The sequence below is a fragment of the Arthrobacter sp. NPDC089319 genome (genome assembly GCF_040684925.1).
Classification (GTDB): Bacteria; Actinomycetota; Actinomycetes; order Actinomycetales; family Micrococcaceae; genus Crystallibacter.
In genome coordinates this window covers 56,160-111,521 of record NZ_JBFBGZ010000005.1, presented here as the reverse complement: position 1 = coordinate 111,521, position 55,362 = coordinate 56,160, and the positions used below count along the sequence as shown (strand labels likewise).

General features: G+C 66.9%; 58 protein-coding genes (2 of these 58 running past the window's edge). 25 read left to right on the top strand and 33 right to left on the bottom strand.

Annotated features, from left to right (window positions below):
* The 3 genes from AB0N75_RS09015 to AB0N75_RS09005 all read left to right on the top strand — a co-directional run.
* Positions 1–795, top strand: the 3' portion of a protein-coding gene (locus AB0N75_RS09015; RefSeq protein WP_364648207.1) for an ATP-binding cassette domain-containing protein. Its footprint begins 198 nt before the window's first position; only the last 795 of its 993 coding nucleotides appear in the window; its start codon lies off the left edge, out of view; the stop codon is at positions 793–795.
* Positions 792–1,526, top strand: coding sequence for a methionine ABC transporter permease (locus tag AB0N75_RS09010; protein WP_364648206.1), 735 nt, complete (start codon positions 792–794; stop codon positions 1,524–1,526). The genes AB0N75_RS09015 and AB0N75_RS09010 overlap by 4 nt, the downstream gene beginning before the upstream one ends.
* A 157-nt stretch (positions 1,527–1,683) precedes the next feature.
* On the top strand, positions 1,684–2,523 hold the full coding sequence (locus AB0N75_RS09005) for a MetQ/NlpA family ABC transporter substrate-binding protein (protein WP_364648203.1): 840 nt from the start codon (positions 1,684–1,686) through the stop codon (positions 2,521–2,523).
* Between the two features lie 103 nt (positions 2,524–2,626).
* On the opposite strand, the gene AB0N75_RS09000 is transcribed toward AB0N75_RS09005, so the two are convergent.
* The 9 genes from AB0N75_RS09000 to hemE all read right to left on the bottom strand — a co-directional run bounded on the left by AB0N75_RS09000 (position 2,627) and on the right by hemE (position 12,711).
* On the bottom strand, positions 2,627–3,757 hold the full coding sequence (locus AB0N75_RS09000) for an AI-2E family transporter (RefSeq protein ID WP_364648200.1): 1,131 nt from the start codon (positions 3,755–3,757) through the stop codon (positions 2,627–2,629).
* A 181-nt stretch (positions 3,758–3,938) separates the two neighbouring features.
* Positions 3,939–5,270 (bottom strand): glutamate-1-semialdehyde 2,1-aminomutase, encoded by a 1,332-nt coding sequence (gene hemL, locus AB0N75_RS08995; RefSeq protein ID WP_364648777.1) that lies wholly within the window; start codon positions 5,268–5,270, stop codon positions 3,939–3,941.
* Positions 5,271–5,347: 77 nt separating this feature from the next.
* Positions 5,348–6,322: a porphobilinogen synthase gene (gene hemB / locus AB0N75_RS08990; RefSeq protein WP_364648197.1), complete on the bottom strand. Its 975-nt coding sequence runs from the start codon at positions 6,320–6,322 to the stop codon at positions 5,348–5,350.
* Positions 6,319–7,239 (bottom strand): uroporphyrinogen-III synthase, encoded by a 921-nt coding sequence (locus AB0N75_RS08985; RefSeq protein ID WP_364648194.1) that lies wholly within the window; start codon positions 7,237–7,239, stop codon positions 6,319–6,321. The genes hemB and AB0N75_RS08985 overlap by 4 nt, the downstream gene beginning before the upstream one ends.
* 2 nt (positions 7,240–7,241) lie before the next feature.
* The gene (gene hemC, locus AB0N75_RS08980; protein WP_364648774.1) at positions 7,242–8,207 is read right to left on the bottom strand and encodes a hydroxymethylbilane synthase; all 966 of its coding nucleotides are present in this window, start codon (positions 8,205–8,207) and stop codon (positions 7,242–7,244) included.
* A gap of 2 nt (positions 8,208–8,209) precedes the next feature.
* Positions 8,210–9,343, bottom strand: coding sequence for a ferrochelatase (locus AB0N75_RS08975; RefSeq protein ID WP_364648771.1), 1,134 nt, complete (start codon positions 9,341–9,343; stop codon positions 8,210–8,212).
* A gap of 56 nt (positions 9,344–9,399) precedes the next feature.
* Positions 9,400–10,107 carry a hydrogen peroxide-dependent heme synthase gene (gene hemQ, locus AB0N75_RS08970; protein WP_364648191.1) on the bottom strand — a complete coding sequence of 236 codons (708 nt, stop codon included), beginning with the start codon at positions 10,105–10,107 and terminating at the stop codon, positions 9,400–9,402.
* A gap of 64 nt (positions 10,108–10,171) precedes the next feature.
* A complete protein-coding gene (gene hemG / locus AB0N75_RS08965; RefSeq protein ID WP_364648188.1) occupies positions 10,172–11,647 on the bottom strand; it encodes a protoporphyrinogen oxidase in 1,476 nt (491 codons plus the stop codon).
* A 2-nt stretch (positions 11,648–11,649) separates the two neighbouring features.
* Positions 11,650–12,711 (bottom strand): uroporphyrinogen decarboxylase, encoded by a 1,062-nt coding sequence (gene hemE, locus AB0N75_RS08960; protein ID WP_364648186.1) that lies wholly within the window; start codon positions 12,709–12,711, stop codon positions 11,650–11,652.
* A gap of 192 nt (positions 12,712–12,903) precedes the next feature.
* On the opposite strand from hemE, the gene AB0N75_RS08955 reads away from it, so the two are divergent.
* Positions 12,904–14,232 (top strand): glutamyl-tRNA reductase, encoded by a 1,329-nt coding sequence (locus tag AB0N75_RS08955; RefSeq protein ID WP_364648183.1) that lies wholly within the window; start codon positions 12,904–12,906, stop codon positions 14,230–14,232.
* A 48-nt stretch (positions 14,233–14,280) separates the two neighbouring features.
* Here the strand turns inward: AB0N75_RS08955 and moeB are convergent, their stop codons facing one another.
* Positions 14,281–15,465 (bottom strand): molybdopterin-synthase adenylyltransferase MoeB, encoded by a 1,185-nt coding sequence (moeB, locus tag AB0N75_RS08950; protein ID WP_364648181.1) that lies wholly within the window; start codon positions 15,463–15,465, stop codon positions 14,281–14,283.
* A gap of 114 nt (positions 15,466–15,579) precedes the next feature.
* Between moeB and AB0N75_RS08945 the strand changes: the two genes are divergently transcribed.
* From AB0N75_RS08945 to AB0N75_RS08935, 3 genes are read left to right on the top strand one after another with little or no spacing between them, the layout of a single operon-like run.
* Positions 15,580–16,200, top strand: a complete 621-nt coding sequence (locus AB0N75_RS08945; RefSeq protein WP_364648178.1) for a TetR/AcrR family transcriptional regulator — start codon at positions 15,580–15,582, stop codon at positions 16,198–16,200.
* Between the two features lie 56 nt (positions 16,201–16,256).
* Complete coding sequence (locus AB0N75_RS08940) at positions 16,257–16,481, top strand: DUF3107 family protein (protein ID WP_353915497.1); 225 nt, start codon at positions 16,257–16,259, stop codon at positions 16,479–16,481.
* Positions 16,482–16,486: 5 nt separating this feature from the next.
* Positions 16,487–16,786 carry a hypothetical protein gene (locus AB0N75_RS08935; RefSeq protein WP_364648175.1) on the top strand — a complete coding sequence of 100 codons (300 nt, stop codon included), beginning with the start codon at positions 16,487–16,489 and terminating at the stop codon, positions 16,784–16,786.
* A 6-nt stretch (positions 16,787–16,792) separates the two neighbouring features.
* Here AB0N75_RS08935 and AB0N75_RS08930 read toward each other — a convergent pair whose 3' ends face one another.
* Together AB0N75_RS08930 and AB0N75_RS08925 are read right to left on the bottom strand one after the other, a co-directional pair.
* Positions 16,793–17,128, bottom strand: coding sequence for a 4a-hydroxytetrahydrobiopterin dehydratase (locus AB0N75_RS08930; protein WP_364648172.1), 336 nt, complete (start codon positions 17,126–17,128; stop codon positions 16,793–16,795).
* Between the two features lie 127 nt (positions 17,129–17,255).
* On the bottom strand, positions 17,256–17,951 hold the full coding sequence (locus tag AB0N75_RS08925; protein ID WP_127511297.1) for a ferritin-like fold-containing protein: 696 nt from the start codon (positions 17,949–17,951) through the stop codon (positions 17,256–17,258).
* Between the two features lie 51 nt (positions 17,952–18,002).
* Between AB0N75_RS08925 and AB0N75_RS08920 the strand changes: the two genes are divergently transcribed.
* The 3 genes from AB0N75_RS08920 (at position 18,003) to AB0N75_RS08910 (ending at position 22,451) form a co-directional block, all read left to right on the top strand.
* Positions 18,003–19,589 (top strand): RNB domain-containing ribonuclease, encoded by a 1,587-nt coding sequence (locus tag AB0N75_RS08920; RefSeq protein ID WP_364648168.1) that lies wholly within the window; start codon positions 18,003–18,005, stop codon positions 19,587–19,589.
* 310 nt (positions 19,590–19,899) lie between these two features.
* Positions 19,900–21,537 (top strand): DEAD/DEAH box helicase, encoded by a 1,638-nt coding sequence (locus tag AB0N75_RS08915; RefSeq protein WP_364648768.1) that lies wholly within the window; start codon positions 19,900–19,902, stop codon positions 21,535–21,537.
* A complete protein-coding gene (locus AB0N75_RS08910) occupies positions 21,537–22,451 on the top strand; it encodes a DNA methyltransferase (RefSeq protein WP_364648165.1) in 915 nt (304 codons plus the stop codon). The genes AB0N75_RS08915 and AB0N75_RS08910 overlap by 1 nt, the downstream gene beginning before the upstream one ends.
* Positions 22,452–22,583: 132 nt before the next feature.
* Here the strand turns inward: AB0N75_RS08910 and AB0N75_RS08905 are convergent, their stop codons facing one another.
* The 3 genes from AB0N75_RS08905 to AB0N75_RS08895 all read right to left on the bottom strand — a co-directional run bounded on the left by AB0N75_RS08905 (position 22,584) and on the right by AB0N75_RS08895 (position 25,680).
* The gene (locus AB0N75_RS08905; protein ID WP_240691681.1) at positions 22,584–22,715 is read right to left on the bottom strand and encodes a putative transporter small subunit; all 132 of its coding nucleotides are present in this window, start codon (positions 22,713–22,715) and stop codon (positions 22,584–22,586) included.
* A gap of 10 nt (positions 22,716–22,725) precedes the next feature.
* Positions 22,726–24,423, bottom strand: a complete 1,698-nt coding sequence (locus AB0N75_RS08900) for a sodium:solute symporter family protein (RefSeq protein WP_364648161.1) — start codon at positions 24,421–24,423, stop codon at positions 22,726–22,728.
* Between the two features lie 393 nt (positions 24,424–24,816).
* Entirely contained in the window at positions 24,817–25,680 is an 864-nt protein-coding gene (locus AB0N75_RS08895) for a PHP domain-containing protein (RefSeq protein WP_364648158.1), read from the bottom strand.
* A 188-nt stretch (positions 25,681–25,868) separates the two neighbouring features.
* On the opposite strand from AB0N75_RS08895, the gene AB0N75_RS08890 reads away from it, so the two are divergent.
* A complete protein-coding gene (locus AB0N75_RS08890; protein WP_364648765.1) occupies positions 25,869–27,323 on the top strand; it encodes an aminopeptidase P family protein in 1,455 nt (484 codons plus the stop codon).
* Positions 27,324–27,425: 102 nt separating this feature from the next.
* Here the strand turns inward: AB0N75_RS08890 and AB0N75_RS08885 are convergent, their stop codons facing one another.
* Entirely contained in the window at positions 27,426–28,379 is a 954-nt protein-coding gene (locus AB0N75_RS08885; RefSeq protein WP_364648155.1) for a general stress protein, read from the bottom strand.
* A gap of 164 nt (positions 28,380–28,543) precedes the next feature.
* Here AB0N75_RS08885 and AB0N75_RS08880 point away from each other — a divergent pair, with 164 nt between their 5' ends.
* Genes AB0N75_RS08880 through AB0N75_RS08870 form a run of 3 tightly spaced genes read left to right on the top strand, consistent with a single transcriptional unit; the run spans position 28,544 to position 31,568 of the window.
* On the top strand, positions 28,544–29,821 hold the full coding sequence (locus tag AB0N75_RS08880) for a CBS domain-containing protein (protein ID WP_364648152.1): 1,278 nt from the start codon (positions 28,544–28,546) through the stop codon (positions 29,819–29,821).
* Positions 29,814–30,416: a DUF1003 domain-containing protein gene (locus AB0N75_RS08875; RefSeq protein ID WP_364648149.1), complete on the top strand. Its 603-nt coding sequence runs from the start codon at positions 29,814–29,816 to the stop codon at positions 30,414–30,416. The genes AB0N75_RS08880 and AB0N75_RS08875 overlap by 8 nt, the downstream gene beginning before the upstream one ends.
* Before the next feature lie 3 nt (positions 30,417–30,419).
* The gene (locus AB0N75_RS08870; RefSeq protein WP_364648147.1) at positions 30,420–31,568 is read left to right on the top strand and encodes an Mrp/NBP35 family ATP-binding protein; all 1,149 of its coding nucleotides are present in this window, start codon (positions 30,420–30,422) and stop codon (positions 31,566–31,568) included.
* Between the two features lie 39 nt (positions 31,569–31,607).
* Here AB0N75_RS08870 and AB0N75_RS08865 read toward each other — a convergent pair whose 3' ends face one another.
* The 3 genes from AB0N75_RS08865 to sigE form a co-directional block, all read right to left on the bottom strand.
* Positions 31,608–32,030, bottom strand: a complete 423-nt coding sequence (locus AB0N75_RS08865; protein WP_364648145.1) for a Sec-independent protein translocase TatB — start codon at positions 32,028–32,030, stop codon at positions 31,608–31,610.
* A 99-nt stretch (positions 32,031–32,129) separates the two neighbouring features.
* The gene (locus AB0N75_RS08860) at positions 32,130–33,218 is read right to left on the bottom strand and encodes an anti-sigma factor (protein WP_364648143.1); all 1,089 of its coding nucleotides are present in this window, start codon (positions 33,216–33,218) and stop codon (positions 32,130–32,132) included.
* Between the two features lie 8 nt (positions 33,219–33,226).
* Positions 33,227–33,832 carry an RNA polymerase sigma factor SigE gene (sigE, locus tag AB0N75_RS08855; RefSeq protein WP_364648141.1) on the bottom strand — a complete coding sequence of 202 codons (606 nt, stop codon included), beginning with the start codon at positions 33,830–33,832 and terminating at the stop codon, positions 33,227–33,229.
* A 292-nt stretch (positions 33,833–34,124) separates the two neighbouring features.
* On the opposite strand from sigE, the gene AB0N75_RS08850 reads away from it, so the two are divergent.
* A complete protein-coding gene (locus AB0N75_RS08850) occupies positions 34,125–34,757 on the top strand; it encodes an O-methyltransferase (protein WP_364648138.1) in 633 nt (210 codons plus the stop codon).
* Between the two features lie 51 nt (positions 34,758–34,808).
* Here the strand turns inward: AB0N75_RS08850 and AB0N75_RS08845 are convergent, their stop codons facing one another.
* The 5 genes from AB0N75_RS08845 to AB0N75_RS08825 all read right to left on the bottom strand — a co-directional run bounded on the left by AB0N75_RS08845 (position 34,809) and on the right by AB0N75_RS08825 (position 39,210).
* On the bottom strand, positions 34,809–36,410 hold the full coding sequence (locus AB0N75_RS08845) for a leucyl aminopeptidase family protein (protein WP_364648135.1): 1,602 nt from the start codon (positions 36,408–36,410) through the stop codon (positions 34,809–34,811).
* Between the two features lie 12 nt (positions 36,411–36,422).
* On the bottom strand, positions 36,423–36,602 hold the full coding sequence (locus AB0N75_RS08840) for a DUF3117 domain-containing protein (RefSeq protein ID WP_127511285.1): 180 nt from the start codon (positions 36,600–36,602) through the stop codon (positions 36,423–36,425).
* A gap of 175 nt (positions 36,603–36,777) precedes the next feature.
* Positions 36,778–38,013 carry a hypothetical protein gene (locus tag AB0N75_RS08835; RefSeq protein ID WP_364648132.1) on the bottom strand — a complete coding sequence of 412 codons (1,236 nt, stop codon included), beginning with the start codon at positions 38,011–38,013 and terminating at the stop codon, positions 36,778–36,780.
* Between the two features lie 5 nt (positions 38,014–38,018).
* Positions 38,019–38,393 (bottom strand): DivIVA domain-containing protein, encoded by a 375-nt coding sequence (locus AB0N75_RS08830; RefSeq protein ID WP_364648129.1) that lies wholly within the window; start codon positions 38,391–38,393, stop codon positions 38,019–38,021.
* 34 nt (positions 38,394–38,427) lie between these two features.
* Entirely contained in the window at positions 38,428–39,210 is a 783-nt protein-coding gene (locus AB0N75_RS08825) for a TIGR00730 family Rossman fold protein (protein ID WP_364648126.1), read from the bottom strand.
* Between the two features lie 256 nt (positions 39,211–39,466).
* Here AB0N75_RS08825 and AB0N75_RS08820 point away from each other — a divergent pair, with 256 nt between their 5' ends.
* The 4 genes from AB0N75_RS08820 to AB0N75_RS08805 all read left to right on the top strand — a co-directional run bounded on the left by AB0N75_RS08820 (position 39,467) and on the right by AB0N75_RS08805 (position 42,731).
* Positions 39,467–40,195: an amino acid ABC transporter ATP-binding protein gene (locus AB0N75_RS08820; RefSeq protein WP_364648762.1), complete on the top strand. Its 729-nt coding sequence runs from the start codon at positions 39,467–39,469 to the stop codon at positions 40,193–40,195.
* A 58-nt stretch (positions 40,196–40,253) separates the two neighbouring features.
* Complete coding sequence (locus AB0N75_RS08815) at positions 40,254–41,108, top strand: glutamate ABC transporter substrate-binding protein (protein WP_364648123.1); 855 nt, start codon at positions 40,254–40,256, stop codon at positions 41,106–41,108.
* 67 nt (positions 41,109–41,175) lie between these two features.
* Entirely contained in the window at positions 41,176–41,871 is a 696-nt protein-coding gene (locus AB0N75_RS08810) for an ABC transporter permease subunit (RefSeq protein ID WP_364648120.1), read from the top strand.
* Positions 41,868–42,731: an amino acid ABC transporter permease gene (locus AB0N75_RS08805; RefSeq protein ID WP_364648117.1), complete on the top strand. Its 864-nt coding sequence runs from the start codon at positions 41,868–41,870 to the stop codon at positions 42,729–42,731. Before AB0N75_RS08810 ends, AB0N75_RS08805 begins: the two co-directional genes overlap by 4 nt.
* Positions 42,732–42,829: 98 nt before the next feature.
* On the opposite strand, the gene dapE is transcribed toward AB0N75_RS08805, so the two are convergent.
* Positions 42,830–43,918, bottom strand: coding sequence for a succinyl-diaminopimelate desuccinylase (gene dapE, locus AB0N75_RS08800; protein WP_364648114.1), 1,089 nt, complete (start codon positions 43,916–43,918; stop codon positions 42,830–42,832).
* A gap of 77 nt (positions 43,919–43,995) precedes the next feature.
* Here dapE and dapD point away from each other — a divergent pair, with 77 nt between their 5' ends.
* Together dapD and AB0N75_RS08790 are read left to right on the top strand one after the other, a co-directional pair.
* Positions 43,996–44,967, top strand: coding sequence for a 2,3,4,5-tetrahydropyridine-2,6-dicarboxylate N-succinyltransferase (gene dapD, locus AB0N75_RS08795; protein WP_364648111.1), 972 nt, complete (start codon positions 43,996–43,998; stop codon positions 44,965–44,967).
* A gap of 20 nt (positions 44,968–44,987) precedes the next feature.
* On the top strand, positions 44,988–45,848 hold the full coding sequence (locus tag AB0N75_RS08790) for a hypothetical protein (RefSeq protein ID WP_364648108.1): 861 nt from the start codon (positions 44,988–44,990) through the stop codon (positions 45,846–45,848).
* Positions 45,849–45,863: 15 nt separating this feature from the next.
* On the opposite strand, the gene AB0N75_RS08785 is transcribed toward AB0N75_RS08790, so the two are convergent.
* Positions 45,864–46,475 carry a hypothetical protein gene (locus AB0N75_RS08785; RefSeq protein WP_364648106.1) on the bottom strand — a complete coding sequence of 204 codons (612 nt, stop codon included), beginning with the start codon at positions 46,473–46,475 and terminating at the stop codon, positions 45,864–45,866.
* 186 nt (positions 46,476–46,661) lie between these two features.
* Here AB0N75_RS08785 and galE point away from each other — a divergent pair, with 186 nt between their 5' ends.
* A complete protein-coding gene (gene galE / locus AB0N75_RS08780; RefSeq protein WP_364648103.1) occupies positions 46,662–47,675 on the top strand; it encodes a UDP-glucose 4-epimerase GalE in 1,014 nt (337 codons plus the stop codon).
* A 244-nt stretch (positions 47,676–47,919) separates the two neighbouring features.
* On the opposite strand, the gene AB0N75_RS08775 is transcribed toward galE, so the two are convergent.
* The 3 genes from AB0N75_RS08775 to fdxA all read right to left on the bottom strand — a co-directional run bounded on the left by AB0N75_RS08775 (position 47,920) and on the right by fdxA (position 50,822).
* Positions 47,920–49,203, bottom strand: a complete 1,284-nt coding sequence (locus AB0N75_RS08775) for a citrate synthase (RefSeq protein ID WP_364648100.1) — start codon at positions 49,201–49,203, stop codon at positions 47,920–47,922.
* Positions 49,204–49,365: 162 nt separating this feature from the next.
* Positions 49,366–50,493, bottom strand: a complete 1,128-nt coding sequence (gene dapC / locus AB0N75_RS08770; RefSeq protein ID WP_364648097.1) for a succinyldiaminopimelate transaminase — start codon at positions 50,491–50,493, stop codon at positions 49,366–49,368.
* A 5-nt stretch (positions 50,494–50,498) separates the two neighbouring features.
* Positions 50,499–50,822 (bottom strand): ferredoxin, encoded by a 324-nt coding sequence (gene fdxA, locus AB0N75_RS08765; protein WP_127511272.1) that lies wholly within the window; start codon positions 50,820–50,822, stop codon positions 50,499–50,501.
* A 91-nt stretch (positions 50,823–50,913) separates the two neighbouring features.
* Between fdxA and AB0N75_RS08760 the strand changes: the two genes are divergently transcribed.
* A complete protein-coding gene (locus AB0N75_RS08760; protein WP_364648094.1) occupies positions 50,914–51,174 on the top strand; it encodes a hypothetical protein in 261 nt (86 codons plus the stop codon).
* On the opposite strand, the gene AB0N75_RS08755 is transcribed toward AB0N75_RS08760, so the two are convergent.
* The gene (locus tag AB0N75_RS08755; RefSeq protein WP_364648759.1) at positions 51,059–51,613 is read right to left on the bottom strand and encodes a hypothetical protein; all 555 of its coding nucleotides are present in this window, start codon (positions 51,611–51,613) and stop codon (positions 51,059–51,061) included. The two genes, AB0N75_RS08760 and AB0N75_RS08755, sit on opposite strands and share 116 nt — an antisense overlap.
* On the opposite strand from AB0N75_RS08755, the gene AB0N75_RS08750 reads away from it, so the two are divergent.
* The gene (locus AB0N75_RS08750) at positions 51,528–51,704 is read left to right on the top strand and encodes a hypothetical protein (protein WP_364648091.1); all 177 of its coding nucleotides are present in this window, start codon (positions 51,528–51,530) and stop codon (positions 51,702–51,704) included. The genes AB0N75_RS08755 and AB0N75_RS08750 overlap by 86 nt on opposite strands.
* Before the next feature lie 123 nt (positions 51,705–51,827).
* Complete coding sequence (locus AB0N75_RS08745; protein WP_364648088.1) at positions 51,828–52,322, top strand: winged helix-turn-helix domain-containing protein; 495 nt, start codon at positions 51,828–51,830, stop codon at positions 52,320–52,322.
* A 97-nt stretch (positions 52,323–52,419) separates the two neighbouring features.
* On the opposite strand, the gene AB0N75_RS08740 is transcribed toward AB0N75_RS08745, so the two are convergent.
* From AB0N75_RS08740 to AB0N75_RS08730, 3 genes are all read right to left on the bottom strand, one after another.
* Positions 52,420–52,920 (bottom strand): hypothetical protein, encoded by a 501-nt coding sequence (locus tag AB0N75_RS08740; RefSeq protein WP_364648085.1) that lies wholly within the window; start codon positions 52,918–52,920, stop codon positions 52,420–52,422.
* Positions 52,921–52,930: 10 nt separating this feature from the next.
* Entirely contained in the window at positions 52,931–54,853 is a 1,923-nt protein-coding gene (typA, locus tag AB0N75_RS08735; RefSeq protein WP_364648082.1) for a translational GTPase TypA, read from the bottom strand.
* 174 nt (positions 54,854–55,027) lie between these two features.
* A protein-coding gene (locus tag AB0N75_RS08730; protein WP_364648079.1) for a dipeptidase crosses the window boundary here: on the bottom strand, positions 55,028–55,362 show its end. 1,003 nt of this gene lie beyond the right edge of the window; 335 of the gene's 1,338 nt are visible here — the last part of the coding sequence; its start codon lies off the right edge, out of view — the gene reads right to left on this strand; it ends in the stop codon at positions 55,028–55,030.

Below are 55,362 nucleotides of genomic sequence, written 5' to 3'. Positions count from 1 at the left end.
GCGGAGCTCAGCGCGGCCCGGGACGCCGATCTCAGGACGGCCCGGCGCCGCATCGGGATGATCTTCCAGCATGCGAACCTGATGGATTCGCGCACCGCTGCCCAGAACGTCGCGCATCCGCTGGAGATCGTCAAGACGCCCAAAGCGGCGATCCGTTCGAAGGTGGCCGAGCTGCTCAAGCTGGTCGGACTGGAGGGGTTCGAGAACGCCTACCCGTCCCAGCTTTCCGGGGGCCAGCGCCAGCGCGTCGGCATTGCGCGCGCCCTCGCTTCCGATCCTGACGTCCTGCTCTGCGATGAGCCCACGTCGGCGCTTGACCCGAAGACCACCGATGAAATCCTGACGCTGATCCACGACCTCACGCAGCGGCTCCAGCTGACCGTGCTGGTGATCACGCACGAGATGCAGGTCATCAAGCGCATTTGCGACTCGGTCTCGCTCCTTGAGGCGGGCCGGATCGTCGAGCATGGTCCGCTGCGCGATGTGGCGGCCGATCTCGGCGGCCGGCTGTCGACCACGCTGCTGCCGCTGCCGCCGGCCGAAACCAACGGCAGCGGCACGGTGCTGGAAATTCTTTATTCAGGCGACAGCGCATCCGAACCGGTGCTCACCGGAGCCGCACGCGCCTTTGGCATGGACCTAAACGTCCTGGCCGGCAGCGTGGAGTCGTTGGCCGGCACCCAGTTCGGCCACCTCCGCATCCAGTTGCCGGCCGGGGCGGACACCGCGTCCCTCGCCCGCCACTTGACCGGCCAAGGGGTTGCCGTACGCGTCGTCCAGGAAGAGACAGTATGAACTTTATCGACGAGCTGATGACCAACCCGGCCCTCACCAACGCCCTGCCCAAAGCCCTCGGCGAAACCTTGCTGATGGTCGGTGTCTCGGGTGTCTTTGTCCTGCTGATCGGCCTGCCGCTGGGCATCTTCCTGTACACCAGCGCACCGGGAGGCCTGCGGCCGATGCGGGTGACCAACCGGATTGTGTCCGACGTCATCGTGAATATCACCAGGTCCATACCGTTCGCCATCCTGATGATCGCGTTGATCCCGCTGGCGCGGGCGATCACCGGTACGTCGATCGGCGCCTTGGCGGCCTGTGTCTCGCTCACCATCGGCACAGTGCCGTTTTTCGCCCGCTTGGTGGAAACCGCTCTGCGGGATGTCAGCTCCGGCAAGATCGATGCCGCGATGGTTATGGGCTCCACCCGCTTGCAGGTCGTAGCCAAGGTCCTGGTTCCCGAAGCGTTGCCCGGGCTGGTGGCTGCCTTCACGACGACGTTGGTCACCTTGGTGGGCTACTCCGCGATGGCAGGCCTCACCGGCGGCGGCGGCCTCGGCCAGCTCGCTTACAACTACGGCTTCCAGCGTTTCGACACCACGGTCATGCTGGTCACGATCGTAATCATGGTGGTCTTGGTCCAGCTGATCCAGTGGATCGGCGACGCCTCGGCCCGACGGGTGGACCACCGCAGCGCGGCCAGCGCGGGCAGCAAGAAACGCCGGCACGAACCGGCCGCCGCCGTCTGAACGGTCTCCGCCAGTACAGGGACAATGCAGTCCCGCTCCCCCAATGCTCCCGCCAGCCGTGAGGCCGCGGAGGAATGCAGCCAGTAGCCGCTAGCTGCACCACATCCGGGATGAGCCCCCTGCGGCTGCCCCGGTTAGTTGAAAGGAACGCACACAGATGCGTAAAGCACTAACCCTCATTGGTACCGGCCTGGCCGCGGCCTTGGCGCTGACGGCTTGCGGTGGCTCAGATTCCACCCCCAGTGCTGATGCCACGCTGGACCCGGCCAATCCCACGACGGTCACGGTCGGAGCCACCCCGGTCCCGCAGGGCCGGATCCTGCAGTTCGTGGACGAGAACTTGGCCAAGGACGCCGGCATCGACCTGGACATCAAGGAATTCACCGACTACCAGACTCCGAACATCGCCCTGAGCGATGGCTCGCTCGATGCCAACTATTTCCAGCACTTGGCCTTCTTTGAGCAGCAGGTGGCTGACAAGGGCTACGACTTCGAACACGGCGAAGGCATCCACATTGAGCCGTACGCCGGGTTCTCCTCCAAGCACAAGACTGTCGACGAGATCCCCGACGGCGGAACCATTGCCGTCACCAATGATCCGGCCAACCAGCCTCGCGCACTGAAGCTGCTCGAAGCCGAGGGCCTGCTCAAGGGCATCGAGGATGATTCGGCGGCGCTGACGTTGACCGACGAGCAGAACCCCAAGGGGCTGAAGTTCGAGGAGAACCAGCCCGAAATCCTGGTCCAGCTGATCGATGATCCGAAGGTCGACTTGGCCATCATCAACGGCAACTTCATCCTGGATGCCGGCCTGAAAACGGAGGACGCGGTCATCGTCGAGTCCGCCGAGAACAACCCGTATGCCAACTTCCTGGTATGGAAGGCCGGCGACGAGAACCCCGCCGTCGCCAAGCTCGACGAACTGCTGCACAGCCCGGATGTGAAGAAGTTCATCGAGGAGACCTGGCCCAACGGCGACGTGTTCCCCGCCTTCTAACCTCCTCCCCGGCCGCTGGCCTCAGCGGCCGCCGCGGGCAACAAGAGGTCCCCGGAAGCTTCGGCTTCCGGGGACCTCTCGCATGTGTGGTCGGCGTCGCTGCTCAGCGGCGCCGCCTGACCGGCGCGGGTTCCTCACCGGAGGAACGCCCGGTGAGCACCTGAATGACCACCCAGGACACCGCCGTCACCGGAACGGCCAAGACTGCACCAATGATGCCGCCCAGGATGGTCCCCGCGGTCAAGGCCAGCAGGATTACCAGCGAGTGCAGGCTCACGGAGCGCCCCATCACCACCGGCTGCAGGAAGTTGCCTTCCAACTGCTGCACCACAATCACGACGGCGACCACCACCAGCGCTGCCACCGGGCCATTGGCCACCAGCGCCACGAGGGTGGCCAAGATGCCGGCGACGGTGGCGCCGACAATCGGAATGAATCCGCCGATGAAGATCAGCACCGATAGTGGCAGCGCCAGCGGTACCTGGAGGATGAACAGGGCGAGACCGATGAAAAAGGCGTCGACGGCCGCTACGGTGGCGGTCCCCCGGACGTAGCTGCCCAGCACGTCCGTGGCACGCGATCCGGCCTCTTCCAGCTTGGGCCGCCGCGCCGCCGGGAACCAGCTAAGCAGGAAGCCCCAGATCCGCGGACCGTCTTTGAGAAAGAAGAACAGGATGACGGCCATCAGGACAGCCCCGGTAATGATTTCCGCTGCCATCGACAACCCGCTGAGGGCGCTGCGACCGGCGGCGGCGCTGGTCAGGAAGTCCACCACTGACGCCAGCGCTTCGTCGATCTGCCCCTGGCTCACCGGCAGCGGGAAGTTGGCCATCATGTCCTGCAACTGAAGCCAGCCCTCGTTTGCGGAGCGGACGAGTTCGTCCGATTCGCTGCGGACCGCAAAGACGATTCCGGTGACCACTCCGCCGAGCACTGCGAGGATCCCGAGGAACGCGGTGACTGTCGCGAGCGCCGGGGACCAGCCCCAGCGGCGCAGCACCCCCACCACCGGGCTCACGGCCGCGGCCAAGATCAGGGCAATCAGGAAGGGAATGACCAGCAGCCGCAGTTGCAGCAGTCCGTAGATAACCACAACGGCCAGCGCCAGCGCCAGCAGCAGTTGTGCGGAACGGGTGGCCGTCCGGCCCATACCGTCCGACCACATGGACCGCGGCGGCGTGTAAACGGCGGCCTCCGGCGTCTGGCGGGTCCCGCCGTCGTGCTTTTCCTGCATTTGCCTGCGCCTGGACAACAGGCCCATCTGCACTCCCTTGGTTTGACGTTTCGGCAGACCGGCCCCTCACGGGGCCGGTCTGAGGACCAGTCTGCCATGCCCTTGGCCGGCGAGGGGACGCCGGAGGCTGCCCGGCACTGTACTGCGCGGCGCTGGGGGCGGCGCCGGCTCGGCCAGTGGGTCAGGCCGCGCGTGCCGCCGCGGCGGCACGCGCGGCCGCCGGCAGGGCCGCGAAGATCTTCTCCATCGCCGCGTCGTCATGCGCGGCCGAGAGGAACCAGGCTTCGAAGACCGAGGGCGGCAGGTAGACGCCGGCGTCGAGCATCGCGTGGAAGAACGGCGCGTAGCGGAAGGCTTCCTGGGCCTGCGCGTCGGCGTAGTTGCGCACCCCGTTGGCGGAGGTGCCGAAGGCCATGCTGAACAGGTTTCCCGCGGTCTGGATACTGTGGTCCACGCCGGCCTCGGATAGGGCGGCGGACAGTGCGGCCTGCAGTTCGCGCGAGCGGGAGTCGATGGCCGTGTAGACCTCCGGCGTTGCGGCAGTCAGCGTCGCGACGCCTGCCGCCATGGCAATCGGGTTGCCGGAGAGGGTGCCGGCTTGGTAGACCGGGCCCACCGGCGCCAGGTAGTCCATGACGTCCGCCCGGCCGCCCAAGGCAGCCACCGGCATGCCGCCGCCGATGACCTTGCCGAAGGTCAGCAGGTCGGGCACGAACGGATCGGCTGCACCATCGGCTCCGCCGGTCAGCCCCCAGTAGCCGGCGTGGCCGGTACGGAAGCCGGTGAGCACTTCGTCCAGGATCAGCAGCGCACCGTGTTCACGGGTAATCCGGGACAAGGCGGCGTTGAAGCCGTCGGCGGGGGTGACCACGCCCATGTTGGCAGGGGCCGCCTCGGTGATGACCGCGGCGATCTGGCCGCCGCGGGCGGCGAAGACCTCTTCGACGGCGGCGATGTCGTTGTACGGCAGCACCAGCGTCTCGGCGGCGGTCGCCTCGGTGACGCCGGCCGAGCCGGGCAGCGCCAGCGTGGCGACGCCGGACCCGGCGGCGGCCAGGAGCCCGTCCAGGTGTCCGTGGTAGCAGCCGGCGAATTTCACGATCAGGTTGCGCCCGGTGTAGCCGCGGGCAAGGCGGACCGCGGTCATGGTCGCTTCCGTACCGGTGGAGACCATCCGCAGGCGCTCGACGGCGGAGACCCGGCCGACGACCAGGGCGGCCAACTCGGACTCGGCCGGCGTGGAGGCGCCGAAGGACAGGCCGCGGTCCACCGCGGAGTGCACGGCCTCGAGCACGGCCGGGTGGGCGTGGCCCAGCAGGGCCGGTCCCCATGAGCAGACCAGGTCCACGTACTCGCGGCCATCGGCGTCGGTGAGGTAGGCGCCCTTGCCGCTGACCATCATGCGCGGGGTTCCGCCCACTGAGCCGAAGGCCCGCACCGGCGAGTTCACGCCGCCGGGCATCAGTTGGCGGGCGCGTTCGAAGAGTTCCTCGGAGCGGGAGGCTTCAGTCATGGTCATGGTTCCTTTCGGCACAGCTTGAGTCCGCTGCGGGCACGGTGGCGACCGCAGGCGGCAGGGAGTTCAGGTGGCTACTTCAGCCAGCGGGCCAGTTCCGGGGCCCAGTAGGTCAGCACCATGTCGGCACCGGCGCGGCGAATGCCGAGGACCGACTCCAGGATGGCGGCCTTGCGGTCGATCCAGCCATTGGATGCGGCCGCCTCGATCATCGCGTACTCGCCGGAGATCTGGTAGGCGGCCACCGGCACCGGAGACATCTCCGCCACGTCGGAGAGGACGTCGAGGTAGCTCATGGCCGGTTTGACCATGATCATGTCGGCGCCTTCGGCCAGATCCAGTTCCACTTCGCGGATGGCCTCGCGCCGGTTGGCGGCATCCATCTGATAGGTGCGCCGGTCTCCGGTGAGCTGTGAATCCACCGCCTCACGGAAGGGGCCGTAGAAGGCCGAAGCATATTTGGCGGCGTAGGCCAGGATGGAGGCGTCCTGGTATCCGGCTTCGTCCAAGGCCTGGCGGATCACCGCCACCTGGCCGTCCATCATGCCGGACGGACCCAGCACATCGGCTCCCGCCGCCGCCTGGAGCACTGCCATCTCCGCGTAGATCGGCAGGGTGGCGTCGTTGTCCACCGTGCCGTCGGGAGCCAGCACGCCGCAGTGCCCGTGGTCGGTGAATTCGTCCAGGCAAACGTCGCCCATGACCACCAGGTCGTGGCCTACCTCGGCCTTTACCTCGGCGATGGCGCGGTTGAGGACGCCGTTGGGGTCCACCCCCGCGCTGCCGACGGCGTCGCGCACCGCGGGAACGCCGAAGAGCATGATTCCGCCCAGTCCCAACTCGACGGCCTCGGCGGCCGCCCGTTTGAGCGAGTCCGTGGTGTGCTGGACCACGCCCGGCATGGACTGCAGCGGCACCGGCTCGCTGATGCCTTCGCGGATGAACGCGGGCAGGATCAACTGGTTCGGGTGGGTCCGGACCTCCGCAGTCATCCGGCGGATCGCTTCGGTGGTCCGCAGTCGTCGGGGCCGGTGGTAGGGGAAGCTCATGGCGTTCCTTCCGTTTCGGTGGGCTGGCGCTCCAGGGTCTGTGCGAGCGCGTCGGCGATGCCGGACGGCGTCGGTTCTGCGGCAGTGGCCGCGATCTTCAGCCCCAGTCCGGCCGCCTGCCGTGCCGAACTGTTGCCGATGGCGATCAGCCGGAGTCCGGCCGGCCAGGGGTCCAGAAGACCGGCCAACCGCCGGGTCACGCTGGGCGAGGTCAGGACGACGGCGTCAATGTCGCCGTCAAGCGCGCGGCCGCGGAAATCGGCGGCCGTGATGACTTCCATGCCGTCGGCGCGCTCACCGGATGCGATCTCCAGCGCGGCCGTCAGCCGGAACTCCGGCCGGGCGGGGTAGTCCACGGTTCGGTAGGCGGTGACGGGCAGCACCTGCCAGCCTTTGGCCATCAAGCCTTCGAAAACCGTGGGGGCGGCGATGTCGGCTTGCGGCAGCAACACCATCATCCGCTCCGTCGAGCGGCTGGCGCCTTCGGGCGGAAGCGGCCAGGCTTCCACCAGGCCGACGGCGTCCATGCTGCCGGGCGGAACCAGGTCCACCGAGATGCCTTCCGCCTCAAGCGCCTTGGCGCTCGGCGTGCCGACGGCGGCAACCTTGGTGTCGCCGACCAGGGCGGCCAAGCTGGTTCCCCGGTCCAGGGCGCAGGCCTTGAGCGCCCGCACCGTGGTGATGCTGGTGATCACCAGCCAGTCCACCTTGTGCTGGGCCAGCAGGGTGAGGGCTTCGTCCAGTTCGGCGGGCTTGTCCGTCCGCTCGAAATCGATCAGCGGCATGACGCTGGACGATGCGCCCCGCCGGAGCAGCTCGGCTGCCATCCCGGCCGCGCGGTCCGGTGTGCGCGGCAGGACCACCCGCAGCCCCTGGAGCTGGTTCTCCGGCGCCCCGCGCTGCCGCAGCAACGCCATGGTCAGTGGCCAGCCTGGCTCATCAAGTCGCCGGCGCCCTGCCCGAGCAACTCTTCCGCCAGCCGGGCCCCCAGCGCCACGGCGTCTTCGGCACCGGCGGCGTGCACCTGCTGCTCACCGTGCAACAGTCGGCTGCCGTCGGGGCTGCAGACCACTGCCCGCAGGATCAGGCTGCCGGCGTCCACCCGTGCCAACGCGCCCACCGGTGCGCTGCAGCCGGCTTCCAACCGCGCCAGCAGCGAGCGTTCGGCGGTCACGGCCAAGCGGCTTTCCGCGTCGTCGTACTCGGCCAGCGCGCCGGCCAGCGCCGTGCCGGCCGCTGCGTCGGCCACCCGGCATTCAACGGCCAGCGCACCCTGGCCCGGGGCGGGCAGCATGACCGACGGATCCAGCAGTTCCGTTACATGCTGGGTTCGGCCCAGCCGGGCCAGACCGGCGGCGGCCAGCACGACGGCGTCAAGATCGGCGTGCTTTCCTTCGACCATCGCTTCACCCGTCAACCCCTTGACCCGTCCCAGCCGGGTGTCCACGTTGCCGCGGATGTCCACCACGTCCAGATCGGGGCGGGCGGCGCGCAACTGGGCCGCCCGGCGCGGCGAGCCCGTGCCCACCTTGGCCCCGGCCGGCAGTTCGGCAAGTGTCAGTCCGTCGCGGGCGCACAACGCGTCCCGGACATCCACCCGCACCGGAATAGCGGCGATCTGCAAACCCTCCGCCACGCCGGTGGGCAGGTCCTTGAGCGAATGCACGGCCACGTCGCAGCGGTCGTCCAACAACGCCTCGCGCAGGGCGGCGGTGAACACACCGGTGCCGCCGATTTGGGCCAGCGGCCCCTTGAGCACGTCGCCCTCGGTCTTGATCCGGACCAGTTCGTACTCCAGCGCTCCCCCGGCGGCCAGTGCCTCGGCCACGGTGGTGGTCTGGGTGACGGCCAGGGCGCTGGCGCGGGTACCCACGCGGACGGTCACGGTCATGGCTGCGTCACCCCGACGGTCGAATCCATGCCCGCGACGGTCGGCTTCTCGCCGCGGCGGTTGGCGCAGCAGCCGGGCATGCAGACGTCCATCCAGGGGCCCAGCGCGGACAGCGCGGGACGCTCGGCCTTGTGCTGCTCCAGCGTCCGTTCGCAGACCAGGTCCACCAGGCCCTCGACGAATTTTTGGTGTACGCCCGGCGTCGGGATGCGGGCTGCGGCCAGGCCGAGGTTGCGGCAGGTTTCCAACGCCTCGGTGTCCAGGTCCCAGACCACCTCCATGTGGTCGCTGACGAAGCCCAGCGGAACGATGACCACGCCCTTCACGCCGTGCGCCGGCAGTTCCTCGATTGCGTCGTTGATGTCCGGTTCCAGCCACGGCACATGCGGAGCGCCGGAGCGGGACTGGTAGACCAACGACCAATCGACGCCGGCGGCTTCCGGTACCCGGTCCAGTACCGCTCGCGCGGTGGCCAGGTGCTGCGCCACGTAGGCGCTGCCGCCCTCGTACTCCTCGCCGCGGGGTCCGGCGTTCTCGGCGTCCCCAATCGGAATGGAATGGGTGGCGAACAGGATGTGGACGGGCGCGTCCTCGGCACCCTGTGCGGCCAGTTCGGCACGGACCCGGTTCAGCCCCTCGGCCAGTCCTTCCACGAACGGTTCCACGAAGCCCGGGTGGTCGAAGTACTGGCGGACCTTGTCCACTTCCAGCTTTCCGGCCAGCCCGGTCTCCACCAGTGCCATGCCGAAGTCCTCACGGTACTGCCGGCAACTGGAGTAGCCGGAGTACGCGCTGGTGCTCAGGGCCAGCACGCGGCGATGGCCGGCGTCGTACGCTTCCTTGAAAACGTCGGTGATGTAGGGGTCCCAGTTCCGGTTGCCCCAGAGCACCGGCAGGTTGATCCCGCGGCGGGCCAGCTCTGCTTCCAGGGCCGACTTCAGCGCACGGTTCTGTGCGTTGATCGGGCTGACGCCGCCGTTGGCGCGGTAATGGGTGGCGACTTCCTCGAGCCGTTCGTCGGGGATACCGCGGCCGCTGGTGACATTGCGCAGGAACGGGATCACGTCGTCCTGGCCCTCGGGCCCACCGAAGGAGGCCAGCAGCAGGGCGTCATAGTTCTTCGGCTGCATGGTCCCGTCGGGCGCCACCCCGGCACGCGGGTCGAAGGTAGCTTCGGCTGGCTGGCTCACCGCAGCACCTCGGCAATCTCGGCGGTGCTGATGCGCTTGCCGGTGTAGAACGGGATCTCTTCGCGCACATGGTTGCGGGCGTCCGTGTAGCGAAGGTGGCGCATCAGGTCCACCAGGTCGATCAGCTCGGGAGCTTCCAGGCCCAGGATCCATTCCCAGTCGCCCAACGCGAAGGAGGCAACGGTGTTGGCGAGCACCTGCGGGTAGTCGCGGCCGAGCATGCCGTGGTCGCGCAGCATCTTGCCGCGTTCCTCGGCGGGCAGCAGGTACCACTCGTAGGAGCGCACGAACGGGTACACGCAGAGCCAGGCTTCCGGCTCCTTGCCGAGCGAGAAGGCCGGCGCGTGGTTCTTGCTGAACTCGGCGTCGCGGTGGACACCCATCGCGGACCACACGAGTTCGGTGGCGGCGAACAGCCCGGTGCGGCGGATCGCGCGCACGGCGGCCTGGAGCTCGTCCGGCTGCGGGCCGTGCAGCCAGATCATCACGTCGGCGTCTTCGCGCATGGCGGACACATCGTAGGCGCCGCGCAGCGTGACCTTGCGGCCGGCCAGTTCTGCAACCGTTTCATCGAACGCTGCCACAGCGGACGGATCCGCCGGCGCACCGGTGCGCTTGAATACCGTCCAGAGGGTGTAGAACAGCTCCTCGTCGGTGCCGCCGGCGGCGGTGGTTGCTGACTCTGACTTTGCCGATTCGCTCATGCTTACCAGTCTGCCTTCTGCATCGTAATTAATCGAAAACTCTGCTTCTACACATTGTAGAAGATCAGGCTGCGGGTTGCAGCCGGGCGGCCAACTCCCGCGCGCGGCGGCGCGCGTCGCCCACCACCGCCACCAAACCGGTGCCGGCCAGCCAGGCGCCGGTCACGTCCACCCCGGTATGTGCGGCCAGTTCGCGGCGCACCGCGGCCATCCGGTCGCGGTGCCCCAGCGTTGCGGACGGCAGTGCACCGATCCAGCGCACCACCTTCCAACCCACCACGTCGTCGTCGCCGATGCCCACACCCATCAGGGTGCTGGCATCCGCCAGCGCCTGCCGGTAAAGCTCGTCGTCGTTCCAGCCGGTGAAGTCCTCGGCGCCCTGCTGCCCCACCGCGCGTCCAAAGGACAACCGCAGCACGTGGCTGCCCGGACCGGCTTCGTCCGCCAGCCACGGCCACTTGGCGGTGGCATGGGTGAGCGCCTTCGCCTTGACGTTTTGCACCGAGGGCGCCACCAGCAGACCGGTGCCGCGCGGCATGGCATCCAGCTCCGGCAGGTCCACCACCAATGTCACCAGCGCCACCGAGGGTCCGGCTTCGGGTTCCAGACCGGCCAGACCCGGCACCGTTCCGGCCAGCAGGCGGACAGCTGCACGCCCGTCGGCGGCCATCATCACCGCGTCCGCGGCGAAGGTGCCTGCCGCAGACTCCACCAGCCACCCGTCGTCGCGCTGGGTGAGGGCGGTGGCCGCCGCCCCGGCGTGCAGCGAAACGTGGCGTGACTTCAGATCCGCCAGCAGCGCCTCGGTCAGCCGTCCCATTCCGCCGGCAATGCCTGCCACGTTGGATCCGGCCGGGGCCGCCTTGCGGATGGCACGCACCGCGGCAGTCAGCGAACCGTGCGAAGCCACCGAGGCACGCAGCCCCGGCATCACCGAATCCACTTCCAAAACATCCGGATCCGCCGAATACACTCCGCCGACCACCGGTGCCACCAGTTTCTGCAGCACGGCATCGCCCATCCGGGTCCGCACCAGCTCGCCCAGGCTGAGCTGTTCGCGGCGCAGCAACGATCCCAGCGGCATGACCTTGTCGCCGGAAGCGCGCAGCGCAGCCCGGCGGCCGATCGCCTGCACCACGTCCGGATCCGAGGGGTCCGCGGGGATGCCGAGTACGCCCGTCTTGGGCAGCCGCTGGGCGCCGTCGGGCAGTTGGATCCAGGCGCCGGCCGGGTTCGGCTGCACAAGCTCGGCGCCCAGCCCCAGCTCGGCGACAAGGTCGGACACCACGCTGGAGCGGGTGGCGAACGACTCGGCACCGGCGTCGAGCGTCAGCCCGCCGACTTCGTGCCGCGTCACGCAGCCGCCGAACTTGGGGCTGCCCTCAAGGACCGTCACCTCGACGCCGGCCAGGGCCAGTTCGCGCGCGGACACCAGGCCGGCTATTCCGCCACCGATGACGACGGCGGTGCTCGGCTTGGGTTTGCGCCCGCCGTGCCGTTCATGGCGGCCGGGTGCGTGCTGCGGGTCGGGGTGCTGCATGATTACGGGGCCACCGAGTGGATCAACTCGACCACGCGGGTCAGCACCGTCGGGTCGGTTTCCGGCGGCACGCCGTGGCCCAGGTTGACCACGTGGCCGGGGGCGGCGCTGCCGGCGGCCAGCACATCGCGGACATGGGCTTCGAGGACCTCCCACGGCGCCGACAGCAGCGCCGGGTCGATGTTGCCCTGCAGCGGCGTGCGGCCGCCCAGCCGTCGGTTCGCCTCGTCCAGCGGCAGCCGGTAGTCAACGCCGATCACGTCGGCGCCGACATCGCGCATGGCGACCAGCAGTTCCGAGGTGCCGGTGCCGAAGTGGACCAGCGGTACGCCCAGGCCGCGGACGTGGTCAAGGGCGCGGGTCGACGCCGGCGCCACCCGCCGCCGGTAGTCCGCCAGCGACAGCGAACCGGCCCAGGAATCGAACAGCTGCCCGGCGCTGGCTCCCGCTTCCAGCTGGGCGCGCAGGAACTTGCCGGACGCGTCGGCGGCCCAAGCGGCCAGCGCATTCCAGGTCCCCGGGTCCGAATGCATCATGGTGCGGGGGCCCAGGTGGTCGCGTGACGGCCGGCCCTCCACCATGTACGCCGCAAGCGTAAACGGTGCGCCGGCGAAACCGATCAGCGGCTTCTTGCCCAGCTCGGCCACGGTCAGCCGGACCGCTTCACGGATCGGTTCCAGTGCCTCGTCCGTCAGCTCCGGCAACGCCGCGACGTCGGCGGCGGTGCGGACCGGGGCGCCCAGGACCGGCCCGACGCCGGGAACGATGTCCACGTCCACCCCGGCCAGCTTCAGCGGGATGACGATGTCGGAGAAGAAGATTCCGGCGTCCACATCGTGGCGCCGCACCGGCTGCAGCGTGATCTCGGCGGCAAGCTCCGGCTTCAGGCAGGAATCGAGCATGGCGATGCCTTGGCGTGCTTCCCGGTATTCGGGCAGGGACCGCCCGGCCTGCCGCATGAACCAGACCGGACGGCGGCCGGGTTTGCCGCCGCGGTAGGCGGTGATCAGGTCGGAGTCGGCGGTACGCCCGTCCATCAAGGGATGGGAAGCATTCAGTGTCATGACATAGATTCTCATCCAGCGGCCGCACTTCTGGCCAACCCGGAGGAGCCGCACCCGGCCCATAATCCGGCTTCCCGCAGGCCGGAGTGGGCAATATCACCGCCGTCGGCACGGCAGTCTGCAGGTTAACGCAGGGTTAATGGGGGAAGCTTGAATGAGCTGAGGCTTCCTTCCCGCTAAGATAGAGGCGCTGTGGTCTTACTTTCACTCGTTGCAACCCATTCCAAGGTCGATCTGGAAACGGTGGCCCGCCTGAGCGCCGGCACCTCCCGGATCGATACAGACGTGCTCGCGGACGGCTCCCCGGTCGCCGGCACCGTTGTCCTGGCCACCTGCAACCGGGTGGAAGTGTACTGCGAGGCCGAGAGCGAATCCGATCTGGAATCCGCCCGCGCCGCCCTGATCGAACAGATCAGCCGCAGCTCGGGTCTTGACGAATCCCTGGTGGCCGACTCCTTCGACCTGAATACCGGCGAGGACGTTGCCCGCCACTTGTTCGCCGTCGGGGCCGGCCTCGATTCGGCCGTTGTCGGCGAACGCGAGGTGGCCGGCCAAGTGCGCCGGGCGCTGATCGAAGCCCAAGAGAAGGGCACGGCCAGCGGCGGACTGGTCCGCTTGTTCCAGACCGCGTCCCGCACAGCCAAGGACGTCGGCACGCAGACCGCCCTCGGCGGCCGCGGGCTCTCGATCGTTTCCGTCGCCCTCGACTTGGCCACTGATCTGGCAACAGACAAGGACTGGTCCGGCAAGCAGGTGGTGCTCTTCGGAACCGGCGCGTACGCCGGGGCCACCATGGCGCTGTTGCGTGAGCGCGGCTGCAGCCGGATCAGCGTCTACTCCTCGTCCGGACGCGCCGAAACCTTCACCGAGACCCGCGGCGGCGCGCCGTTGACGCATGCCGCGTTGGGCCCGGCCATCGCCGCCGCCGACGTGGTCATCGGCTGCAGCGGCGGCGACAACCAGGTCAGCGCCGACCGCGTGGCCCGCGTACGCACCGGCGTGGACAAGCCGCTGACCATCATTGACCTGGCGCTGAGCCACGACTTCGACCCTGCCGTTGGTGGCTTGGACGGCGTGGAACTGATCACGCTGGAATCCGTGCGCATGGCAGCTCCCGAGGAACAGGCGGAATCGGTCCAGCAGGCGGCGGAAATCGTCGCCACCGCGGCCCGCAGCTTCGAGGCCAGCCAGCAGGCACGCAGCGTGGACTCGGCCATCGTGGCGCTGCGCAAACACACCATGCAGGTGCTGGAAAGCGAGCTGGAAAAGGTCCGCTCCCAGCACGGCTGCACCGGCCCGGCCCAGGAAGTCGAATTCGCCATGCGCCGCATGGTCAAGCAACTGCTGCACCTGCCCACCGTGCGGGCGCGCGAGCTTGCCGCCAGCGGCGAGCAGGACCGCTACATTGCCGCGTTGGAAGCGCTCTACGGCATCACGGTGGAGGAACCGGCGCTGCCGGCAGCGGCGGATGCCGCCTCCTGTCCGGTGGCAGTGGTGCACGACGACGCAGCCACCGCCTGATTCGCTGCCTCCGGGCAGCGGTCTGGCCCCACATCGGCAGGCGCGGCCTCAGTACACCGGCTTGGCCGGCTCCACGTCCCTGACCCAGGCCAGGATTCCTCCGTCCAGATGGGACACCCGGGTATAGCCCTGCGCCAGCAAGTTTTCCAGCACCTCGGATGAGCGGCCCCCCGATTTGCAGTGGAACACCAACTCCTGCTCCCGCGGCAGGTCGTCGAGTGCCTCGCCGGACAGGATCCGGCCCTTCGGGATGATCACCGCCCCGGGAATGTTGACCACCTCGTATTCACCGGGCTCCCGGACGTCAATCAGCTGGAAATCCCGCTTGCCCGCATCACGGTCGGCCAGCATGCGGGAGAGGGTGCGCGCGTCCACGGCGTGGCCGCCGTCCACCTCACGCGCCGGCGCCACCCCGCAAAAGGCCTCGTAGTCGACCAACCGGGTGATCGGTTCGGCATCCGGATCCTTACGCACCTTGAGTTCGCGCCAGCTCATCTGGAGGGCATTGAAGATCAGCACGCGTCCCAGCAGCGTCCGGCCGATCCCAGTGATCAGCTTGATCGCTTCGTTCACCATGACGGAGCCGATCTGCGCGCACAGCACGCCCAGCACGCCGCCCTCGGCGCACGACGGCACCGACCCGGGCGGCGGCGCCTCCGGGTAGAGATCGCGGTAGTTCGGACCGTAGGCGTCCCAGAAGACACTGACCTGTCCGTCGAATCTGAGGATGGACCCCCACACGTAGGGTTTGCCCAGCAGCGCGGCGGCATCGTTGACCAGATACCTGGTGGCAAAGTTGTCGGTCCCATCCAAGATCACGTCGTAACCGGCGAAGATCTCCAGCGCGTTGCCCGAGTCCAGCCGGAACTCGTGCAGCACTACGTCCACACCGGGGTTCAGCGCCAGAATGCTGTCCCTGGCCGAGGCCGCCTTGCTGCGCCCCAGATCGGCCACGCCGTGGATCACCTGGCGCTGCAGGTTGCTGACCTCCACGTCGTCGTCGTCCACAATTCCAATGCGGCCCACGCCCGCTGCCGCCAGATACAGCATGGCCGGCGAGCCCAGGCCGCCGGCGCCGATCACCAGGACTTTGGCGTTTTTCAGCCGCAGCTGGCCAATCATGCCTACTTCCGGAATGATCAGATGCCGCGAGTAGCGTTCGGTCTCGTCCTTGCTGAGCGCCGCGGCCGGTTCCACCAGCGGCGGCAGCTGCCCGGTTTCCTGGGTGGTCATTGTTCCAATCTACGCCGCTGGACGGTTACTGGTGCGTAAACTGGTCGGGACTGACACCTACTGCATTGTGGCGCTGGTTTACCCACCGAGCGCCGGAAGAGGCCGTGTACCGCCGTGACAACAGAACCCCGCCCCGCTGCCCGGCCCACCCGACTGCCCCGGGAGGAACGGCGGCGCCAGTTGCTGCAGGCGGCGCACGAGGTGTTCGTGGCCAACGGTTACCACGCCGCGGCGATGGACGAGATCGCGGACGCCGCACACGTGAGCAAACCGGTGCTCTACCAGCACTTCCCGGGCAAACGGGAGCTGTACCTGGCGCTGCTGGATCACCATTTGGAATCGCTGAACGCCATGTTGATGGCCGCACTGAATTCGACCACGGACAACAAGCTGCGGGTGCACGCCACCATCCGGGCCTACTACCAGTTCATCGCGCAGGACAGCCAGGCACACCGACTTGTCTTCGAATCCGATCTGAACAACGATCCGGATGTCAGCTCCCGGCTGGAGGATTTCAACGCGAGGCTGGCCAGCGCCATCGCCGAAGTCATCGCCGAGGACACCAAGCTGTCCGAGGTGGAGGCCACGCTGCTGGGCCGTGCCCTGGCCGGCATGGCGCAGATCAGTGCGCGGCACTGGCTGCGTGCCGGCGGCGATCTGGACCAAGATGCCGCCAGCGAACTGATCTACCGTTTAGCTTGGCGCGGAATTTCACGCTTCCCGAAGGAACCCTAGGATAGATTCGCCAGTAGGGAACCTACCCACACAGCATTCAAGCAGGAGGCATCAGCGTGGAAGTGAAGATCGGCATGCAGAACGTCGGCCGTGAAATCGTGCTCGATTCGGCGCAGTCGCCGGACGAGGTGGCCGAGATTGCCAGCCGGGCCATGAACGGCGGCGCCGAACTGCGCCTGACCGATTCCAAGGGCCGTCTGGTCATCATCCCGTCCAACGTGCTGGCTTACATTGAAATCGGCGCCGAAGGCCCCCGCCCCGTCGGTTTCGGCGCACTCTAGGCGTCATGGTCCCGCTGGTCCTGCTGCTGCTGGTGGCCGCCGCCGTCGGATTCACGGCGTGGGCTGTGGACTCCCGCCGGAACGCCTATGGCGTGCTGCTGCTGCCGGGCATAGCGGTGGCGGCGGCGGTGCTGCTCTGGCTCGTCCTGATGGCCGCAGGGCTGGCGTCGGAGCCGGGCGTGCATTACCTGTCATGGCTGCTGCCGATGGCGGTATCCATTCCCGCTGCGTGGGTTGGCGCCTGGTTGACTGGGCGCCGCCGCGTGCAGCGGGACACCGAGCGCCTGACCGCCCTGTTGGGCTGAGCCCGGCTACCCCGGGTAAGCGTCCGGGTCCGCGTCCGCGGAGAGCTTCCCCGCCAGCACGCTGACCGATGCCGCCGCGGATACGTCGCGGGTGGTAACTTCGGCATCGGCGTCGTGCGAGGTGAACCGCAGGAAAACCTTGTTGTACCGCCAGTCCAAGTCCGGGTGGTGCTGTTGCTCCTCGGCCAGGTCGCCGACGGAGGCGATGAAATTCAGCGCCTCGCGCCCGTTGTCCAGCGTGAACACGCTGACCAGCGCCCCGCCCGAATAGCGCCACTGCGGCAGCCCGATGAGCTGCCGGTCAATCTCTTCGCTGCTCAGTACATCCTTGGCACGTCCCACGATGTCCTCCCGGTCTGTTGCAGGGCCAGATCCGGCCGCCGGGCTCCGCGGCGAAAAGCCGGCGAGCGCACTCGAAGGCGGCCACCGTCAGCCTACCGGCGATCCCACCAGCTTTAAAGGGTCGCGCTCACGCCGTCAGGCCCAGATCGTTCATCCGCCGGGAGTGGTTCTGGGTGAGCTGGGCAAACAGCTCTCCGGTGGCCTGCGCCTGCCGGTCCGGGTCCTGTCCACGCATCAGCTCGCTCAGGACGGCCCGCTCAATTCCGATCCGCTGGGCCTGGGTCAGCGCTTCGCCGACCAGCCGGCGCCCCCACAACGCCAGTCGCGAGGACAGCCGCGGATCGTCGGCCAGCACCTGCTTGAGCCGGGCCGCGATCATGGAAATCTGTTCGGTGTTTTCCTTGATCCTGGCCACCAGCTTCTGCGTCTCACTGTCGAGCGCTCCGGCGATGTGCAGGTAGAAGTCGCCCAGAACGCCGTCGGTGACATAGGCCTTCATCAGGGATTCATACCAGTCGGCCGGCCGGGTCCGGTCATGGAACGCATCGATGGAGGGCTGGAACGGAGCCATCGCCGTCTCCACATCAACACCGAGTTGCTCGAGCTGGGCGGCCACCGCCTCGAAATGTTCAAACTCGGTCACGGCCAGCCGCCCCACGGCAGCGCGATCGTGCAACGTGGGCGAAAAACGCGCGTCGGAGGAAAACCGCTCGAAGGCGGACAGTTCGCCATAGGCCATGACGCCGTACAGATCGATCAGGAACTGCCGGCGGCGGTCGGAGTCCTCTCCGGCCGCCGCGGGCACGGTGCTCTCGGTGCTCATGAATTCAAGGGTAGCGTCCCAATTCGACGCGGCTGACGTTAGGCTAACCCTGTGCCGTCCCCGCATTTGGATTCGAAGGTCAATGAGTCCCAGCACCTGCTGGCCCGGGTGCTGAATGACCTGCGGACAGAGTTCGACCTGCCGCAGGACTTCGACGCGCGCGCACTGGCCGAAGCGGAGGCCGCCGTTGCCGCCCATCGACTGCCGGAGACGGATCTGACGTCGCTGGAGTTCGTCACCATCGACCCGCCGTCCTCTACCGACCTGGACCAGGCGATGTACATCGAAACCCGCGACGGCGGCTATACGGTCTGGTACGCGATCGCCGACGTTCCGTCCTTCGTGGCGGCCGGTGGGGAACTTGATGCCGAAACGCGGCGGCGGGGCCAGACCATTTACGCCCCGGACGGGCGGATCCCGCTGCATCCGGACGTCATCGGCGAAGAGGCCGGATCGTTACTGGCGGACCAGGTGCGGTCGGCCTATGTGTGGCGCTTCGAGCTCGACGCCGGTGCCCGCGTCACCGCGGCCAGCGTGGAGCGCGCACGAGTGCGTTCCCGGGCCAAGCTGAACTATGAGCAGGTGCAGCAGGACATCAATTCGGGCGACGCGGCCCCCACGCTGCTGCTGCTGAAGGAAGTGGGCCTCAAGCGCGTGCAACTGGAACGCGAACGAGGCGGCGCCAGCCTCAATGTTCCGGACCAGGAGATCGCCCACGACGGACGGCACTACTTTATTGTCACCAAGCCCCCGCTGCCGGTGGAGGATTGGAACGCGCAGATCTCGCTGATGACCGGGATGGCCGCGGCACGGATCATGTTGGAGGGCCGGATCGGCATCCTCCGCACGATGCCGGGCCCGGATGCCGAGGCCGAAGCCCAGTACCGCCGGCAGACCGAAGCCCTCGGCTTTCCGTGGCCCCAGGACGTGGCCTACGGTGACTACCTTCGCAGCCTTGACACCACCGATCCTCGGCAGCTGGCCCTGATGCATGCGGCCACCACGCTGTTCCGCGGCGCTGGCTACACGCCGTTCGACGGCGAATTGCCCGCCGAACAGCTCCAGGCAGCCATAGCCGCACCCTACGCACACACCACCGCTCCGTTGCGCCGGCTGGTGGACCGCTTTGTGCTGGTGATCTGCCATGCCCTGTGCGCCGGGGACCCGGTGCCGCAATGGGCACGGGACGCGCTGGACGAATTGCCCAAGCTGATGGCGGCCTCCGACCAGCTGGCCGGGCGGGTGGACCGCGCCGCGCTGGATGCGGTGGAAACCGCGCTGCTCAGCCACCGGGTGGGCGAAGAGTTCGACGCCGTGGTCATTACCGGCACCCGCAACCCGGGCAACGGAAACGGAAACGGCCATTCAAAAGGCGGCGCCAACGGAAACCCAGGCAACCGCAGCGGCAACGGAAACGGGAGAGTCCTGGTGGCGGGCCGGGGCAAAGGCAACGGAAACGGAAACGGCAACGGGCAGGGCAATGGCGGCCAGGAGCCGTACGGCGTGGTGCAGCTGAGCGATCCGCCGGTCACCGCACGGTGCTCGGGGGTTCTGGAGGCGGGGGCCACCGTGCGCGTTCGGTTGTCCGTGGCGGACATTGAAGAACGGCGCCTTCGCTTCGAATTGGCCGAGGGATAGCGTCCCTTCGGTGCGCCGAAAGGCCCGGTTTGCCCGGCACCGGTAGACTTAATCGTGTAGTACTGGATGCCCGGTCGTTGATTGAGTGAATTGAATCCATCAACAGATCAGCCCCTACGCGATCTTTAACCTCCTTGGTTGCCATTTTGGCCGGCGAGGAAAGCAGTTGTTAGCCCGCGATCGGCTTCCACTGGTTGCGCCACGCTTCCGCTTTGTTCCGCTGCCGCCATCATCTGTGGCAGGACCGTTGAGCACCGGCGGCGTCGGCGCCTGAATGAACGGTATGTAATTGAACACTGACAACATCCAAGTGGGCGGCGAACAGCTCATCCACGCCGACAACAGCGCCGAAGAACTCGCCGTTGAGGCCTCGCTGGCCTCGGACGAACGCCCGCACGAGCTGCCCAAACAGACCTTCGCCGATTTCAATGTCCGGGCGGACATTGTGCGTTCGCTTTTCGACGCCGGCATCACCCACCCCTTCCCGATCCAGGCGATGACCCTGCCGGTAGCCCTGGGCGGCCACGACATCATCGGCCAGGCCAAGACCGGCACCGGCAAGACCCTGGGCTTCGGCATCCCGGCGCTGCAGCGGGTCGTGGGGCCGGATGACGACGGCTTCGACAAGCTTCCGGTACCCGGGGCACCGCAGGCCCTGATCATCGTGCCGACGCGCGAACTGGCGGTCCAGGTCAGCAATGACCTCACCACAGCGTCCAAGCAGCGCAATGCGCGCGTCGCCGTCATCTACGGCGGCCGCGCTTATGAGCCGCAGATCGAGATGCTGCAGAAGGGCGTGGAGGTTGTGGTCGGCACCCCGGGCCGGCTGATCGACCTGCACCGGCAGAAGCATCTGAGCCTGAAGAACGTCCGCATTGTGGTGCTGGACGAGGCCGACGAAATGTTGGACCTGGGCTTCCTGCCGGACGTCGAAACCCTGTTGGCCGCGACGCCGGCCGTTCGCCAGACCATGCTCTTCTCCGCCACCATGCCGGGGCCCGTCATCGCCATGGCCCGGCGCTACATGACCCAGCCGACGCACATCCGTGCCGCCGATCCGGACGACGAAGGCATCACCAAGAAGGACATCCGCCAGGTTGTCTACCGCGCGCACAACTTGGACAAGTCCGAGGTCGTGGCCCGCATCCTGCAGGCCGAAGGCCGCGGCCGGACCATCATCTTCACCAAGACCAAGCGCACCGCCGCCAAGCTGTCCGAGGAACTGGTGGACCGCGGGTTCGCCGCCGGCGCCATCCACGGTGACCTTGGCCAGGGCGCCCGCGAACAGGCTCTGCGCGCCTTCCGCAACAACAAGGTGGACGTCTTGGTCGCCACCGATGTTGCCGCCCGCGGCATCGACGTGGAGGACGTCACGCACGTCATCAACTACCAGTGCCCCGAGGACGAGAAGACCTACTTGCACCGGGTGGGCCGCACCGGCCGCGCCGGCAACAAGGGCACCGCCGTCACGTTTGTGGACTGGGACGATGTGCCCCGCTGGGGCCTGATCAACAAGGCCCTGGGCCTGGACGTTCCGGAACCGCAGGAGACCTACTCCTCGTCGCCGCATCTGTACTCGGACCTGAACATCCCCGAGGGCACCAAGGGCAGGCTGCCGCGCAGCCAGCGCAAGCTCGCCGGTATCGACGCCGAAAAGCTCGAGGACCTCGGTGAGACCGGAAAGCGCCCGGCGCGTTCCGGCGGCCAGCGGCAGGACGGCGGACGCAGCGGATCACGCCGCGCCGGTGCCCACCAGGGCGGCCCGCAGGGCCGGTCCGACTCGGGCAACCGCCGCCAGCGCCGCAGCGGCGAGGAAGCCCCGGCCGAGAGCCCGGCCGGCGCCTCCGCCGAGAAGCCGCGTCGGAAGCGCTCGCGTACCCGCCGCCGCAACGGCGAGGTCGTCAATGAGGCGGCCCAGCAGGGCACCGACGGCGCCAGCGGGGAATAGTGGCCGACGCCCGGTGGACGCAGGACGGCAGCTCGCTGGTAGTTGAGGCGGACAACGCCGACTTCCTGCCCACGCTGCCCGACGGCGCTTTCACCATGGTCTATCTGGACCCGCCCTTTAACACCGGGCGGGTCCAGCGCCGGCAGCAGACCTCGATGGTCCGCAGCGCCGACGGCGAAGGTGACCGGATCGGCTTCAAGGGAAGGTCCTACCAGACGGTCAAAGGCACGCTCGCCAGCTATGACGACGCCTTCGACGACTACTGGTCTTTCCTGGAACCGCGGTTGTCCGAAGCCTGGCGGCTGCTGGCCGACGACGGCACGCTGTACCTGCACCTGGACTACCGCGAGGTGCACTATGCCAAGGTGCTGCTGGACATCTTGTTCGGCCGTGAGAGCTTCCTGAACGAGATCATTTGGGCTTACGACTACGGCGCCCGTGCGCGCAATCGCTGGCCGGCCAAGCACGACAACATCCTTGTCTACGTGAAGAACCCCAAGGCTTACCATTTCGACAACACCGAAGTGGACCGCGAGCCCTACATGGCACCGGGCCTGGTGACGGCGGAGAAGGCCGCACGCGGCAAACTGCCCACCGATGTCTGGTGGCACACCATCGTCTCCCCCACCGGCCGGGAGAAGACCGGGTACCCGACGCAGAAGCCGGAAGGCCTGCTGCGCCGGATGGTGGCCGCCAGCAGCCGGCCCGGCGACTGGGTCTTGGACTTCTTCGCCGGCTCAGGGACCCTCGGCGCGGTGGCGGCCCGGCTGGACCGGCGGTTCGTCTGCGTGGACCAGAACCCGCAGGCCATCGACGTCATGCGCAAGCGGCTGGGCAGCCATGCCACGGTCATCGATGCCGGCGAGGCAGCCGTCGTCGGAGCCGGCGAGGCAGCAGCGCTGCCAGCCACCTGACGTCCTTCCCGGCAGCCTGCCGGCGCCGGACAGGACACCTAGTCAGCCCTCAACAACAGCGGGGCCCGGCACCAGTTGCAAGAACTGGTACCGGGCCCCGCCGTCGTTCGGTCAAGGGTTCCGCCGAGGGAGCTAGATGATGCTGCGGCCCTCGCGGCGGGACTCGGCCCATTCCTTGAAGAAGCCGCGGGAAATCACGTACAGGGTGCCGGCCACGATGACCGGCCAGATGAGGACGTAAACCGTCAGGAGCAGAGTCTCCATATAAGTCTCCTTACTTCAGGGCCGCGGTGTGGCCCGCAGCTTCAGTTTCGGTGCTGGAAGATGCCGGCTCGCTGGGGTCGAAGTCGCCGATCCGCGCCTTGATGGTGTCGAAGTCGAAGTTCATGGTGCTGCGTGCAGACATCAGGTAGCAGACCACGGTGCTGACTGCGTAGGCGACCAGCGAACCGCTGAGCACGGTGTACTCGTGCAGGTTGCCGAGCGCGAACGGGGCGGAGATGATGGCGCCGGCGACAGCAATGATCTTGGCCCACTTGAGGCCGAAGAAGCCAAAGGCCATCAGGCCCAGCACCACGCCGATGCCGATGACGGAAATGACGTCGATCGCGATGCCGACCGCACCGTTCATCGGCAGCCAGCCGAAGCGCACCGGCAGGAAGACGGCCAGCGCCGCCAGCACGGACACGGTGAAGGCCTTGTTGGTGACCTTCTCCCAGTAGAAGCTGGCGATCACCGGGAAGACGAGCGCGCCCCACAGGGCTCCCACAAAGACCAACAGGTCCAAGATGCTCATCTGCCCGCTGGCGAAGTACAACGCGGCGGCAGTTGCCACGATCATGGTCACGCGGCCCACCAGGAGCATGGTCTTGGCGTTGGCCTTGGCCTTGCCCACGGTCTGGCCGTAAACGTCGGCCATCATGATCGACGACAGCGCGGAGAGGTCCGAATCGGCCGTCGAGGACAGCGCCCCGATGATCATGATCAGGAAGACGCCCAGCAGGATTGGATGGAGGTAGGTGGAAGCCATCTGCGGGATCAGGTTGTTCAGGTCGCCGCCGGCGGGAGCCAGGCCCAGATAGAGGGCCATCACGCCGAGCATGCCCACCCCGATCACCGTGGCCCCGTAGCCCACGGTGGCCGTGACGAACGTCTTCTTGATCAGGTCCTCGCGCACCGCGAAGAGCCGCTGCGCGATGGTCTGGTTGCCAATGGCATAGGCCAGGACCGCCGCGATGTACGGGGCGCCCTGGTTCAGGAAGGCCTCGCTGGAGAAGAAGTTGGACTGCTCAGGGGTCAGGTTCTGCGCCCCCGCTTCAAACATCCCCGGTCCCCCGGCCGCAAAGAACACCGCAGGAATGATCACGACGACGGCGCCCAGCATGGCGAGCACCTGGGCGAAGTCGGTCAGCACCGAGGCGCGGAAACCAGACCACAGGGTGTAGAGCAGCACGCCGGCTGCCACGGCGATGACGCCCTGGCCGAAGCTGAACGGGGAGAGCAGCGCCACCAGCGCGCCACCGGCGATGAAGTTGGAGGTCAGGCTGATCAGGCTGCCGACAATGTTGGAGCCGGCCAGCATCAGCTGGCTGGAACGGCCGTGCCGGACGTACATCACTTCCGCCAGCGTGTGTGCCTTCGGTGCCACCGCGCGGATCCGCCGGCCGAAGGGGTAGATGAACAGGATCATCAACGCACCCCAAAGGCCGTAGTGGATCGGCCCGGAAATACCGTAGGTGTAGCCGGATGTTGCCGAGGCATACATCGACGACGCCCAGATCCAGGTCGCCGTCATGCTGGCGGCCGAGATGCCGAAGCCCAGCTTGTTGCCGGCGGTCATGTAGCCGTCGGCGTTCTCCTTCTTCTTCCCGATGAGGGCAGACATCAGGAGTGTGCCGCCATAGAACAGCACGAGCAGCAGGATCACGGTCCAGCCGCTGAGTTGATAGAAATCCGCATTAGGCTGCGTCATTCCGTTCCTCTCGTTCATGGCCGGCCCACCGGATGCCAACCAGACCAAGTGCGCGCCGAGCAGTCAGGCTCGATTACCGTGTGGTCCGGCCAAAGTGCATCGGACCAAGGAATCCGGTGGAGGATTCGAAGCGCGCAGTCCCGCCCGGAACTGACCCGGACCCCAAAACCAACCGCTTGTGCGGCATAAAAATGACGGCGCATCGCATCCGCGCCGTCCTCTACGCAGGCGGTTGCTGTTCGTCAGCCAACCGCGGGACATGGACGCCGGCGTCAGGCGATTTCCGGATCCAAGACATCGGAAACCTGGCCTAAGCCAGCGTCAGGTGCAGGATGACTGTAACATTTTTCGGCGCCCGGGCTGGAAAAAGGTGATAACAAACTCGTAACCGACTCAGCGGGCGAGGCGTCCCGGAAGGTATGCCTTAGTGCCGCTGCCCATCGATAGGATACGGTCCAGCATGGTCTCATCGGTGGTGTTTTCGCCCAACCGGTTGGGCTTGCCGGCACCGTGGTAATCACTGGATCCGGTGATCAGCAGATCATGCCGGGCGGCGATACGGCGCAGCTTCTGCCGGCCCGCTTCCGGGTTGTCCCGGTGGTCGATCTCCACGCCGGCCAGGCCTGCGTCAATCATCTCCGCAAAGACCACATCGCCGACAATCCGGCCGCGGCTGCTGGCCACCGGATGCGCAAAGACCGGCACTCCTCCGGCCTCCCGAACCAAAGTGACGGCGGTGGCAGGATCCGGGGCGTAGTGCGGCACGTAATAGCGCGAATGCGCGGTCAGGATCTGCGCGAACGCCTCGCTGCGGTCGGACACGACGCCGGCGGCCACCAACGCGTCGGCGATGTGCGGCCTGCCGATCGTGGTGCCGTGACCGAAATGGTTGGCGACCTCGGACCACGTGATCGGAAAGTCTTCGGCGAGCAGCTCCACCATCCGTTCGGCGCGGGTCATGCGGGCTTCACGCGCCTTGCCGATTTCAGCGAGCAGGCCGGGATGGGTTGGATCATGCAAGTAGGACAAGACGTGCACGCTGATGCCGTCCACTGTCCGGCAGGTGACTTCCATGCCCGGCACAAAGCCAATGCCTGCCGCGATCGCGGCGCTTTGTGCCGCTTCCCAGCCGGCCGTGCTGTCGTGGTCCGTCAGCGCCACCACGTCGAGCCCGGCGGCCGCAGCGGCCCACATCACGTCGGCCGGCGGCTCAGTGCCGTCGGAAACAGTGGAATGCGCGTGCAGGTCGATCATCACAGGACCAATTTACGCCAGGACCTCCGCGGACGCCGGATGTTGGCAGCATCTTGGGCCGGTGAGACGATGGACCGGTGAGTACTAACCAGACCGAAAACGCCTCGCAGCCGCCTGCCGGAGAGCAGCCGCTGGAAGACCGCGTCAACAACCGCTCCCAGCGCCCCGAATCCGATGCCTTCAAGGAATTCATGGGCAGCCACTGGGCTCCGGCCGACTCGTCCGCCGCTGAGCCGTCAGTCGTGGCGCCCTACGCAGCGCGCCGCCGCCGGGCCCTGTCCGACCAGTTCCAAGGCGAGCGCCTCGTCATTCCGGCCGGCCCTCTGAAGGTCCGTTCCAACGACACCGACTACCGCTTCCGCCCGCACTCGGGCTTCGCGCACCTCACCGGTCTGGGCCTGGACCATGAACCCGACGCGGTGCTGGTCATGGAGCCCACCGAGGCAGGAGCGGGCGACGACGGCGGCCACCACCGTGCCACACTGTACTTCCGCCCGATGTCCGGCCGCGATTCCGCCGAGTTCTACGCAAACGCCCGCTACGGCGAATTTTGGATCGGGCCCCGGCCCACCTTGGAAGAGCTGAACCGGCGGCTGGGGCTGCCCACGGCTGATCTGGGAGAGCTGGAAGTTGCGATCACCAAGGATGCCGGAGTGGTCCATGTGGGCGGCATGCGCATCCGCTTGCTGCGCGAAGTCGACCTGAACGTGGACGCCCTGGTGGACACCTCCCGGATCAACACCGGAGTGGATCTGGAAGAGTCCGACCAGCTCGACGGCACACTCGCCGAAGCTCTGTCCGAGCTGCGCCTGCTCAAGGACGAGTGGGAAGTCGAGGAGATGAAGAAGGCAGTGGCGGCCACGGTCAATGGCTTCCACGAGGTGGTCAAGGTGCTGCCGCGTGCGCTGACGCATGAACGCGGCGAGCGCGTGGTGGAGGGCGCCTTTTTCGCCAGGGCTCGCGAAGAAGGCAACGATCTGGGCTATGACACCATCGCCGCCAGCGGAAACAACGCGACCATCCTGCATTGGATCCGCAACAACGGACAGGTGAAGGCCGGCGACCTGCTGCTGCTCGATGCCGGCGTGGAGGCCGACTCGCTCTACACCGCCGATGTGACGCGCACGCTGCCGGTCAACGGCACCTTCACCGACATCCAGCGCAAGGTCTACCAGGCGGTCCTCGACGCTGCCGATGCCGGTTTCGCCGCCGCCCAGCCGGGCGTGAAGTTCCGTGACATCCACACCGCCGCGGTCACCGTCCTCGCCGAGCGGCTGGCTGAATGGGGCCTGCTGCCCGTCCCGCTGGAGGAGGCCCTCTCCCCCGAAGGCCAGCACCACCGGCGCTGGATGCCGCACGGCACCAGCCACCATCTGGGCCTCGACGTCCACGACTGTGCCCAGGCGAAGCGTGACCTGTACCTGGACGGTGTGCTCACGCCCGGCATGGTATTCACGATCGAGCCCGGGCTGTACTTCAAGAACGAAGACCTGGCAGTGCCGGCCGAATACCGCGGCATCGGGGTCCGGATCGAGGATGACATCCTGATGACCGCAGACGGTCCGGTCAGCCTGTCGGCGGCCCTGCCGCGCAAGCCCGAGGACGTAGAGTCCTGGATGGCCGGTATCTACGGCACATCCGAGTAAACGGGACGGCCGGCAGCGGCCAAACCCAGACAACGCGCAAGGGGTCCGCCGTACATGACGGCGGACCCCTTGCGCGTTTCGGTGCTGTTGCGCTTTGGGAAGCTACGTACCGGAGCGGCCGTTACCCTCGGAGGAACCGTCGTTCCGTTCCGGACCTTCCGCGCTGCCGTCGGTCGGGGGCGTGCCGGCCGTTTGGCTGCTTGCCTCGGACCCAGCTGGGCCCGCATGCTGCGTCGGCTCCGCCTGCTGTCCGGATCCGGTCTGCTGATACGTCGGGGCGGCGGCCTGGGGTTCGGGATTCACGCGAATTCCATACTGCGGGCGGCCGTCCGGCAGGTCCGGGTAGCGTCCGCGCACCGGCTGGCCGGGCTGCGCTTCCTGCCCGCCCGGCCCGGGCTGGGGCTGCTGGACCGGGGCATTGCCCTGATACGGGTCGTCGCCCCATTGGGCGGGCCGCTCCGGCGGCTGCGGCTGCTGGCCAAAGGGCGGCTGCTGGCCATAACCGGCCGGAGGTTGCTGGCCAAAGGGCACCGGCGCCTGATTGACCGGCGCTCCCGCATGGGCGGTCCCGGCCATCGGCAACTGCGCGGCCAGGCGGCGGGCTTCCTGCGCCACCTCAGTGGAAACAACCACGTCGTAGCTGGTGGCGATCACCTGATTGGTGGAGGTGAAGTCCCGCTTGCCGCGCTGCAGTGCGTAGGAAATGATGCCGAACAGCATCCAGAAGGCCGCACCCATGGCCATCGACGAGATCAGCAGCACGTAGGTTTCGCCGCCGCCGAACAGCATCAGCAGCAGCCCGACGAACAGGCCGAACCAGGCGCCGGTTGCGGCCCCGGAGAGGGCGACGCGGGGGTAGCTGAGCCTGCCGGTGACGCGCTCGACGGTCTTGAGGTCATTGCCGACGATGGTCACGTGCTGGACGGGAAACTCCTGGTCCGCCAGGTAGTCCACCACTTTTTGGGCATCCAGGTAGGACCGGTAGTTACCGATCAGCTCGCCCTGTGGAAGAGCACGGTTGAGGTCCCGGGAATCTGTGCGGCCAAGCATCGACATACCCTCATTGTCCCTGATATACCCGGCAGATGGTCTGCGTATCGCTTCAGGTGAACGCGATACCCGGTTTTGGCCTCGGTTACAGCGGCGGAGGCGACCCGCAGTCCGACACCCAGTTGCCTGCCGGATCCCGGATTTCGGGGCCCAGCACGTAGCCTAAAGGGGTGAGCACAAAAACCAACCGCGTCTTCGTCGCCCGGCTCCTGGGCCTGGATGTCTTCGACCCGCTTGGCGACCGTCTGGGCCGGCTGCGCGACGCCGTCGTCCTGGACTACGGCCCGGCCAAGCCGCCGCTGGTCGTCGGTCTGGTCGTGGAGGTCCCGGGCAAGAAGCGGGTGTTCGTCCCGATGACCCGGGTCACCTCCATCAACGCCGGGCAGATCATCTGCACCGGGCTGGTCAACCTGCGCCGGTTCGAACAGCGCGGCGCCGAGACCCTGGTGGTCGCCGAAATGTTCGACCGTCGGGTCACACTGGCCGACGGCAGCGGCGATGCCACCATCCTGGACATCGGCATGGAGCAGTCCCGCGACGGCGACTGGTATGTGTCCCAGCTCTTCGTCCGACGCGGGTATTCGAGCTCGCCCTTGCGCAGCCTGCGCCGCAACGAAACGCTGATCGTTGACTGGCAGGAGGCCTTCCAAGGCGCCCGCCACGAACCGCAGGCCGCCGCCACTTTCGTGGCCAGCCATGAGGACCTCAAGCCCGCCGACTTCGCCGAGGCGCTGCACGAAATGACGCAGAAGCGCCGGCTGGAAGTCGCCAGCGAGCTGCAGGACGACCGGCTGGCGGATGTCCTGCAGGAGTTGCCGGATGACGACCAGGTGCAGATCCTGACGTCGCTGGATGCGGAGCGCGCCGCCGTCGTGCTGGAAGAAATGGACCCGGACGATGCCGCGGACCTGCTCGCCGAGCTGCCCGAGGAGCAGAAGGAAGAGCTGCTGCAGCTGATGGAGCCGGAGGAAGCAAAGGATGTCAGGCGGCTGCTGGAGTACGAGGAAAACACGGCCGGTTCCATGATGACGCCCGTGCCGGTGATCCTGCCGCCGGAAGCCACCGTGGCCGAAGCCTTGGCCCACGTGCGCCGCGAAGAACTCACGCCGGCGCTGGCATCGGCCATTTTTGTCTGCCGCCCGCCGCTGGAGACACCCACCGGAAAGTACCTGGGCGTGGTCCATATCCAGCAACTGCTGCGCTATCCCCCGCCGGAGGCGCTGGGCAACATTGTGGACTCGGATTTGGAACCCGTGCTGGACCAGACCGACGTCAGCGACGTGGCCCGCACCCTGGCCACCTACAACCTGAACGCACTGGCTGTGGTCAACAGGGCCGGCCGGCTGGTTGGCGCCGTGACCGTTGACGATGTGCTTGACCATCTGCTGCCCGACGATTGGCGGGCACAGGACGACTCCCCCGTGATTGGAGGCGGACGCGTTGGCTGAAAAGACTGACCGCAAAATCAAAGTCGCCGGACTCGACACCCCGCGCGAGACGCGTACCCGCCTGCTGACCCGGCTGCGGCCCAACCCGGATGCCTTCGGCCATGCCACCGAGAACTTCGCCCGCTTCATGGGCACCCCGCAGTTCCTGATGTGGATGTCCGTCTTCTGTGTCCTCTGGCTCGCTTGGAACACCTTCGGTCCCGACTCACTGAAGTTCGACAGCGCGGCACTGGGTTTCACCGCGCTGACCCTGATGCTCTCGCTGCAGGCCTCCTATGCTGCTCCCCTGCTGCTGCTGGCGCAGAACCGGCAGGACGACCGCGACAAAGTCTCGCTGCAGCAGGACCGCCAGCGCGCCGAACGCAATCTGGCCGACACCGAGTATCTGACCCGCGAGCTGGCCGCGCTGCGGATCGCCATCCGCGAAGTGGCCACCCGTGACTTTGTCCGCAGCGAGCTCCGCTCGGTGTTGGAGGAACTGCTGGAGGACGAGTCCGGGGACGAACAACGCCGCCGCGGCCGGCGCAGGCCCTCTGACGCCACCGCCGCTCTGCCCAGGCTGCCGCAGACCCAGAACGGCGCCCAGGAGTACTGATTCATGACTGATCCATACACGTCCCTACCGGACCCGGCGGCCGTGAGGCGCGCGCTGGGAACGGTGATTGACCCGGAGCTTCGCCGGCCCATCGCGGAACTGGGCATGCTCAAAGACGTCCGGATTGACGACGCCGGACTGGTCACCGTGGGTGTGCTGCTCACCATCGCCGGCTGCCCGCTGCGCGGCACCATCACCGCCGACGTCGAACAGGCGCTGGCATCCGTTCCCGGAGTATCCGGGGTGCAGGTGCAGCTGGACGTGATGACGCCGCAGCAGCGGGCCGAGCTGAAGGAACAGCTGCGCGGCTCCGAACGCGGCAACCCGTTCGCCGATCCTTCCTCGCTCACCCGCGTCTACGCCGTGGCCAGCGGCAAGGGCGGCGTGGGCAAATCCAGCGTGACCGTCAACCTCGCCTGCGCCATGGCCGCCCAGGGTCTCCGGGTGGGCATCGTCGACGCCGACGTTTACGGGTTCTCCGTTCCCGGGCTGCTGGGCATCACGCAGGCCCCGACCCAGGTGGACGAGATGATCCTGCCGCCAGTGGCGTTCGGGGTGAAGGTTATTTCCATCGGCATGTTCGTCGCGGATAACAAGCCGGTCGCCTGGCGCGGACCGATGCTGCACCGGGCCTTGGAGCAGTTCCTGACCGACGTCTACTTCGGCGACCTGGATGTGCTGTTCCTGGACCTGCCGCCGGGCACCGGGGACGTGGCCATCTCGGTGGCCCAGCTGCTGCCGGCGTCGCAAATCCTGGTGGTGACCACCCCGCAGACCGCCGCAGCCGAGGTGGCCGAGCGCGCCGGCGCCATTGCCGCACAGACCGGGCAGCAGGTGGCGGGAGTCATCGAGAACATGTCCTGGCTGCTCCTGCCGGACGGATCGAAGATGGAGGTCTTCGGTTCGGGCGGCGGCAATGCGGTCGCCGAGCGGCTCTCCACGGTGCTGGAGGCGCCGGTACCGTTATTGGGAAGCATCCCGCTGGAACCGGCGCTGCGTGCCGGCGGCGATGCGGGACGACCGATCGTGCTGGACGGGGACGCCAAACCCGACGCCGGAGCCGCCGCGGACGAGCTGCGGAGGATAGCCGCGGAATTGGCTGCGCGCCCGCGAGGGCTGGCCGGACGCCCGCTGGGCGTCACGCCCCGCTGAGGCCCCTGCCGAACGACGGCGGGTGCTGCGCTGCCTAGCTCAGGTCGCCTCGGAATCGAACGGGGCGGGCTCGCCCGCAGCCAGCTGTACTGCCGGCTTGGATGCCGGACGTCCCGGCGCCCGTGAGCCGGTGGACACTGCGGTGCCGGCCGCCGCTGCTGCCGCCGCGGCCACCGCGGGTGCCGCCGGCGCCGGACGCGGCGCATCGTCGTCGTCCAACAAGGCTTCCTTGATGATCCGGCGGGGGTCGTATTGCCGCGGATCCAGCTTCCGCCAGTCCATATCCACAATGTCGTCGCCGACTTCTTCGCGCAGCTGTTCCTTGGCGCCGGCGGCCATCGTTTTCAGTTGCTTGACGAACCGGGCCAGCTGGGCGGCATATTCGGGCAACCGCTCAGGACCGAGGATCACCACGGCAAGGATTGCCAGGATGATCAGTTCTGAGCCGTTGATTCCAAACACGATTGAAGATTACCCGTTCGTTGTGCCGGTCAGCCACTTTGGCGCTGTATGCCGGCCCTGCGTGTGGTCCTGTGACTTTCCGCCCGTCCCGGCTGCGGGTCAATCCGAAGATGGCGGGCTGACCATCATCCCCAGCCCGCGGATAATGCGGCTGAGCGGGTCGTCGGACGGGGCCGGAGGCGGCAGCTCCAGACTCGAGTTCTCCATCAGGACGACCTGGCTGACGGTATCCGGCATCTCAGCCATCGGAAGGTCGGACCGCAAGGTATAGGTCACATCCTCGGAGTCGAGGACCACCGTCCACTCGTCGCCGCCGCGCACCCAGACTGCGCGATCCAGTCCGGCGACTTCCTGGAAGCCATCCATGGTCACGGGATGACCCGTCGCGGCGTTCAGCGGCGGCGTGGGGTGTGCGGATTCCGCTCCCGCCCCGCTGGCGCCGGTCCGCCGCTGTTCGGTGATGACAACCCGGTGGTTGTCGTCACTCAGGTCGAGCCTGACGGCCGGTTGGCCGCCCACGAGCAGCTGTTCCGCGCTTTGCAAGCGGTAGCCAAGTCCCAGCAACAGCGGGCAAGTCCAACCGCTGCGGCGCAGTGCATCCAGGCCCGAGCTGTCCAAGGCAACCGGCCGCACCACGGCCGCATTCGCGGAAACCTGCGCCCAGGTTAGCCCGGAGCCCGAGCCCGAAGTTGCGGTCTGTGCCTCGCCGCCCAGAACGTAGGCTGCGGACAACGCCACGGCGGCGCAGCCGGCCATGACACCGCCGACAACCACCACCACACGCGCGGACCGTTTGCCTGCCGGAGCCGGGTCGTCCGCCGGGGATCCGGCCGTGGCTTGCCCGACTTCGGCATCGGGAACGGCCGGATCGGGCCGGTCCCCTGGCGCGCCGGACCACTCGATCAACGATCCGGTCTCGGCGGGTTTGTTCCCCCGGGCCCCCGTGCCGGTGGGTTTGACCTCAGCCGTCGCACCATCGGACTGGCTGCAGCGCATAATGCGGGCGGTCAGGTCCTCGCCAGGGGGCGGCACGTCCAGGGAACGCAGCCGCTCCTGGATGTAGCGGTACTCGTCCACGCTGCGGCGGCAGCGCTTGCAGCGTTTTAGATGGCGTTCGAGGGCAGGCCGGCGATCATCCGAAAGTTCACCGTCCAAGTACTCCGCCAGCTCTTTGTCCGGGTGGAGCATTGCAGCGATCAGTGGGCTCCGACGATCCGGGGCAGTTTCAGGCGCGGACGCTTGCCGCCCGGATCCCGGTGCGCGAGCTTTTCACGGAGCATGGTCCTGCCGCGGTGGATGCGCGAGCGGACAGTTCCCAGCTTGACGTCCAAGGCTGCGGAGACCTCCTCGTAAGACAACCCTTCCAGGTCGCAGAGCACCACTGCGGCGCGGAAGTCCGGCGGCAGCTCCTCCAGTGCGGCCTGGACATCGATGTCCAGGTTGTTGAATTCGAAGCTGCGCTCGGGCCCCGGGTCCTTGCCGGGCAGCCGGGCCTCGGCGTCCTCACTGAGTCCGTCGAAGCGGATCCTGCTCTTACGCCGGGCCTGATCCAGAAAGAGGTTGGTGGTGATCCGGTGGAGCCAGCCGTCGAGTGTGCCGGGCTTGAAATTATCCAGCGACCGGAAGACCCGGACAAACACTTCCTGGGTAAGGTCTTCGGCGTCGTAACGGTTTCCCGTCAGCCGGAACGCCAGTCGGTAAACCTTTGCCGAGTGGTTGCGGACCACTTCTTCCCAGGTCGGGGCAACCCACTGTTCCTGGCTGGCCGCTGCGTCCTGCGCGGCGCCCTGAAGCTTCGTCATCGTAGTGCCCCTTCCACGGCTCGCCACCGTCCCTCAAGTCCGGGAATGCGGCGCGCGAGTTGCCGGTCTGGCTAACGGCGTCCCGGGTAACCATCTTGGCCCAGAAAACTGGGAGAATTCTGTAAACAAGCTTTGCGAACCCCGCCAACCTCGGCGGCGTTGCGCTCCTTTTGCCGACCATGGCCTCGGTTCCCGCCGCACGCGCGGAAATGCGGCTATTTCTGGCAGTAGGCTTGGCACTGCGGCCCTTGGCCGTTTTCCCCTGAAGAACCTGAAGAGAAAGCGATGATCCATGAGCGCCGACAAGCAGACGAGTTGGTCCTACACGGAGGGGCTTCCCGCCGAGGATGACGTCTTGCTGCGCGCCCGGGAACGTTCCTATGAGCTGGGAGTAGCCGCGGTGGGACCCGGCGTCGGTGCGGCCCTGACCGTACTCGCCGCCGGCACCAAGGCGCAAACCGTGGTGGAAATCGGTTCCGGCGCCGGCGTCTCCGGAGTCTGCTTGCTGCGCGGGCTGCCCCAGGCCGCGGTGCTCACCACCATTGACGCAGATGTCGACCACCTGCGGGCGGCGCGCCAGGCCTTCGTCGATGCCGGGATCCCCGGCAACCGCACCCGCACCATCTCCGGCCGCGCGGCGGACGTGCTGCCGCGGCTGACGGACAACGCCTATGACTTGGTCTTCGTCGATGCAGACAAGCCCTCTTACCCGCTATACGTGGAGCAAGCGGTCCGGCTGCTCAAGCGCGGCGGCATGCTGATTGTCAACGACGCGCTGGATCATGACCGGGTCTCGGATCCGGCCATCCGCGAGGACTCCACCACCACGCTGCGCAAGGTCGGCAAGGCTATCCGCGAGAACGACCAGCTGGTGTCCACTATCCTGCCGACCGGCGACGGGCTGCTGCTGGCCGTCAAACGCTGACGGCTCCCACGCCGCTCTGCGCACCTGCGGGCTGGGCCACGGCTCGCCGGCCTAGCCCCCGTAGGAGCGCAGGAAGGACAACAGCAGCCGGGCACCGTAGCCGGTGGCGCCCTTGGTGACTTCGCCCTGATCGGAGTCGGCGCGGGCCGGACCGGCGATGTCCAGATGGATCCACGGCGTCCCGCCCACGAACTCGCGCAGGAACAGCGCCGCGGTGATCGATCCGCCGCCGACCTTCGACTTCTGCGAGGCAATGTGGGAGATGTCGGCGATGCCGGACTCCAGCGCGAAGCTGTACTCGGCGGCTACCTCGTCCAGCGGCATGTGCCAGACCCGCTCCCCGGTTGCTTCACCGGCGGCCTCGAAGGCACGCAGCAAGCCCGGCAGGGTGCCGTAAAGCGCCGCGTGCCGCTTGCCCAGGCCCATGGATGCGGCACCGGTTAAGGTGGCGACGTCCACCAGCACGTCGGGCTGCAACCGCGCCACGGCGTAGGCGAGTCCGTCGGCCAGCACCATGCGGCCCTCGGCGTCCGTGTTGCCGATCTCCACCGTGGTGCCGTTGTAGACGGTCACCACGTCGCCCGGCCGGTAGGAGCCGGCGCCGATGGAGTTCTCGGCCAGGGCTAGCAGTCCGGTGACACGGTGCTGCACCCCCAGCTCCGCGGCGGCGGCGAGCACGGCCATGACGACGCCGGCGCCCGCCATGTCGGTCTTCATCGGGACCATGGGCTCACGCGGCTTGAGGGACAGCCCGCCGGTGTCGAAGGTAATGCCCTTACCGACGATCACGATGTGCTTGGTGTCCTTGCCGGCGCGTGCGGGCGTGTAGTCCAGCTGGACCAGCCTGGGCGGAGTCGGGGACGCCGATCCCACGGCCAGCAACCCCCCGAAGCCCTCGGCAGCCAATTGCTGCTCGTCCCAGACATGGACGCTCAAGCCGCTGGCGCCGGCGATCCGGCTGGCCTGGCCGGCCATCCACTCCGGGTTCTTAACGTTGGACGGCATGTTCGCCAGATTCCGGACCAGCCAAGTGGCCCGGGCGCCGGCAGAGGCAGCCGTGGCCGTCCCCTCCGCCAGACCGCTGACTTCCAAAACCGCCGCCATCGGCTGCGGCGCTGTCGAGGAACCCGCACGCGGAGGCCGGTAGCCACCGAGCAGGAATCCCTCGATAAACGCCTGCTGCAGCTCTTCGGGCAAACTGTCGACGGCGGTGGTGCGCACCGTCTCAGTGCCCATGGTCGCCCGGGCCAGGGCGGCCCCGGCCTTGCGAAGCTCGGCGGGACTGCCGCTGCCCAGCCCAATCAGGACCAGCCGCGAGGGCAGGCCCTGGGAGTGCGGCGGGGCGGGCACAGCCAGCACGTCGCCGGCCTTGCCGGAGATCCCGTGGACCTCGGCCAAGGCCACCACGTCGACGCCGAAGTCCGCCGCCGCTTCTCCCGCACCGTGGCGTGGTTGTGGCGTGGCCCGCTCAGCGCCGACCTCGCCCGCCGCAATCGGCACGGCAACCACCGCGACGCCGGCGGCGCCCCGGACCGGCGATTCTCCTCGACCAAGCGGGGAGTGTGCCCGGACCTGCGCCATCGGCGGTTCGGTCAGGGTCGACTCCAGAGTGTGGGCGGTGTGTTCCGCTGCGGAGGCGGGAACGCGGCTCACAGCAAACGGTTCCTAGCTCGCCACGTCGCTGGTCACGCCCAGCAGGCAGTCTTTGAGGTTGCCCGCTTCTTCGGCGTTGAGTTCCAGCACCAGACGCCCGCCGCCGTCGATGGGAACCCGCAGGATGAGGCTGCGCCCCTCCTTGGTTACTTCCATCGGACCGTCACCGGTACGCGGTTTCATCGCAGCCATCTGGGAATTCCCTTCCGCCATGGGGCAGTCCGATCCGTGATCGCACTGCCCGCCAACCTCACATCAACGGCCTTCATTTGTGTGGCCGCCATGTCCAACCACTTTCTATTATCGCGTACATCACAACCGGGTGCTAATTCCGCCCCGGCGCGGTGCGGCGGACCCCGGCCCGCCGCTACGGCGGATAGTCCCCGCCGCCGGGCAGTTGCGACCACGACCAGAGCCAGGCGACCCAGACAATCTGCCCCGCCAGGAACATCACGGCCAGGCAGAAACGGTAGGCCCGGCTGCGGGACACGAAGGCCGCTGCCAGGGCCAGCGGGAAGAGCGGAAGCATCAGCCGGAACGTGCTGGTCTGCGGGTGCAGGAAGGCGAGCAGGTAGCCCAGATAGCAGACACACCACAGTCTCAAATCGGCGCCAATGCTCCGGACCGGCGGGCTGCACAAGAACCAGGCCGCCGCGGCGACCAGCAGCAGGGGCGCCATCATGCCGCCCACCGGCCCGAACAAGTGCACGCCCATGTCGAACCACGGCCTGAACAGCACCAGGTCATCACCCCGCCAGGCAGTTTCCGTGTCCGTGTAGGCGGTCGGCTCCCCGGTGACCCACCAGGCCAACACCGGCCAGGCCACGGCGGCGGCACAGCTGACCAGCGCCAGCGCTGCCGCGCGGAGGAACTCCGGGGTGTCCAGTGGGTCCGGGCGGCGCCGCTTGATCCGCCACAGCAGGTGCAGGCCGGCCAGCGCCGCGAACGGCACGCCCACCGGTCGGGACAGGCACATCAGCACCACCACCGGAATCGCCAGCAGGTACTTCCGCTGCACCAGCAGCAACAGCGCCGCCGCCAGCAGCGCCAGGTTCAGCGACTCCGCGTACGGCACCTGGAGGATCGGCGAGACCGGAAAGACCGCCACAAACGCCACGGCCCAGAGTGCGGTGCCGTGCGGTGCGTACCGCCGGAAGAGTTTGAAGATCACCAGCACGGCCGCAAAGCCGGCGATGGTGGCCACCAGCGGGGCCAGCACCTGCCAGCCCAGCCCGGTGGCTGCCGCCAGGCCGCGCACAATGCCGGGGAAGAGGGCGTAGAACGCCCATTGGTTCTCCACCGCCCGCCCATCCACACCGCGCGGAATGTCTGACGGATAGCCTTCCACATAGACCTGGTGGTACCAGGCGCTGTCCCAAATGCCGATGAAGGAGAGATAGTCCGGGTGCGCGTCGGTCCACGGATTCGGGCCTTGCTGCCGGGCCACCGCCAGGAAGACCACCAGCGAATACACCCGTGAGGCGGCATAGAGCAGAGTGACTTGAATCCACCACGGCCAGCCGGCGATCCGTTGGCGCCAGAAGAAAAACTCGGCGTTCACGGCCTCCCGCAGCACCCGCGTCCGCGGGAGACGGTCCTGCACCCGAGTCACCCTTCCCGCGCCGGGCGGGACCCGCCGTCGTGCTGTGGCTGGCTCAACTGCCGGATCAGCCGCTCCTTGGCACCCAGTTCGGACCGCAGGACCTCCAGCACTTCGTCCACTTGGTCCATCCGGTAGCCCCGCAAGGCGGTGGAAAACCGCAGGCTGTCCAGGTCTTCGGCGCGCGGATGTTCTGGCAGCAGCACCGCTGGCAGCCGCGCCTCATGCTCGCTCAGTCCGTGGAGGGCGGCCACGTGTCCCACTTCCCAGCCGCCGGCGGCGTCATCGTCGCTGGTTGCCTTCTTCCGCCCCCAGCGTCCGGACGCGGCAACAGCAGCCGCGCCGGCGACGGCGATGGCAAGGAAAACCAGAAATACGCTCACAGGACCATCGTGCCAGAGTGCGTGTACCGCTGGCTTAGAAACCCGTGCGGGCAGACAACCCGGAAACGATCTGTTGGACCGCTTCCTCGGCCGTGTCCACCACGCTGATCAGGTCCAGGTCGACCTCCGCGATCATGGTCTCGGTCAGCAGGGTGTTCCGGATCCAGTCGATCAGCGGCGACCAGAAAGCGGTGCCAACGAGCACAATCGGGAAGGACGTCACCTTCTTGGTCTGGACCAGCACCATCGCCTCGAACAGTTCGTCCAAGGTGCCCAGGCCGCCGGGCAGCACAATGAACCCCTGGGCGTACTTCACGAACATGGTCTTGCGGGCGAAAAAGTACCGGAAATTGATGCCCAGATCCACCCAGTTGTTCAGCCCTTGCTCAAACGGCAACTCAATGCCCAGTCCCACGGAAACGCCACCGGCCTCGCTGGCCCCCTTGTTGGCCGCTTCCATCGAACCGGGACCGCCGCCGGTAATGACGGCAAAGTTCTGCCGGACCAGTAAACGCCCAATTTCTTCCGCAATGGCGTAATGCTTGCTGCCCGACTTGGTGCGGGCGGAGCCGAAGACACTGATCGCCGGGCCAAGATCGGCCAAGGTGCCGAAGCCTTCCACGAATTCGCTTTGGATCCGCAGCACCCGCCAGGGATCCGTATGCGTGAATTCCGCCCGGTCCTTGGTATCCAACAGATACTGATCGGCCTGCGGGATGTCCGCTTGGCCGCGCCGCAGTTCCACCGGTCCCTTGAAACGGATCTTCGGAGCGCCGGGGCGTTGGGACGGCAGCGGAACATCTTGCTGGTTTGTCATTTCCCAAGGCTACAGATTCGGCGGCCGTCCGGGGCGGTTTTTCCATCGATTCGGCTAAGGATTCGGCGTTTTTGGCCCTCCTCGGGCAGGTTGCTCTTGAATCACAATTCCGACCGTCCTGTCGCCAATGCATTGCTTGAAGGGAATCTTTCGCTAGATTCGTTCCATGACCAGTGACGAATCGCATAGTGAAACGCCGCCTGCTGCTCCGGCGGCGGCAACCGGAGCCAGGTCTGCCACCCCGACGGGTCAGCCGCTGGTCTCCTTGAAGAACGTGAATAAGCACTTCGGTGCCCTCCACGTGCTGCAGGACATCAACTTGGAAGTCACCAAAGGCGAAGTGGTGGTGGTGATCGGGCCGTCCGGCTCGGGCAAGTCCACCCTCTGCCGGGCGATCAACCGCTTGGAAACCATCGACGACGGCGAGATCCTCGTCGACGGCACCAAGCTGCCGGCCGAAGGCAAGGCGCTGGCCAAACTGCGCGCCGACGTCGGGATGGTCTTCCAGTCGTTCAACCTCTTTGCCCACAAATCGATTCTGGAGAACGTGACTCTGGGCCCGATCAAGGTCAAGGGGATGAAGCCATCCGAGGCCAAGGAACTGGCGATGAGCCTGCTGCAGCGGGTGGGCGTGGCCAACCAGTCGCAGAAGCTGCCGGCTCAGCTCTCCGGCGGCCAGCAACAGCGCGTGGCGATCGCCCGGGCGCTGGCCATGAAGCCCAAGGTGATGCTCTTCGACGAGCCCACCTCCGCGCTTGATCCGGAAATGATCAACGAAGTGCTGGACACCATGGTGCAGTTGGCCAAGGAGGGCATGACCATGATCGTGGTGACGCATGAGATGGGCTTCGCGCGCAAGGCGGCGGACCGGGTGATTTTCATGGCCGACGGCAGGATCGTGGAGCAGGCCACGCCGGAAGAATTCTTCACCAACCCGAAGAGCGACCGGGCCAAGGACTTCCTGGGCAAGATTCTCGAACACTAAGACCCCTTACACACCTGGCCCTCCGTCCAAGGAGGGTCGACAAACGCAAGGAGAAGACATGCGAAAGACTCGTTACGGATTGGCTGCGATGGCGGCCGGAGCCGCGCTCGTGCTGTCCGCCTGTGGCGGCGGCGGCACCGAAGGCGGCGGAGAAGCGTCCGGCGGCAGCGGCGGCGGCGAGAAGGTCCGCATCGGCATCAAGTACGACCAGCCGGGCCTGGGCTTTTCCTCCGGCGGCCAGTTCAGCGGCTTCGACGTGGACGTAGCCAAGTACGTGGCCAACGAGCTGGGCTACTCCGAGGGCCAGATCGAATTCGTCGAGTCGCCCTCGGCCAACCGCGAAAACATGCTCGCCAACAATCAGGTGGACATGATCTTCGCGACCTACTCCATCACCGATGAGCGGAAGAAGACTGTCGATTTCGCCGGCCCGTACTTCGTGGCCGGCCAGGATCTGCTGGTCCGTGCGGACGACACTTCCATCACCGGCCCGGACTCGCTCAACGGAAAGAACCTCTGCTCGGTGACCGGCTCCACCTCGGCCCAGCGGATCAAGGACGAGCACGCCTCCAACGTGAACCTGGTCGAGCGGCCCAGCTACGCAGAATGCGTCACCGCCATGCAGGGCGGCCAGATCGACGCGGTGACCACCGACGACATCATCCTGGCCGGCCTGGCCGCGCAGCCGAACAATGCCGGCAAGTACAAGGTGGTCGGCAACCCGTTCTCCGAGGAGAACTACGGCGTCGGTCTGCCGAAGGGCACCGACAAGTGCGCCGATATCAACGCCGCGATCAACAAGATGGTCGAAGACGGCTCGTGGGAAGAGGCCCTGAAGAAGAACACAGAGGGCGTCGACTACTCCTACAACACCAAGCTGAACCCGCCGAAGCCGGGCGAAGCCTGCGCCTAGCCAGAACTGCTGTGGGGCGGGGCATTCCCGCCCCACAGCATGACACGCCTCTTCCCACCGAAAGGGGATGGACAGTTTGTCCGAGTATTTCCAGAGCTTTCTGACGGCGCTGGAGAGCTATGACGTCGTCGGAGCCTTCTGGGTCAATATCCAGCTCGCGTTCTGGGCCGCACTGGGCTCCGCGGTCCTGGGCACTGTCCTGGCGCTGATGCGTATCTCTCCCGTGCCCAGCTTTCAATGGGTAGGTTCTGCATACGTCAATATTTTCCGCAACACGCCGCTGACCATCATCATGACCTTCTGCATCTTGGTCCTCGTGTTCCAGCTGCAAATCAACCTCTCAAGCGACTTCAACTTCAACTTCTTCCTCTGGGCCGTTGTCGGCTTGACCGTCTACCACGCCGCCTTCGTCTGCGAAGCCATCCGCAGCGGTGTCAATACCGTGCCGCTAGGCCAGGCCGAAGCGGCACGTGCCATCGGCCTCAGCTTCCTGCCGGCGGCCAGGATCATCATTCTGCCGCAGGCCTTCCGCGGAGCCATTGCCCCACTTGGCAACACGCTGATCGCTCTGACCAAAAACACCACCGTGGCAGCGGCCGCGTCGGTCCCCGAAGCCGCCGGCCTGATGAAGACCATGATTGAATTCCGGCCCGACGTCATTCTGGCTATTTTCGCCACCTTTGCCGCCGGATTCGTTCTCATCGTGATACCCATCGGCCTACTGACCACATGGCTCTCGACGAAACTGGCGGTGGCACGATGAGCGTCAAGCAAAGCGTCCTCTTCGATGCGCCCGGCCCCAAGGCCAGGGCGAGGATCCTGGGAACCAACATCCTCGGAATCGTCGTATTCGTAGCCGCAGCGTTCTTTGTGCTGAAGGGTCTCAGCGACAAAGGCCAATTGGCACCCGAACTGTGGAGCCCCTTCCTGACCGCCGAAGTCTGGCAGTTCACCATTCTGCCGGGCCTGATGAATACCTTTAAGGCCGCCGCGGTGGCCATTGTCACCTCGGTCATCTTCGGATTGCTCTTTGGCGTGGGCCGGCTCGCCGCGAACGCCACGCTCCGCCGGATCTGCGGCGTGATTGTCGAATTTTTGCGGGCCGTCCCCGTGCTGCTGATGATGATTTTCTTCTATCTGCTCTTTGGACAGCTGCAGATTGGCACACCGGCTGACATTCCGTTCTACGCCGTCGTGGTGGCGTTGACGCTGTACAACGGTTCGGTCATCGCCGAGCTGGTCCGTTCGGGTGTGTTCGGCCTGCCCAAGGGCCAGCGCGAGGCCGGCATGGCCATCGGCATGACGCGGAGCCAGTCGTTGCGGAACATCGAACTGCCGCAGGCGCTCGTGGCCATGCTACCGGCCCTGGTCAGCCAGTTCGTGGTGATCTTGAAGGACTCCGCCCTCGGTTACATCATCACCTACGCGGAACTGCTGCGGTCTCTGCAGATCTACGGTTCCGCCGGGCCGATTCTGCAGGCGCTGACAGTAGCTGCTGTCCTCTTCATCATCATCAACTTTGCCCTGTCGTGGTTGGCAAACTGGTTGTCCAGGTTCCTGAGCAGCCGGACGGCGGGCGAAACCAAGCCGCTGACCACCCAGCCGATGGCCACCAAGATCTGATCTCGGCTGGACAGCGGGACAAGGAAGGGGAGGATGCCTGCGCATCCTCCCCTTCACCGTTAGGTCGGCAGCCTGATCCTACGGAGCCGGCCACAACGTCAGTCAGCCAGCCAGCGCCGGAGCGCGGCCAGGCATTGACGGATGGCCTCCGCCGGCACATGTTCGTTGTCGGTGTGGGCCAGCAGTGCGTCGCCGGGGCCGAAATTCACCGCCGGAATGCCCAGCTCGCTGAAGCGTGCCACGTCGGTCCAGCCGTATTTGGGCTTGGGCTCCGCCCCCACGGCGGCAACAAAGTCGGCGGCGGCGGGGTGGTTCAGGCCGGGGCGGGCCCCGGCCGCAGCATCGGTGCGCACCACGGAGAAGCCATCCAGCAGATTGCGCACATACTGCTCGGCGTCCTCGGGCGACTTGTCGGGGGCAAACCGATAGTTGATTTCCACCGTGGTGCCGTCCGGGATGACGTTTCCGGCCGTGCCGCCATTGATCTTCACGGCGTTCAGGCTCTCGCGGTAGTCCAGCCCGTCCACCGTCACGGTGGCCGGTTCATGGTCGCGGAGCCGGACCAGGATCTCCGCCGCAGCGTGAATGGCGTTGACCCCCATCCAGGCGCGTGCGGAATGTGCTGCTTGCCCGACGGTGCCGACCTCGAACCGGGCGGTGCCGTTGCAGCCGCCTTCCACCGTTCCGTCGGTTGGTTCCAGCAGGATGGCGAAGTCGCCCTGCAGCAACTGCGGGTGGTTGCGCACCAACCGGCCCAGCCCGCTCAGGGATGCTTCAACTTCCTCGTGATCGTAGAACACGTAGGTGACATCGCGGGCCGGCGCGGTCAGCTCGGCGGCCAAGGCCAGTTGCACGGCCACCCCGCCCTTCATGTCGGTAGCGCCCCGCCCGTAGAGCACAGTCCCGTGCCAGGCCGACGGCACGGTACCGCGGGAGCCGGCAGTGGTCGGCAGCGGCACGGTGTCCAGATGCCCGGCCAGGATGACCCGTTCCCTCCGGCCCAACTGCGTGCGGGCCACAATGGCGTCGCCATCCCGGACCACGTCGAGATGGGGCAGATTCCGCAAGGCGTCCTCGACGGCGTCGGCCAGTACCGTTTCGTTCCCGGAAACGCTGTTGATGTCGATCAGCGAGGCCGTCAGGTCGGCGACGTCGGCGGTCAGGTCCAGGGCGATGGTAGAAGTCACTTCCCCAGCTTAGCCAGCCGACCCGCGGTGCCATCAACGTACCGAAGGCGCCAAGCGCGCTCGGTAGACTTGAAACCATGACTGAGAGCACCACGGCTGTAACCGCGCCCCGCACCGCCTATGGCACCGGCTTGGCCACCGTCACCGACGACGGCACCGTCCTGGATGTCTGGTATCCAGCCCCGGCCTTGGGTACCCCGCCGGCGGCCCAAGAAGCCGAAGCCGATCTGGCGGCCGATGCCGCCGACGGCGCCGACGCCGACCGCGGCACCCATCTTGAGGTCCTCAGCCGCAGCATCGACCTGGACGCTCCTCCGGCGGACACCGCGGATGCCTACCTTCGCCTGCACCTGCTCTCCCACCGCCTCGTGGAACCCAACTCGCTGAACATGGACGGCGTCTTCGGCCAGTTGGCCAATGTGGTGTGGACTAATTTCGGTCCCTGCGCCGTGGAAGGCTTCGAATCAGTTCGCCGCCGTTTGCGCCGCCGCGGGCCGGTGACTGTGTACGGCGTGGACAAGTTCCCCCGCATGGTTGATTACGTGGTCCCTTCCGGCGTGCGCATTGCCGATGCCGACCGCGTCCGGCTGGGCGCGCATTTGGCCGCCGGCACCACCGTGATGCATGAGGGCTTCGTCAACTTCAACGCCGGCACGCTGGGCACGTCCATGGTGGAGGGCCGCATCTCTGCGGGTGTCATTGTGGCGGACGGTTCCGACGTCGGCGGCGGCGCCTCGATCATGGGCACCCTCTCCGGCGGCGGCAAAGAACGGATCAGCATCGGTGAGCGTGTCTTGCTGGGTGCCAACTCCGGCGTCGGCATCAGCATCGGCGACGATTGCGTTGTCGAGGCCGGCCTGTACGTTACCGCCGGCACCCGGGTCAGCCTTCTCGACGTGGCCAGCGGGGACCATCGCCAGGTCAAGGCCGTTGAGCTGTCCGGCCTGTCCAGCCTGCTGTTCCGCCGCAACTCCACCAGCGGCGCAGTGGAAGTCCTGCCGCGCAAGGGGCAGAGCGTCGAACTCAACGCCGTCCTGCACGCCAACTAGCCGATTCCCACGCCACCGCCATGTCCAGGGCAGCACGCATACGCCGCAGACGAAGTCTGGTCAGCCTGATCGTGCTGCTGGCCCTGGTCGGCGTCGGCGTCTACTTTGCCGCCACCGTGATTGACCGGAGCCAGACCCTGGTCAGGGAGCGGTGCACCGCCGTGGTTGGCTCGGACACCTTTGAACTGGCACCGGACCAGGCTGCGAATGCCGCGCTGATCTCCGGAGTATCCATCGAGCGTGGGCTGCCCGCGCGGGCCGCGTCGATTGCCCTGGCGACGGCCATCCAGGAGTCCAAGCTCCGCAATATTGACTATGGCGATACGGCCGGCCCGGACTCCCGCGGGTTGTTCCAGCAGCGGCCGTCGCAGGGCTGGGGTACCGAAGAGCAGGTACAGGACCCGGTGTATGCGGCGAACAAGTTCTACGAGGTGCTCGAAAAGGTTCCGGACTATGAGTCGATGCCGGTGACCGACGCCGCCCAGACGGTTCAGCGCAGCGCCTATCCTCTCGCCTATGCGGACCACGAGGCCGAGGCCAAGGCCTTTGCTTCGGCGCTGACCGGCCACTCCCCTGCCGCTTTGAACTGCGTGCTTAAGGAAGCCGAGGCGAGCGGGGACCCGAGTGCGGTGCTGGCGCAGCTGGCCGCCGTGCATCCCGGTCTGGACATGGCCGTTGCCGGACGCGAACTCCGGGTGGCCGCAGCCGATCAACGCGGTTGGGCCGTTGCCCAGTGGGCAGTCGCGTCCGCGAAGCAGCTCGACCTGGAGTCGGTCGCCTATGCGGGCTTGAGCTGGCAGCGCGACGACGGCGCGTGGGTCGCCGCCGATACCGCCACCGGTTACGTGGTGATGACCGTGGCGCAGGGCACCGAAGTGTGAACCGTTCGGACGGAGCTAAACCATGAGCTCAACAATCGGCTGCACGTAGCTGCGGAAGGTGGACTCGTCGTCCATCAGCGTTTGGGACATCAGGATGCGGTCCGGCTCCACGAACCAGGCGCGGGGCTCGCACAGCGGTAGCTCGATCAGCTTCAACTCGAAGGACCGCGCCGCGCGCCCCAGTTCCATCTCCCGGTCCTGGACGAGTACGCGGACCAGCTCTGATTTGCCCTTGGCTTCGCGCTCCTGCGCCAGCTTTCCGTACTCGGCCATCCTGGCCCGTGACCAACTCATTGCTGCGCCGAAGTGGGCCTGAAGCAGCCGCTGCAAGGCCGGGCTGTTGGCAAAGGCGGGAAACGATGGCGGCGTGAGTTTGGCGGCGTTTCCCGGGCGCTCCCGGACCAGGTCTTCCCACCATTCCTCCCACTCGCCCCGCAACGCGGAGGGACCGCCGACGTGCGCGGTCAGTTGGCGCGGATCGGCAGTGCGGACGGCGGGCAACACCGGCGAGACCGCCGGTGATCCTGCTCCCTCAAGGTCGGCAACGTCTCGAAGATACAGGGCCAGCAGCATATGCCCGGAGGTGTCGGCGGTCACCTGCCACCCCGGTCCACCTGTGAGGTGCATCCGGTCCGCATCCTTTCGCTCGTTTTCGGCGAGAGCAGCGCAGCCGTAATGCTCCCACTGCGGTCTACTGCACGGGATTCCGCTGCTGCCGGTAGCTCAACTCTAGACCTTGCTGTCCAGCTCCTCCACTGGGCCGCGCAGCGGCTCCGGCCGGGGGAACGTGGGCCAGCTACTAAGCTGGTAGCCATGAGAATTTTGGTCACCGGAGGAACCGGCTTCATCGGCTCGCATACCACCCTCGCCCTGCTGGAGGCTGGCCATGACGTGGTCGTGCTCGACAATCTGGCCAATTCCAGCGAGGAATCGCTGCGCCGGGTCCAGCAACTGTCGGGCAGGGAAGCACGGTTCTATCAGGCCGATCTCCTGGATGAGTCCGCGTTGGACCGTGTGCTGGGGGCTGAAAATGTTGACGCCGTGATCCACTTCGCCGGGCTGAAGGCCGTGGGCGAGTCCGTTGAGAAACCGCTGTATTACTACCACAACAATGTGGGCGGAACGCTGAACCTGCTCCGGGCGATGGATGCCCACAACGTCCGCACCATTGTCTTCAGCTCCTCTGCCACGGTGTACGGTTCCACCGAGGAAGTCCCGCTGACCGAAAAGTTGCCGCTGGACGCCATCAACCCCTACGGCCGGACCAAGGAGCAGATCGAGGACATCCTGTCCGATCTGGGCGCCTCCGACCCGCGCTGGCACGTGGCCTTGCTGCGCTACTTCAATCCGGTGGGAGCCCATGAGTCCGGCCGGATCGGCGAAGATCCCACCGGCGTACCGAACAACCTGCTGCCGTTCGTGGCCCAGGTGGCCGTGGGCCGCCGGGACAAGGTCCGGGTGTTCGGCAGCGATTACCCGACGCCGGATGGCACCGGTGTGCGCGATTACATCCACGTGATGGACCTGGCCGCCGGCCACTTGGCGGCGCTGGACTTCATCGCGCAACGGTCCGGAGTGCGCCGCTGGAATCTGGGCACCGGCAAGGGATCGTCCGTGCTGGAGGTGCTTGCCGCATTCGGCAAGGCCGCCGGATTCGACATCCCCTACGAGCTGACCGACCGCCGCCCCGGCGACGCCGCCGTCAGCTACGCCGATCCCTCTGCCGCGCTGGCTGAACTTGGCTGGTCCGCCGTGAAGACGCTGGAGCAGATGTGCGAGGACCATTGGCGCTGGCAGAAGAACAACCCGAACGGCTACGCCAGCTAGACCGGCACCGGCTGCAGGGGTTCGGCGACGCGCTTAGCCGTTCGCAGCTTCCCGACCTTCGCAAGCTAAGGCCGGGCCCTCGCGGCTCGCTTGCGCTCGTTCCTCCGTCGGCGATGCGCGCTTACGATAAACCCCTGCTCCTCCCGGACATGCGAACGGCCCCTGGATTGCTCCAGGGGCCGTTCGGCGTTAGTGCATGGTCTCCACGCGCTCGCTGGCGCTCGCTTGGTCGACCACCGGGGGTTTAGCGGGCCGGGTACTGGCGCTCTTGGGCGCCCGTGTACAGCTGGCGCGGGCGGCCGATCTTGGTCTGCGGATCCTTGATCATCTCGCGCCACTGGGCAATCCAGCCGGGCAGGCGGCCGATGGCGAATAGCACGGTGAACATCTTCTCCGGGAAGCCCATGGCCTTGTAGATCAGGCCGGTGTAGAAGTCCACGTTCGGGTACAGCTTGCGCTCGATGAAGTAGTCATCCGCCAGTGCCTTCTCTTCCAGGCGCATGGCGATGTCCAGCAGCTCATCGTTGCCGCCGAGCTTGCCCAGGATCTCGTGCGCCGTGGCTTTCACCAGCCGGGCGCGCGGATCGTAGTTCTTGTAGACGCGGTGCCCGAAGCCCATCAGGCGCACGCCTTCTTCCTTGTTCTTGACCTTCTCCATGAACTGCTCCGGCTCCTGGCCGCTGGCCTGGATCTGGCGGAGCATGTTCAGCACGGCCTCGTTGGCGCCGCCGTGCAGCGGGCCGAACAGGGCGTTGATGCCGGCGGAGACGGAAGCGAACATATTGGCGTTCGAGCTGCCCACCAGGCGCACGGTGGACGTGGAGCAGTTCTGCTCGTGGTCTGCGTGCAGGATCAGCAGCAGGTCCAGCGCCTTGACCACGGTGGGGTCCAGTTCGTAGGGCTCGGCCGGCAGACCGAAGCTGAGCCGCAGGTAGTTCTCCACCAGGTTCATGGAGTTGTCCGGATACAGCAGCGCCTGGCCGATCGACTTCTTGTGCGCGTACGCGGCAATCACCGGCAGCTTGGCCATCAGGCGGATGGTGGACAGTTCCACCTGCTCGTCATCAAACGGATCCAGCGAGTCCTGGTAGAAGGTGGACAGCGCGCTGACCGCGGAGGACAGCACCGGCATCGGGTGGGCGTCGCGCGGGAAGCCGCCGAAGAACCCCTTGAGCTCCTCATGCAGCAGCGTGTGGCGGCGGATCTTGTGGTCGAAGGTTTCCAACTCCGTGGGCGTCGGCAGTTCGCCGTAGATCAGCAGGTAGGAAACTTCCAGGAAGGACGAGTGCTCGGCAAGCTGCTCGATCGGGTAGCCGCGGTAGCGGAGCACGCCGGCGTCGCCGTCGATGTAGGTGATGGCGGAGGTGGTCGCCGCGGTGTTCATGAACCCCGGGTCGAAGGTGACCGCGCCCGTCTGCTTCAGCAGTTTGGATACGTCATAACCGTCATTGCCTTCGGCGGCCTTGAGCCGCGGAAGTTCGAGTTCGCCGCCGGCAAAGTGCAGCGTGGCACCGGTCTGCTCAGTCATTGAGTCCCCTTCAGGAGGTTTGGAAGCTAACGGCACGCCGGGCGCTTGTGGCTCTGAGCATGCACATACTCGGGTAAAACGCTACCCGCACAGTCACCGATATATCTAATCCGCGACTCACATTTTTGTTCGTATCCACAGTCAGCGGCCACCTTCGCGGGGTCAGGAGAGCCGTTCGACGGCGGCGTCGATCCGTTCATCGCTGCCGGTCAGCGCCACTCGGACGTAGCCGTTCCCGGCGTCGCCATAAAACACCCCGGGGCCGATCACAATGCCCAGTTCGGCAAAACGGCCCACGGTTGTCCACGTATCTTCACCCGCAGTTCCCCAGAGGTACAGCCCGGCCTCGGAGTGGTGGATCGCCAGGCCGAACTTCTCCAGCGCCGGCAACAGGCGCTCCCGCCGGCCCCGGTACAGGTTCTTTTGTTCCTGAACGTGCGCATCGTCCTGCAGCGCCGCACACATCGCGGCCTGCACCGGGAACGGCACGATCATGCCCGCGTGCTTGCGGCTGTTGATCAGATTGCGCATCAGTTCCGGGTCCCCGGCCAGGAAGGCTGCCCGGTAGCCGGCGAGGTTGGATTGCTTGCTGAGCGAATAGGTGCACAGCAGGCCCTCATGCGAGCCCTGCGCCACAACGGGATTCAGCACGCTGGGAACGGTCCGTCCGCCGCGCGCGGTGTCCCAACTCCCCCAGCCCAGTTCCGCATAGCATTCGTCGGAGGCGACGACGGCGCCCAGCGTCCGGGCGTCCTCCACGAGGGCACGCAGTTCGTCCTGGTCCCGGACGATGCCGGTGGGGTTTCCCGGCGAGTTGACCCATACCAGCTTCACCCGGCTGCGGGTCTGAGCGTCCAGGTCCGCCAGGCTGTCGGCAGCCACCGGGGTGGCACCGGCCAGGATGGCACCCATGTCATAGGTGGGATACGCGACGACGGGCCGCACCACCACGTCGTCCTCGCCGAGCCCCAGCAGGGTGGGCAACCACGCAACGAGTTCCTTCGAACCGACGGTGGGCATGACCGCCTCCGGGTCCATGCCGGGAACATTGCGGCGGCGGGCAAACCAGTCAGCTACCGCTGCACGCAGATCGGCGGTGCCGTGGGTGGTCGGGTAGCCCGGGGCGTCGGCGGCGGCGGTCAAGGCCTCGCGGATGACGGCCGGCGTAGGGTCAACCGGCGTGCCGATGGACAGATTCACCGCGCCGCCGGGGTGCTCTGCCGCCTTCTGCGCATAGGGCGCCATGGCATCCCACGGGTACTCCGGCAGCTGCAAGCCGAAAGAGCTCATCGAGTTCAGTCTTGGTTCTGCGGCGGCAGCGCGGCGATCAGCGGGTGGTCCTTGTGGGTGTTGCCCAGCTTGGCAGCACCACCCGGCGAACCCAGATCGTCGAAGAACTCCACGTTCGCCTTGTAGTAGTCGGCCCACTCCTCGGGAGTGTCATCCTCGTAGTAGATTGCTTCCACCGGGCATACTGGTTCGCACGCTCCGCAGTCGACGCATTCATCCGGATGGATGTAGAGGGACCGTTCACCTTCGTAGATACAGTCCACCGGGCATTCTTCAATACATGCCTTGTCTTTTACATCCACGCACGGCTGTGCGATTACGTACGTCACGTCCGTCAGCACCTTTCTGAACAGTTAGCCCAAGCGTATCGCTTGGGACCATTATCTCCCCAGCCGGAGGCCTCGCCCCTAGGATGGTCACGTGATACCCGCTACTCCTTCAGCCCCTGTCACCTTCCTGGCCTCCGCCGCGCCCGGAACGCGGGTGGTGGTCCGCTACCGGATAGAGGGCGGCTTCACGGACGCGCTCGGTGAACTGCTGGCCGCGGATGCGGACACCTGCACGGTCAGGACGGCGCGGCGCGGGGACGTCGTCGTTCAGTTGTCTGCGGTGACGGCGGCGAAGCAGGTTCCGCCCGCACCGCCGCGGCGCGCTCCGCGGGCGGGCCGTCAGCCCTCGTAGCCGTCCGGCAGTTGGCGCAGGGACCACAGCGGGGAGAACAGCACCGGCGCCGCCGCGAGAAAGGTCCCGGCCGGCTGGGGGGGGGCGGTGGCGGCGCCCCGGTTGGCCCAGTCGACCGGCGAGGGAGCACCGGCACGTAGCTCCGGTAGGCCACATCGAAGAACACGGTGGCCGGGCCCAGCACTCCCGCCACCGCATACAAGTGCCATATCTGCAGCAGGTCCATCCACCACAGCAGCGGTACGGACAGCATGGCGGCGGCCCGCACCAGATCCGCCGCGATCATGACCCTCCGCTTGAGCCAGCGGTCAACCCACGCTCCTGCCGGCAGCCCGATCAGCAGGAACGCTGCGGTGGCACTGGCAGTGAGCACGCCCACGTGGAATTCGCTGGCGCCAAGGATCACCACCGCCAGCACCGGCATGGTCAGGTGGCCGATCCGGACCCCGAATTGGCTGATGATTTGGGCGGACCAGAAGGCGGCGAAGTTCCTGTCCCGCCATAACGACGACGGTGCTTCCCGCGGCTAAGAACCTTCGGCTTCCGCGGTGGCTCCGGCAGCATGCGGGGCAGGAGGCTCGGTCACCGTCAAAGTCTTGATCAGCGATTGGGGAAAGTCAATCATTCTGCCGCAGGTGTCGTATGCTGGATTCATGCCTACGGATCAGGACCTGCAAGCCACCGGGCGGGCGCTCAGCTCACCGGTCAGGCTGCGTATTCTCCGGCTCTGCCTGCACCGGTCCCGGACCAACAAGGAGATCGCGGAGCTGCTCGGCCTGAATCCGGCCACGTCCCTGCACCATGTGCGCACGCTGCTCAACACCGGCTTCCTCGAGGCCGAAGAACCACGCAAGGGTAACCGGGGCGCCAAAGAAGTCCCCTACCGTGCCACCCGGATGTCCTGGGGCGCCAAGATGCCGGATGCGGCACCTGTGTTGGTGGAAACCTTCCTGCAGGAGATCGAGGGCCTGGCCCCGGACGAGATCGAAACGACGCGGATGGGTATCAAGCTCAACGACGCACACCGCAACGAGATGCTGGCGAAGATCCGCGCGATCTTCGAGGAATACGCGCTGCTGCCCGCCGACGAGGACGGGACGGCAACCTCAATCTTCCTGGCCCACCATCTGGATCAAACGGCCAACTGACGCCCTTCGCCCCATCTGACGCCCTCACGCCCACGGACGGAATGAGGCCCCCGGCCGGACGCACCAGGCCCCGGCCGGACGGAGTCAGGCCCTGGAATCAGGCTTTCGCCCGCCGTGGTTTGAGCGCCCAGATGCAGACCAGCATCGCCGCCAGTGTGGCCGGCACCAGCCCGATCATCCAGATCCGGCCGGCCACGGCAATCGGCAATTCCACCGCGGCGGACGTCCCCGTGACAATCAGCGCCTCGGTTCCCGGTGCCAGGGCCATCAGTCCAACCAGGACATACGCGAGAACACCGGTTAGTCCGGCCATCAGCACATTGCGCGTCTTGAGCCCGGCCCAGACCATCACCGCCAGGGCGAACAGCAGAGCCGCCGCGGCTCCCCACGGATAGCTGGCGTGCTCGGCATACAGGATCTGTGAGTGCAGGGCCGTCCCGGCGACCGCCGTCACCACCGCTCCGAAGACAGCGGTGCCCCAGCCCTGGAAAGGGGGACGCCGCCGTCGTGCTTCAGGCCGTTCCGGCGCCTCGAAGGATGGGTTAAAAGCGGAAGGCAACCCGCCGTGGTCTCCGGCGGGTTGCCTCTGCTCTGTCATACGGTCCAGTTTATGCCCTGGCGCGCGCACGGGCGGCCTTGAGCCGCTCGTTGGCGTCCAGGACCAGCTTGCGGATGCGGATCGCCTCCGGAGTGACCTCGACGCACTCGTCCTCGCGGGCGAATTCGAGGGACTCTTCCAGCGTGAGGGTCCGCGGCGGAGTGAGGTTCTCGAAGCTGTCGGAGGAAGCGGCACGCATGTTGGTGAGCTTCTTTTCCTTGGTGATGTTCACGTCCATGTCATCGGCGCGCGAATTCTCGCCGACAATCATGCCTTCGTAGACCTCCGAGGTGGGCTGCACGAAGAAGGAGCCACGTTCCTGCAGGTTGATCATCGCGAAGGGAGTGACCACGCCGGACCGGTCGGCCACCATCGAGCCGTTCGTGCGGTACTCGATCGGCCCGGCCCACGGCTCGTAGCCTTCGGAAATGGAGGCGGCGATGCCGGCACCCCGGGTTTCGGTCATGAAGCGGGTACGGAAGCCGATCAGGCCGCGGGCCGGAACGATGAATTCCATCCGGACCCAACCGGTGCCGTGGTTGGCCATGTTGATCATCCGGCCCTTGCGGGCGGCCATCAACTGGGTCACCGCGCCGAGGTACTCTTCGGGCACGTCGATGGTCATGTGCTCCATCGGTTCGTGGACCTTGCCGTCGATCGTCTTGGTGACCACCTGGGGCTTGCCCACGGTCAGCTCAAAACCTTCGCGGCGCATCTGCTCCACCAGGATGGCCAGCGCCAGCTCGCCGCGGCCCTGGACTTCCCAGGCGTCCGGGCGCTCGGTCGGCAGCACCTTCAGCGAGACGTTGCCCACCAGCTCCTTGTCCAGCCGGTCCTTGACCTGGCGGGCGGTCACCTTGGCACCCTTGACCCTGCCGGCCAGCGGCGAGGTGTTGATACCGATGGTCATCGAGATGGCCGGATCGTCCACCGTAATGAGCGGCAGCGGCTGCGGGTTCTCGGCGTCGGTCAGGGTTTCACCGATGGTGATGTCCTCGATGCCGGCGACGGCGACAATCTCGCCGGGGCCTGCGGATTCCGCCGGAACACGCGAGAGTCCCTTGGTGGCCAGCAGCTCGGAGATCCGAACGTTCTTCAACTGGCCGTCCTGGCGAGCCCAGGCCACGGTCTGCCCCTTCTGCAGGGTGCCGTTGTAGATGCGCAGCAGCGCCAGACGGCCCAGGAACGGGGAAGCGTCAAGGTTGGTCACGTGGGCCTGCAGCACGCCCTCCGGATCATAGGACGGGGCCGGAACGTGTTCCATGATGGTGGCGAACAGCGGCTCCAGGTCCTCGTCTTCCGGCAGGGTGCCGTCGGCGGGCTGGGTCAGCGAGGCGCGGCCGGCCTTGCCGGAGGCATAGACCACGGGAACGTTGAGGACGGCGTCCAGATCCAAATCGGGGACTTCGTCGGCCAGGTCGGAAGCCAGGCCCAGCAGCAGGTCCATCGCCTCGGCAACGACAGCGTCGATGCGTGCGTCCGGACGGTCGGTCTTGTTGACCACCAGAATGACGGGGAGCTTGGCGGCCAGCGCCTTGCGCAACACAAAGCGGGTCTGCGGCAGCGGGCCCTCGGAAGCATCAACCAGCAGGACCACGCCGTCCACCATGGACAGGCCGCGCTCCACCTCGCCGCCGAAGTCGGCGTGGCCCGGGGTGTCGATCACGCTGATGGTGATGGTCTCGCCTTGGGCGGCCGGGCCGGAGTAGAACACAGTGGTGTTCTTGGCCAGGATGGTAATGCCCTTTTCACGTTCCAGTTCACCGGAGTCCATGACTCGCTCTTCGGTTTCGCCGTGGCTGGAGAAGGCTCCTGTGTGCTTCAGCATGGCGTCCACGAGGGTGGTCTTCCCGTGGTCGACGTGGGCTACGATGGCGACGTTGCGAAGGTCGCTGCGAACGGCGCTCTGCGTCGATGCGGTGGTTTCAGACATGCGGGATTACTCTTCCGTGGATTACATGGAACCTGGGCCTAATATCGGACAGCCAGCGCCGTGCCCGGATGCGGGTAGGCACTCCATTGTAATCCGCGGTGCCACTGATGGCCTAACGGAGACCGGATCCGAATCCGACGGCGGTACCCAAAACCCGGCCTCACGCGCCGCGGGTCAGGCGCCGTAGCCGCGCAGGAACAACGCCAAACTCAGCGCCAAGTGCTCGATTTCCCCGGGGTCCACGCTTTCGTTCGGTGCGTGGATGAGCGCGAGCGGCTCCTCCACACCCATCAGGATGATCTCCGCTTCCGGATAGGTATCGGCAAGCACATTGCACAGCGGGATGGACCCTCCCTGCCCGAGCATGGTCATCGGGGTGCCGTACGCCTCCTGCATCGCCGCGCCCATCGCGCCAAACCCCGGTCCGTCGACGGATGCCTCGAACGGAGAGCCGATCGCTTCGGTCCGCACGTCCACATTCACGCCCCAGGGGGCGGTGGCACGCAACT

Excerpts from the sequence above, each read along its gene's own strand:
- moeB (WP_364648181.1), bottom strand. The coding sequence starts at position 15,465 with ATGACCACCCAGGAAACCGGGCAGCTGCCGCCGCTGGTGGAACCGGCC.
- hemB (WP_364648197.1), bottom strand. The coding sequence starts at position 6,322 with ATGAGCTTCCCCTACCACCGGCCCCGACGACTGCGGACCACCGAAGCG.
- AB0N75_RS08815 (WP_364648123.1), top strand. The coding sequence starts at position 40,254 with ATGCGAAAGACTCGTTACGGATTGGCTGCGATGGCGGCCGGAGCCGCG.
- dapC (WP_364648097.1), bottom strand. The coding sequence starts at position 50,493 with ATGAGCTCTTTCGGCTTGCAGCTGCCGGAGTACCCGTGGGATGCCATG.
- AB0N75_RS09005 (WP_364648203.1), top strand. The coding sequence starts at position 1,684 with ATGCGTAAAGCACTAACCCTCATTGGTACCGGCCTGGCCGCGGCCTTG.
- AB0N75_RS08885 (WP_364648155.1), bottom strand. The coding sequence starts at position 28,379 with ATGTCGATGCTTGGCCGCACAGATTCCCGGGACCTCAACCGTGCTCTT.
- AB0N75_RS08740 (WP_364648085.1), bottom strand. The coding sequence starts at position 52,920 with ATGACAGAGCAGAGGCAACCCGCCGGAGACCACGGCGGGTTGCCTTCC.
- AB0N75_RS08745 (WP_364648088.1), top strand. The coding sequence starts at position 51,828 with ATGCCTACGGATCAGGACCTGCAAGCCACCGGGCGGGCGCTCAGCTCA.
- hemL (WP_364648777.1), bottom strand. The coding sequence starts at position 5,270 with ATGACTGAAGCCTCCCGCTCCGAGGAACTCTTCGAACGCGCCCGCCAA.
- hemG (WP_364648188.1), bottom strand. The coding sequence starts at position 11,647 with ATGCAGCACCCCGACCCGCAGCACGCACCCGGCCGCCATGAACGGCAC.
- AB0N75_RS09010 (WP_364648206.1), top strand. The coding sequence starts at position 792 with ATGAACTTTATCGACGAGCTGATGACCAACCCGGCCCTCACCAACGCC.
- AB0N75_RS08935 (WP_364648175.1), top strand. The coding sequence starts at position 16,487 with ATGGTCCCGCTGGTCCTGCTGCTGCTGGTGGCCGCCGCCGTCGGATTC.
- galE (WP_364648103.1), top strand. The coding sequence starts at position 46,662 with ATGAGAATTTTGGTCACCGGAGGAACCGGCTTCATCGGCTCGCATACC.
- AB0N75_RS08985 (WP_364648194.1), bottom strand. The coding sequence starts at position 7,239 with ATGGCGTTGCTGCGGCAGCGCGGGGCGCCGGAGAACCAGCTCCAGGGG.
- AB0N75_RS09000 (WP_364648200.1), bottom strand. The coding sequence starts at position 3,757 with ATGCAGGAAAAGCACGACGGCGGGACCCGCCAGACGCCGGAGGCCGCC.
- AB0N75_RS08905 (WP_240691681.1), bottom strand. The coding sequence starts at position 22,715 with ATGGAGACTCTGCTCCTGACGGTTTACGTCCTCATCTGGCCGGTCATC.
- AB0N75_RS08785 (WP_364648106.1), bottom strand. The coding sequence starts at position 46,475 with ATGCACCTCACAGGTGGACCGGGGTGGCAGGTGACCGCCGACACCTCC.
- AB0N75_RS08825 (WP_364648126.1), bottom strand. The coding sequence starts at position 39,210 with ATGACAAACCAGCAAGATGTTCCGCTGCCGTCCCAACGCCCCGGCGCT.
- AB0N75_RS08925 (WP_127511297.1), bottom strand. The coding sequence starts at position 17,951 with ATGAGCACCGAGAGCACCGTGCCCGCGGCGGCCGGAGAGGACTCCGAC.
- AB0N75_RS08975 (WP_364648771.1), bottom strand. The coding sequence starts at position 9,343 with ATGCAGCCGAAGAACTATGACGCCCTGCTGCTGGCCTCCTTCGGTGGG.
- hemQ (WP_364648191.1), bottom strand. The coding sequence starts at position 10,107 with ATGAGCGAATCGGCAAAGTCAGAGTCAGCAACCACCGCCGCCGGCGGC.
- AB0N75_RS08900 (WP_364648161.1), bottom strand. The coding sequence starts at position 24,423 with ATGACGCAGCCTAATGCGGATTTCTATCAACTCAGCGGCTGGACCGTG.
- typA (WP_364648082.1), bottom strand. The coding sequence starts at position 54,853 with ATGTCTGAAACCACCGCATCGACGCAGAGCGCCGTTCGCAGCGACCTT.
- AB0N75_RS08775 (WP_364648100.1), bottom strand. The coding sequence starts at position 49,203 with ATGACTGAGCAGACCGGTGCCACGCTGCACTTTGCCGGCGGCGAACTC.
- AB0N75_RS08805 (WP_364648117.1), top strand. The coding sequence starts at position 41,868 with ATGAGCGTCAAGCAAAGCGTCCTCTTCGATGCGCCCGGCCCCAAGGCC.
- hemE (WP_364648186.1), bottom strand. The coding sequence starts at position 12,711 with ATGACACTGAATGCTTCCCATCCCTTGATGGACGGGCGTACCGCCGAC.
- AB0N75_RS08850 (WP_364648138.1), top strand. The coding sequence starts at position 34,125 with ATGAGCGCCGACAAGCAGACGAGTTGGTCCTACACGGAGGGGCTTCCC.
- sigE (WP_364648141.1), bottom strand. The coding sequence starts at position 33,832 with ATGACGAAGCTTCAGGGCGCCGCGCAGGACGCAGCGGCCAGCCAGGAA.
- AB0N75_RS08840 (WP_127511285.1), bottom strand. The coding sequence starts at position 36,602 with ATGGCTGCGATGAAACCGCGTACCGGTGACGGTCCGATGGAAGTAACC.
- AB0N75_RS08790 (WP_364648108.1), top strand. The coding sequence starts at position 44,988 with ATGTCCAGGGCAGCACGCATACGCCGCAGACGAAGTCTGGTCAGCCTG.
- AB0N75_RS08860 (WP_364648143.1), bottom strand. The coding sequence starts at position 33,218 with ATGCTCCACCCGGACAAAGAGCTGGCGGAGTACTTGGACGGTGAACTT.
- dapD (WP_364648111.1), top strand. The coding sequence starts at position 43,996 with ATGACTGAGAGCACCACGGCTGTAACCGCGCCCCGCACCGCCTATGGC.
- AB0N75_RS08810 (WP_364648120.1), top strand. The coding sequence starts at position 41,176 with ATGGACAGTTTGTCCGAGTATTTCCAGAGCTTTCTGACGGCGCTGGAG.
- AB0N75_RS08890 (WP_364648765.1), top strand. The coding sequence starts at position 25,869 with ATGGGCAGCCACTGGGCTCCGGCCGACTCGTCCGCCGCTGAGCCGTCA.
- AB0N75_RS08870 (WP_364648147.1), top strand. The coding sequence starts at position 30,420 with ATGACTGATCCATACACGTCCCTACCGGACCCGGCGGCCGTGAGGCGC.